The following is a 55,949-nucleotide window of genomic DNA, read 5'->3' on the forward strand; positions in this document are numbered from 1 at the left end:
TCGGTCGGCGAGCTGACCGTCGGGCTGACGGAGTACTTTCCGTTCTACAACGCGGAGCGGCCCCACCAGTCCCTGGGGTACCGGACACCCGACGAGGTCTACCTGAGCGGCTTGGGTGGCGGGGCATCCATACCCGATCATTTCAGTGGCCGAAGGGCGACATCGCAGAACGAAGAAACAGGGCAGCGCTGTGCAGCTGCGAACATGGCCGAGGTATTAGCTTAAACTCAGGCAAATTCTGTCTTGACCGTGGGGTCCACTTTAACCGCGAAGCGGTTTAGTTCAACAGGTATTAGGCGGCACGTTCTATGATTGGATGAACATGCCGGCACGTTTTATTGAAAAATGCTGCTTGCAAAAACGCTTGCAAGCTCTTGATTCTCCACACCTTTAACTAAAATTAGGCTACATATCCAAAATTCGCGCTCCTGCTGCATTTTCCGGAATGGCCGCTTTGGGTCGAAAACGGCCATTCCTTCGCGCTGCAAGCAGCGCTCCCACAAGGGGCCCTTTCCGGTGCGGGGGTGTGTTTCGATGCTTCGGGTCGACATCCGCCGCTGGCACACTCTTCTCTATACACCGTCATACACCGTCACACCCCCATTCACCCTGCTCTTTCGTCCCTGTTTGCCGGCGGCAATCCTCCCCACCCTAGGAGCCTGTCGGACTTAACGCTGATCTACTGCGAGATCCGGTCTTCCGGCCAATTTTATTCGATCTGATTCGTTAAATAGCGAGCTATTCGCCTCATCAGATCGATAAACTTGTCTCGAAATCCAAATCTCTCGTTACGATCGGTCAAATCCGACAGGCTCCTAGCTCAATAGACGTTGGCTCTCCATCGGATGGGGTGTGGATAACGTTGGTGGAAAGCCGGTGTCACCTCAGCGGTAAGACGCAGCCGCGGTTGGCGAGCTGGCAGGCCCGGTCAGGCCCCGTGATAGCCATCCTCTTCGGGGTTCTCGTGGTCCCCCTTGGGTAATTGACTGGCCCAGGCCATGGCCGCGGCGTGATCGCGCTTGGGAAAGGTGCGGATCTCCAGGGCCTTGAACAGCCGCTCTTCCAGGTGGGCGAGATGCTTGACCCACGCCTGGTCGGTGACCACGGCGGCCCGGTGGTAGTGCTCGAGATCGCCGAGCTGGGTCAGACCATAGCCGATATCCTTCAGCAAGGCAGTCAGGGTCAGCCAGCGAAGGGCGTCGATCTCGACCACCAGGCTGACCCTGGGATGGGCTCGCTTGGCGACCTCGATGGCATCGATGGCGTGCTGCAGCTCCTGCGCCGTCACGACACCACCCGCCTTCATCGCCACGACATGCTCCACCGGATGGGAGATGAGGTCCAACATGGGCGTTCTCCTTGGGGTTGAGAGAGAAGCTAAGCGCCTCGGTCGCTTTCAGCATAGCGCGCTGTGCCGGCAGCGCCGGGCCGAGCGGGGTGCCAGGCGACACGGAGGCATGATGCACTACCGCGAGGTGATGGCCCTGACGCCGCAGCTCGGCGCCCTGGTGGCGCCCTTCCGGGACAGGCGCCGAGGATTCAGCCGGTCATGGTCAGGGGGGCGCGCCTGGCTAGTGGACCAGGCCGTTGTCGTCGTCACCGGCGAAGCGCTGCTTGTTGCGATAGGGATAGACGTCGATCACCCGGCCGTCGAGGATCGCCTGCTGCAACCCCTTCCAGTAGTCGGCATCGAACAGCTCCGGGTGGAGTTGATAGAAGAGCTTGCGCAGTCTGACGTTGGCGAACAGGAAGGGGCCGAACTCCTCGGGGAAGATGTCGTTGGGCCCCACCGAGTACCAGGGCTCGTCGGCGAGCTCCTGCTCGGGATAGAGCGGCTCCGGGATATGCCGGAAGTTGCACTCGGTGAGGTAGCACACCTCGTCGTAGTCGTAGAAGACCACCCGGCCGTGGCGGGTCACCCCGAAGTTCTTGAGCAGCATGTCGCCGGGGAAGATGTTGGCGGCGGCCATCTGCTTTATCGCATTGCCGTAGTCCTTGAGCACCGCCCTTGTCTCAACCTCGTCGCACTGCTCCAGGTAGAGGTTGAGCGGGGTCATCATGCGCTCGGTGTAGCAGTGCTTGATGATCACCTTGTCGCCGCGCAGGTAGACGGTGGAGGGGGCCACCTCCAGCAGGTGCGCCAGGCACTCGGGGTCGAAATGGTCCTGACGGGCAATGAAGTTCGAGAACTCCTGGGTATCGGCCATGCGCCCCACGCGGTCATGGCGCTTGACCAGGCGATACTTCTCGCGCACGTTCTCGCGGCTCATCGCCTTGGTGGGATCGAAGCGGTCCTTGATGATCTTGAACACGGTGCGGGATGAGGGCAGCACGAACACCGCCATGACCATCCCGCGCACGCCGGGCGCGATGATGAACGTGTCCTCGCGCCGCGCCACCTGGTAGTTGAGGGCACGGAAGAATTCGGTCTTGCCGTGCTTGAAGAAGCCGATGGCGGCATACAGCTCGCCCTGGGGCTTGTCGGGCATCAGCTCCTGGAGGTAGTGCACGAACTCGCTGGGCACCACCACCTTCACCTGGAAGTAGGCCCGGGTGAAGGAGAAGATGATCGACACCTCATCGGGCTCGATCAGCACGGTGTCCAGGTGCAGCCCCTCGCCCTCCGCATACAGCACCGGCAGCACCAGCGGCACCTGCTGGCCACCGCCCAGCACCCGACCGACCAGGTAGGCGCCCTTGTTGCGATAGAAGACGCTCTTGATCAGTTCGATCTCGGCCTCCGGGTCCTCGCGGATGGCCTCGGGCAGCAGCCGCTGGAGCGCCTCGCCCCCCAGGGCCGCATCCCGCTCCAGGTCGACGAAGGGCGCCTCGAAGCGTGCCTCGCCCAAGGCCCAGCGCAGTCCCGCCACCCAATCGCCTCTCACTCTGTGGCGCCGACACAGCGTCAGGCCGGAGTGGTGTGCCGCCCGCTCCCGGGAGCTGTAGACGAACATCCAATCGTTGTGGATGTGCCGGTGGTGGAAGAGCGAGCAGAACATCGAGTTGAAGAAGGTCTCGGCCAGCTCGTAGTCCAGCCGCTGGTCGATCAACTCGGCGTAGTGCCGCCGGGCCTCCCCCCAGCACTCGCAGTGAGTCAGCAGATCATCGTCGAAGGTGCGCCTCAGCCGAGCCAGCGTCTCCTGGACCTTCTCGTCATAGAGGTCGATGCGCTCCGCCGAGGCCTGCTGGGCCTCGCGCCAGGCGGCATCCCGGAAGCGGCGGCTGGCGTCCGCGGTGATCTGCTTGAAGCGCGAGCGGTACTCGTCGAAGCCATACAGCACGGTGGCGGCGAGGTGATAGGCGGGCGAATGCTTCATGTTCGGGCTCCGGGCAGCGGTCTCTCCCAGCATGACGAATTGTGCACTGCAAGGCGAGCCGGCCATGGTGGCGCCCGCCATTTCGGCCAGCGCCCTCATTTGCCCTCGCCCAGCATCAGCAGGGTCCCCAGACGTAGACGAGTTCTCATGTCGACCAGACTAGCGGCCATGCCGATCTCCCACCGGATTTTCCCGGTCGCGACGGGGCGAGGATAGGATGACAGCACGACGCCGGCCGGCGACAATGGCGCCCCCTTGACCCCGAAGGTGCCCCGATGACGCCAGCGCTGAGCCTTCTCCATCAGGATGACCACCTGGTCGCCGTGCACAAGCCGGCCGGCTTGCTGGTGCATCGCAGCGCGCTGGCCCGCGGCGAGCGCGAGTTCCTGCTGCAACGGCTGCGCGACCAGCTTGGCCGTCGGGTCTACCCGGTCCACCGCCTGGATCGCCCGACGTCCGGGGTGATCGTCTTCGCGCTCGACCCCGAGACTGCGGCGGGCCTCCAGGCGGCCTTCACCGCTCGCCGGGTGGAGAAGCGCTACCTGGCGGTGGTGCGTGGCATCGGCCCGCACCAGGAGCGGCTGGACTACCCGCTGCGCGAGGAGGACGGTCGCCGTCCCAAGGCCGAGATGCCGGCCATGGCGGCGGTGACCGAGGTCCGCCGGCTCGACAGCGTCGAGCTGCCGGTCAGGGTGGATCGCTACCCCCAGAGCCGCTACTCGCTGATCGAGGCGCGGCCGCAGACCGGCCGCCGCCACCAGATCCGCCGCCATCTCTCCCGGCGTGGCTACCCGATCATCGGCGATGCCAAGCACGGCAAGGGCAACCATAACCGCTTCTTCGCCGAGCGCCTGGAATGCCCGCGCCTGCTGCTGGCGGCGGTGGGCCTGGCCTTCGACCACCCGGTGAGCGGCCGGCGCCTCGACCTCTGCTGCCCCCTGGATGCCTGCATGACGACGCTCTTCGAGCGCTTCGGCTGGACGGGCCACCTGCCGGCGCCGCCCCGACACCACGACCGCCCGAGCATGATGCCATGACCGATTCCGCCACCTTCATCGCCCCTGCCGCTGCCCCGGACGACTACGAGGCCCGCTTCGGCGGCATCCGCCGGCTCTACGGCCGACGTGCCGCCGAGCGCTTCCGCCGCGCCCACGTGGTGGTGGTGGGCGTGGGGGGCGTTGGCAGCTGGACGGTGGAGGCCCTGGCGCGCTCCGGCATCGGCAAGCTGACGCTGATCGATCTCGACGACGTCTGCGTCAGCAACGTCAACCGCCAGTTGCACGCCCTGGACGGCACCATCGGCCGCCCCAAGGTGGAGGTGCTGGCCGAACGCTGCCGGGCCATCCAGCCGGGCATCGAGGTGGTGGCCGACACCGCCTTCGTCACTCCCGCCAACCTGGCCAGGCGCATCCCCGCCGATGCCGACCAGCTGGTGGACGCCATCGACAGCGTGGTCGCCAAGGCGGCGTTGATCGCCTGGTGCAATCGTCGCAAGCTGCCGATCGTGGTGACCGGCGCCGCGGGCGGCCAGACCGACCCGACCCGCATCCGGGTGGCCGACCTGACCCGCACCGAGCACGACCCACTGCTCGCCAAGGTGCGCGCCCGGCTGCGGCGCGACTTCGGCTTCTCGCGCAACCCGAAGCGGCGCTTCTCGGTGGAGTGCGTCTACTCCGACGAGCAGCTGGTCTATCCGGGCAGCGACGGCGAGGTATGCTTCCAGAAGCCCGCCGACGGGGAGGCCACCCGGCTCGACTGCGCCTCGGGCTTCGGGGCGGCGACCTTCGTCACCGGCAGCTTCGGCTTCACCGCCGCCGCCCGGGTGCTGGCCAGGCTGGCGAAACAGGCCCGCGCCACGCCCTGACACCGCGCTTGAGGCCATGCCCTTGAGACCATGCCCTTGAAACCAGAGAATCCGCCCATGGAACACAACGTCCCTCGCCCCGGCATCTACCGCCACTACAAGGGCCCGCTCTACGAGGTGCTGGGCGTCGCCCGGCACAGCGAGACCGAGGAGCCGCTGGTGGTCTATCGCGCCCTCTACGGCGACTACGGCCTCTGGACGCGCCCGCTGGACATCTTCCTGGAGAGCGTCGAGGTCCAGGGCGAGCCGGTGCCCCGCTTTGCCCTGGAGAAGGCGTTCCCCTGACGCAGGAGCGCCCCGCGGCCAAGGCCGCGGGGCGCTCTCGTCGAGACCCGGGGTCGGTGGAGGGTCAGGCGTTACTCCTCGCCGGCTTCCTGCATCTGCGTCTGCATGTAGTTCTCGATGCCGACCTTGTCGATCAGGCCGAGTTCGGTCTCGATGTGGTCGATATGGTCTTCCTCGTCGGTGAGGATGCCACGGAAGAGGTCGCGGCTGACGTAGTCCTTGACCTGCTCGCAGTAGGCGATGGCCTCGATGTAGTCGTTGCGGCCCTCGTGCTCGATCTTCAGGTCGCACTCGAGCATCTCGCGCACGTTCTCGCCGATGTTCAGCTTGCCGAGGTCCTGGAGGTTGGGAATGCCCTCGAGGAAGAGGATGCGCTCGATCAGCTTGTCGGCGTGCTGCATCTCCTCGATGGACTCGTCGTACTCCCACTTGGCCAGCGCCTTCAGACCCCAGTCCTTGTACATCTTGGCATGCAGGAAGTACTGGTTGATGGCCACCAGCTCGTTGCCGAGCGCGGTGTTCAGGTGTTCGATGACCTTGCTGTCGCCTTTCATCTCATTACCTCGATCGCGGTTGTCGGGGGGCTGGCTGTCAGCTTGGCACGGCCACCGAAGCCTGGCCAGCCCGCACCTTCCACAGTCTAGGCAATGTCACACATAATTCAATAAAATCATGGACTTGTTAAGACGAAGGAGAATGATAGCGATTGCCATCAGACGGCGTAGGCGAGCCCCTGTGCCGCGGCGCTCAGCTCGGCCTGGATCGCCTCGCGGGTGATGTCCTTGCCGGTGCAGGCACACTTGCCGCACTGGGTCCCGCACCCCGTCACCTGCTGGACCTCGCGCCAGCTACGCGCCCCGTCCTCGACGGCGTCCCGGATCCGGTGGTCGGTCACGTTCTTGCAAATACAGACGTACATCACATCACCTCACGCTGGCCATGAAGTGAATGTAAATGATTCGCATGGGTAATCGCAAGCGGCATCCCGCAAAAACCTGACCGAGGTCAGGACGGGCGCATCGCGCGCGCCTCAAGGGCGCTTGGGAAGGACCACCACCCGGGTGCCGGAGGCGATGTCCGGCCAGCTGCGCTTCTCGCCGTCGACGAGGATCCACAGGTAGCCCAGGCCGAAGGCGGCCAGCGAGATGCCGGCCACCAGGAAGCGCTGCAGCGCCTGGAGAGCGGTGATCGAGCAGCCGTCGAGGGTCTGCACCCGCAGCCGCCAGGCCTGCATGCCCAGCGTCATGCCGCCGCGGGTCCAGAAGAAGGCGAAGAAGGCGAAGGCACTGACCGCCAGCAGCAGGCGCAGCGAGAGCACCAAAGCGGGCCCCGTGCCCACCTGTTCCGCCGGCACCTCCAGCACCAGCCGCACCACGGCCAGGTGCGCCGAGGCCATGACGATCCAGATCGCCAGCACCAGCAGGCCGTCATAGAGCATGGCGCCCAGCCGCCGGCCGAGGCCGGCTGGCCAGACAGCGTCGAGTTGGTCGAAGCGTCGTTGCATGAATCCCTCTCCTCAGCCAGTGCGACGCAAGAGGTACAGCCCCAGCCCGGCACTCAGCAGGGTCGGCGTCAGTACCGCCCAGGCCGGCGAGAAGCCAAATACCATGGAAGCCGGCCCCAGCAGATCCTGCACGTACTTGAAGACCAGGCCGATGATGACGCCGTAGAAGACCCGAGTCCCGGCGGCCACGGTGCGCATGGGACCGAACACGAAGGACGCCGCCACCAATACCAGCGAGGCCATGGTCAAGGGCATCAGCATCTTCTGCCAGAAATACAACAGCGGCTGGGTCGCCTGCTGGCCCTGTTCGCGCAGGAAACGCGCATAGGCCCACAACTCGCTGGGCGCCTGGCTCTCCACGTCACGCAGCAGCCTCTCGAGCTGGGCCGGCGTCATGGCGGTCTCCCAGTCCAGGGTGTCATGGCGCTCGACCTCGGTGCGCGCCTCGCGGAAGCGGGTCACCGCCACGTCCTGCAGCTGCCAATGGTCATCGCGCCACACCGCACGCCGAGCACTCATCGCCTCGCGCAGGGCCTTGTCCTCGAAGCGGTAGCGGGTCAGGTCGAGCACGGTATCATCGGCGCGGATGGCCCCGAAGCGATAGAAGCTGTCACCCTCGCGCTGCCAGCCGCCGCGCCCGGTGAGCACCGCGCCCTCGCCCTGCCGCTGCTCGAGGCGCCAGGCGCTGGCGAACTGCTCGGTGTGCGGGCTGACGAACTCGGCGATGGCGAGCACCACCACGATCACCAGGATGATTGGCTTCATCACGCCCCAGAGGATGCGGACCAGCGAGCGCCCGGCGGCACGCATCACCGTCAGCTCGTTGCTCGAGGCCATGCTGCCCAGGCCGATCAGTGCGCCGATCAGCACCCCCACCGGCGCGTACTGGTAGAAGCGCCAGGGCAGGCGCATCAGCAGGTAGAGCAGTACCTGGAAGGCGCCGTAGTCGCCCTCCACGTCGCCGAGGTCGTTGATGTAGGTGATCACCAGATCAAGACCCAGCAGCACCACCTGTACCACGATGATGGCACCCAGCACGTTGCGGGCGATATAGCGATCGAGCCGGTCGAGAATCATCCGCTCATCCCCTTGTGCTGGGCCCGGGCCATCATCGCCAGGCCGAGGGCCAGGAAGCCGCCGTGGATCGGCCACATCCCCACCGCCACCGGCCAGCTGCCGCGGCCGATGGCGTCCAGCGCCGCCAGCAGCAGGCTGAGGTAGGCCACGTAGAGGAAGATGGCCGGCAGCAGCTTGGCGAAGCGCCCCTGGCGGGGATTGACCCGGGAGAGCGGCATGGCCAGCAGCGTCAGGATGAAGACCATCAATGGCAGGCCCAGCCGCCATTGCAGCTGGGCCCGCGCCGTCAGGGCGTCATCGGCGAATAGCACGGCGGTGGTAGCGTATTCGGGCGCATCGAGCTCGGCCTTCTCGGCGGCTCCCGAGAGGCGCACCGCATAGGTGCCGAATGCCAGCCGCTCGGCCTCGGCTCGCCCGGGGTCGACGCTGTAGCGCTCGCCGTCGGCGAGCACCAGAAAGCGGCTGCCGGTCTCCGGGTCGACGGTCTGGTAGCCGGTCTCGGCCCGGGTCACCACGCTCTCGGGGGTGCCGTCGCTGCGCGACTGTCGCTCGCTGATAAAGACCTCCTGCATCCGGGTGCCGTCGTCACTGAAGCCCTCGGTGTAGGCCGTGCGCCCGCCACCGAAATCCTGGAAGCGACCCGGCGCCAGGGCCGAGAAGTCGAGCTGGCTGCGCTGCTCCTCGAGGAGCACCTCCTTGTCCAGGGCCCCGGCCGGGGTCAGCCAGAGGCTGCACACCCCCACCAGGATCGCCACCAGGGTGGCCGGCACCAGACTGACCTCCAGCAGGCGATTGGGGCTCGTGCCGCAGGCCACCAGCACGGTGATCTCGCTATTGAGATAGAGCTGACCATAGGCCAGCAGGATGCCCAGGAAAAAGGCCAGCGGCAGGATCAGCTCGAGGAACCCCGGCAGGTTCAAGAGCATCAGGGTGCCGAGGATGCTCACCGGGATATCACCCTCGGCGGCATTGGAGAAGTAGCGGATGAAGCGGCTGCCCATGATCACCAGCAACAGCACGCCGGCCACGGCGGCCATGGTCAGCAGGATCTCGCGGGTCAGGTAACGGAATATGATCAACGCTGTCTCCCGGCCCGGCACCCCGTGGGGCCCGGCCATCTTCCATGCAATGACGCCTTGCCTTGGGTACACTGGGATGACTCGGCAACGTGCCGGCATTATCCAGAATCCCCCATCGCTTGTAACCCCAAAGCTTGTCTTGTGGAGACTCCATGGAATTCCCTGTTCAGACGGCCAATCCCGCCAAGGCCGAGACGGCCTGCCTCGTGGTACCGGTGTTCAAGGACGGTGAGCTGCTGCCCGCTGCCGCCAAGCTCGACGATGTCAGCGAGCGGCTGATCGGCCAGCTGATCGAGCGCGGCGATTTCGACGCCAAGCTGGGCAATGTGCTGATGGTCCCCTTCGCCCCGGGGCTCAATGCCGACCGTCTGATGCTGGTGGGCCTCGGCAAGCGCGACAAGTGCCGGGAAGGCGCCTTCCGCAAGGCGCTCGATGCCGCCTTCACCGCCCTGGCGACGCTGCCCATCGAGGACGTCGCCGTGGCCTTCACCGACGTGCCGGTGCCCGAGCGCGCCTGCGACTGGAAGGCCCGCATGGTGGCCGAGGCCGCCCATCGCGCCGTCTACCGCTTCGACGAGTTCAAGTCCGAGAAGGCGCCCGCGCCGCAGCTCGCCCGCGTCACCCTGCTGGTCAGCGAGCACGGCGATGCCGAGGCGGCCCGCCAGGGCGGACGCATCGGGGGCGCCATCGGCCAGGGCGTGGCCACCACCCGCACCCTGGGCAACCTGCCGGGCAACGTCTGCACCCCGAGCTACCTGGCCGAGCAGGCCGAGGCGCTGGGCCATGCCGCCCGCGGGGCGCTGTCCGTGGAGATCCTCGACGAGGAGGCCCTGGAGCGCCTGGGCGCCCACAGCCTGCTCTCCGTGGGCCGCGGCAGCGCGCAGCCCACGCGGCTGATCGTCATGAAATACCAGGGCGCCGAGAGCCCCGACGACGCCCCCCACGTGCTGGTCGGCAAGGGCATCACCTTCGACTCCGGCGGCATCTCGCTCAAGCCCGGCGAGGCCATGGATGAAATGAAGTTCGACATGTGCGGGGCGGCCAGCGTGTTCGGCACCGTCACCTCGGTGCTCGCCATCCAGCCGAAGATCAACCTGGTGGCCATCGTCGCCGCCGCCGAGAACATGCCCGACGGCCGCGCCACCAAGCCCGGCGACATCATCCACACGCTGAAGGGCCTCTCGGTGGAAGTGCTCAATACCGACGCCGAGGGTCGCCTGGTGCTGTGCGACGCCCTGACCTACGCCGAGCGCTTCGAACCGGCCAGCGTGGTCGACATCGCCACCCTGACCGGTGCCGCCATCATCGCCCTGGGCCACCATGCCACCGGTCTGCTTTCCAACGACGACGACCTGGCGCTGGACCTGCTGGATGCCGGCGAGACCGCCTGGGACCGCGCCTGGCACCTGCCGCTGTGGGACGAGTACCAGGAGCAGCTCGACTCCAACTTCGCCGACCTGGCCAACATCGGCGGCAAGCCGGCGGGCACCATCACCGCCGCCTGTTTCCTGTCGCGCTTCGCCGACCAGTTCCCTTGGGCGCACCTGGACATCGCCGGCACGGCCTGGACCTCCGGCAAGGAGAAGGGCGCCAGCGGCCGCCCGGTCGGGCTGCTGACCCAGTACCTGCTGGATCGCGAGGAGGAAACGCGCAGCGTGGAGAACGGCAACGAGCTCTAGATGACCCAGGTCGACTTCTACATCCTCCCGGACACCACCCTGGAGGCGCGTCTCGGCTTTGCCTGCCGGCTGGCCGAGACCATCTATCGCAAGGGCTATCGGCTGCACCTGCATGCCGAGGACGAGGCCATGGCCCGGGAACTGGACGAGCGGCTCTGGACCTTCCGGGCCGACGCCTATGTGCCTCACGCCCTGTCGGGCAGCGAGGGGGCGGAGGGCGTGCCGGTGACCATCGGCTGGCAGGACCTGCCGATGGTCGGCGAGCCGCCCCAGGCGCTGCTCAACCTGCACCCAGGGATCCCCGAGTGGTTCTCGCGCTTCGAGCGGGTCGCCGAGATCATCAACCAGCACCAGGACGTGCTCACCGCCAAGCGCGAGTGCTGGCAGACCTATCGCAAGCGCGGCTACCCGGTCACCCCGCACCAGCTCAAGAGCCAGGCGGGCTGACGCCTCCCCCGGCGTCACGCTATAATCAGCCCCATTTTCAGCATCCCCGGCACCCTGGCAGCGCCCGCGAGGCCCACTGTCATGGGTCGGTGCCACCTCCTCGACCCGGAACGCCCCATGGACAAGACCTACCAACCCGAGCAGATCGAATCCCGCTGGTACGAGCGCTGGGAAGCCGACAACCGCTTCGCCCCGTCCGGTGAGGGCACGCCCTACGCGATCATGATCCCGCCGCCCAACGTCACCGGCAGCCTGCACATGGGCCATGCGTTCCAGGACACCATCATGGATACCCTGATTCGCTGGCGGCGGATGCAGGGGCGCAACACCCTCTGGCAGGTGGGCACCGACCATGCCGGCATCGCGACGCAAATGCTGGTCGAGCGCAAGATCGCCGCCGAGGAGGGCAAGACCCGCTTCGATCTGGGCCGCGAGGCCTTCATCGACCGGGTCTGGGAGTGGAAGCAGGAGTCCGGCGGGCATATTACCCGCCAGCTGCGCCGCATGGGGGCGAGCGTCGATTGGTCGCGCGAGCGCTTCACCATGGATGACGGCTTCTACCGCGCGGTGCAGGAGGTCTTCGTTCGCCTCCATGAGGAGGACCTGGTGTACCGCGGCAAGCGGCTGGTCAACTGGGACCCCACCTTGCACACCGCCATCTCCGACCTCGAGGTCGAGAACCGCGACCAGCAGGGCAGCTTCTGGCACTTCCGATATCCGCTGGCCGACGGCGTGACCACCGATGACGGCAAGCCCTATCTGGTCGTCGCCACCACCCGCCCCGAGACCCTGCTCGGCGACACCGGGGTGGCGGTCAACCCGGAAGATCCTCGCTATGCGTCGCTGGTCGGCAAGTTCGTGGAACTGCCGCTGGTCGGGCGTCGTATCCCGATCGTGGCGGATGAGCATGCCGATATGGACAAGGGCTCGGGCTGCGTGAAGATCACCCCGGCCCACGACTTCAACGACTACGAGGTGGGCCGCCGTCAGGAATTGCCGTTGATCAACGTCCTCACCCAGGATGCCGCCATCCTGGCGCTAGCCGAGGCCTTCGACATCCAGGGCCGGCCGTTGCCCGATGTCGACCCGACCCTGCCCGAGGCCTACGCCGGGCTGGACCGCTTCGACGCGCGGGCGCGCATCGTCGCCGACATGGACGCCGCCGGCCTGCTCGAGCAGGTGGAGACCGTCAGCAACACCCTGCCCTATGGCGACCGCTCCGGCGACGTCATCGAGCCGCTGCTCACCGACCAGTGGTTCGTGGCCGTGGAGAGCCTGGCCGGGCCCGCCATCGAGGCCGTGGAGAAGGGCGACATCCAGTTCGTGCCGAAGAACTACGAGAACATGTACTTCGCCTGGATGCGCGACCTCCAGGACTGGTGCATCTCCCGCCAGCTGTGGTGGGGCCACCGCATCCCCGCCTGGTACGACGCCGAGGGTCACGTCTACGTGGCGAGAAGCGAGCAGGAGGCCCGCGAGAAGCATGGCCTTCCCGCCGAGGTCGAGCTGACCCAGGACGAGGACGTGCTGGACACCTGGTTCAGTTCCGGGCTCTGGACCTTCGGCACCCTGGGCTGGCCGGAAGAGACCCCGGAGCTCGCGACCTTCCACCCCTCCAGCGTGCTGGTCACCGGCTTCGACATCATCTTCTTCTGGGTCGCGCGGATGATCATGCTGACCGGCAAGTTCATGGGCGAGGTGCCCTTCCAGCAGGTCTACGTGCATGGCCTGGTGCGCGACGGCCAGGGCCAGAAGATGTCCAAGTCCAAGGGCAACGTGCTCGACCCCATCGACCTGATCGACGGGATTGACCTGGATAGCCTCGTACAGAAACGAACGGGCAACATGATGCAGCCGCAGAAGGCGCGGGCGATCGAGAAGGCCACCCGCGCCGAGTTCCCCGAGGGCATCGAGCCCCACGGCAGCGACGCCCTGCGCTTCACCTTCCTCTCCCAGGCCACCACCGGTCGCGACATCAAGTTCGACATGGGTCGCCTGGAGGGCTACCGCAACTTCTGCAACAAGCTGTGGAACGCCTCTCGCTACGTGCTGATGAATGCCGAGGGCGAGGATACCGGGCTGTCTCTTGAAGGGCAGTCCAGTGAACCGGTCGAGCTGTCGCTGGCCGACCGCTGGATCGTCTCGCGCCTGCAGCAGACCGAGGCCCAGGTGACCCGGGCCCTGGAGGAGTTCCGCTTCGACCATGCCTCCCAGGCGCTCTACGACTTCGTCTGGAACGAGTACTGCGACTGGTACCTGGAGCTCTCCAAGCCGGTGCTGTGGGATGACAACGCGAGCCCCGAGGCCCTGCGTGGCACGCGCCGGACCCTGGTGCGCGTGCTGGAGGCGATCCTGCGCCTGGCCCACCCGATGATGCCCTTCATCTCCGAGGAGATCTGGCAGCGCGTCGCCCCGCTGGCCGGCACCTGCCAGGGCGAGGGGGACTCCCTGATGGTCCAGCCCTGGCCCCAGGCCGATGACAGCAGGGTCGACGAGTCGGCGACCCGCGATATCGAGTGGCTCAAGGGGGTGATCGTCGCGGTGCGCAACATCCGCGCCGAGATGAACATCGCCCCGGGCAAGCCGCTGGAGGTGCTGCTCACCAAGGGCAGCGCGGAAGATGCCAGGCGCCTGGAAGCCAACCGGCCGTTCCTCGCCAAGCTGGCCAAGCTGGCGAGCGTCGACTGGCTCGACGATCACGAACAGGCGCCCCTCTCGGCCACCCAGCTGGTGGGCGAGATGGAGGTGCTGGTGCCCATGGCCGACCTGATCGACAAGGAGGCCGAGCTCGCGCGCCTGGCCAAGGAGATCGACAAGCAGGATAAGCTGATCGGCGCCGTCGAGAAGAAGCTCGGTAACGAGAGCTTCGTTGCCAAGGCGCCCGAGGCGGTGGTCGAGAAGGAGCGCGGTAAGCTAGCCGACCAGCAGGCCTCTCGCCGCCTGCTGGTCGAGCAGCGCGACAAGATCGCCGCACTGTGATCGTTCCACTCCAGCCACAAGGGCCCGCCACTGGCGGGCCCTTGTCGTTTACGGGTCGGTCGTTGTCAGGTCAGTCGACGCGGCGCCAGCCGCCCAGTACCCGCTGGTCAGGGCCGAAGAACACCAGCCGGTCGTGGTCGATCAGGTAGCGGTAGGCACGCTCCAGCATGCCGGTCACCCGGGCGGCATCCTCGGCCCGGGGGCAGGCGCGGCGGGTGGTGGCCAGCTCCGAGAAGGCGATGCGGTTGTTGTCGCCGAGCACGGCCCGGCCGGTCAGCCGGTTGCAGCCATCGCTGCCGCTGACCCGGCCGTCACGGTCGATCACGAAGTAGGGACGCTCCGGCATCTCGAGGCGCTCATTGGTGCCCACCAACAGCAGGTTCCAGCGCTGGTCGACCACCGGGCCCTCGAACCGGGCCGCGGGCTCGCCGGCGACCTGGGGGGCCGGGCCACCCCCGCAGGCGGCCAGCAGCAGCGCGCCGGCCGCCATCAGCAGAGTGTTGCGTAACGGTTTGATCATCATGGTATCTTCCTTGAGGCGCGAGGCGATTGCCCAGGCGACAAGCTTGCCCCAGCCGGGGCCTCGAGACAATTCCCCCGCACCCCATTCCTTGTTCCCCCATGAGGCCCCGCATGCTTCACGCGCTCCATAACGATGCCCTCGGCAAGCTGATCCTGCGACTCACTGTGGCGGGCCTGCTGCTGCCTCACGGGCTGACCAAGCTGCTCAACCCGGGCAGCCTGACCGGGATCGGCAACACCCTGGCCGGCCAGGGCCTGCCGACCGTGCTCGCCTACGGCGTGCTGATCGGCGAGGTGGTGGCGCCGCTGATGGCGCTGATCGGCTGGCGAAGCCGCGTGGCGGGGCTGCTGATGGCCGCCAACATGGTGGTGGCCATCTTCCTGGTGCACATGGACGAGCTCACGGCCTTCAACGGCAATGGCGGCTGGGCCCTGGAGCTGCAGGGCTTCTTCCTGTTCGGCGCCGTGGCGCTGGTCTTCCTGGGCAGCGGACGGATGGCCTGGCGGCCCGATTGATACAATATCCAGCTTTCACCTGGAGATCACCAGGTTCCGGTGTTCTCCATGGAAGCCCAGGGCTCCTTGGGTTCCTGGGGATCGCCCTTCTGGAGCAACTCGACGGAGATGCCGTCGGGGCTCCTGACGAAGGCCATGTGGCCGTCCCGGGGCGGACGGTTGATGGTCACGCCGTTCGCCTGCAGGTGCTCGCAGAGGGCGTAGATGTCGTCCACCCGATAGGCCAGGTGGCCGAAGTTGCGCCCCCCGGTGTATTCCTCCGGATCCCAGTTCCAGGTCAGCTCCAGCTCCGGCGCCTTGAGCTCGGCGGAGCGGGCCTCGTCTTCCGGAGCGGCCAGGAAGACCAGTGTGAAGCGGCCCTTCTCGCTCTCCTTGCGACGCACCTCGGTCAGGCCGAGCAGGTCGCAGTAGAAGTGCAGCGAGGCGTCGAGGTCGCTGACCCGGACCATGGTGTGAAGGTATTGCATGGACGTTCTCCCGGTTCACAGTTGATAAGGATGGCTTCATCCTGGCAAGTCACGACTCCCCTGCCAATCCCGACCACGAGGCAGCAGCCCCATGAGCCATTACTGCGACCTGGCCCCCGGGCATCCGTTCCACGGTCCCTATCACGACCACGAATACGGCTTCCCGGTGGACGACGACCGCACCCTCTTCGAGCGCCTGGTGCTGGAGATCAACCAGGCGGGACTTTCCTGGCTCACCGTGCTGAAGAAGCGCGAGGCCTTCCGGGCCGCCTTCGAGGGCTTCGACATCGACCGCATCGCCGCCTATGGCGAAGCCGAGCGTGCGAGTCTGCTGGCGGATGCCGGCATCATCCGCAACCGTCTCAAGGTCGATGCCGTGATTCACAATGCCGGAGTGGTGCAGGCGCTGCAGGCCGAACACGGCAGCCTGCGCGCCTGGCTCGACCACCACCATCCACTGGACCACGCCGCCTGGGTGCGCCTCTTCCGGCGCACCTTCCGCTTCACCGGGCCGGAGATCGTCGGCGAGCTGCTGATGAGCACCGGCTACCTGCCCGGCGCCCACCGTGACGACTGCCCGGTGCAGGCACGCATCCTCACCGCCGCGCCGCCCTGGGCACACCCGGACGCCCAATGAGAATCACCAAGAGTGCCCAGGCGTGTCAGGGCGCGATGCCCTGGCCGCAGCCCCGATACTGCTCGCCGTCGATGCTCAGGGTGACCCGCGCCGGGAAGGGCTGGCCGCTCATGCTGTCGAAGCAGGCCCGCGCCTCGAGGCGCAGCTCGAAGGGCGTGTCGGCCCGGCCACTGGCCAGGATCATCCGCCCCTCGCCGTTGTCCAGGGTGGTCACCCGGTAGGGCAGGGTCATCTCGCGCTCCCCGTAGTCCAGCACCAGGGTCGCCTCGGGCCGGTCGCTGGCCAGGTTGACCACCCAGCCCGGCTCGTTGCCGCGGGCATGGAACATGGTGCCCGGCCGCTGGCGACGGGTGAGCACCTCCTGGTTCAGGTCGCGGGTGCAGTCGAGCCGCCCGGTGGCGCTCTCCACCACCGCCTGGTCGCCCTTGTTCCAGAAGCTCAGCTCGCCCTGTTGGTAGCGGGCACCGCTGGCCACCACCGCCGGCGGCAGCCGGTAGGCCCCATGGGCGGACCAGAGTCGCAGCTCCTCCTCGGTCCCCGCGGTGACCAGGTCCTGAGCCGGCGTGCAGCGCCAGGCGGTGAACGCCCCGGCATCGCCGGGGAAGAAGAGCGAGGGCATCAGCGGCGCGGCGGGCGACGCCTCGGGCGCCGCATCCTCGCTGGCGGCCCCGCGATCGCTGACCTCGGGGCGTGTCGCCGCGCCGTCCGGGGTGGCGGCGCAGCCGGCAAGCCACAAGGCTGCCCCCAGCAGGGCGAGGGGGCGGGCGGTGGAAACGGTGTAACGGGACATGGCGGCTCCTTGCGTGTCGGCGATGTTCCCCGGGAGCATACCAGCCACCCTGCCCCGGCACGCCGGCACCCGGCTCAACGCTGGGCGTCAGCCATGGCGGCGCCTCAGCTCCCGCGCCGCCTCGACCATGCTGGCCAGGGCCGGCTCCACCTCGGCCCAGCCGCGGGTCTTGAGGCCGCAGTCCGGGTTCACCCAGAGCCGCTCGACCGGGATGCGCTCGGCGGCCTTCTCCATCAGCGCCACCATCCAGTCCACCTCGGGGATATTGGGCGAGTGGATATCGTAGACCCCCGGCCCGATGGCGTTGGGGTAGGCGAAGTCCTGGAAGGCGTCGAGCAGTTCCATCGCCGAGCGCGAGGTCTCGATGGTGATCACATCGGCGTCCAGGGCGGCAATCGACTCGATGATGTCGTTGAACTCCGCATAGCACATGTGGGTGTGGATCTGGGTCTCGTCGCGCACCCCCGAGGCGGCCAGCCGGAAGCAGGCCACCGCCCAGTCGAGGTAGCCCTGCCACTCGGCGCGGCGTAGCGGCAGCCCCTCGCGCAATGCCGGCTCGTCGATCTGGATGGCGTGGATGCCCACCGCCTCGAGGTCGAGGACCTCGTCGCGCAGCGCCAGGGCGATCTGCCGGCAGGTGGTCTCGCGGGGCTGGTCGTCGCGCACGAAGGACCACTGCAGCAGGGTGACCGGTCCCGTGAGCATCCCCTTCATCGGCCGCTCGGTGAGCGACTGGGCGTATTCGCTCCAGCGCACCGTCATCGCCGCCGGGCGCACCACGTCACCGAAGAGGATCGGCGGCTTGACGCAGCGCGTCCCGTAGCTCTGCACCCAGCCGAAGCGTGTGAAGGCGTAGCCGTCGAGCTGCTCGCCGAAGTATTCCACCATGTCGTTGCGCTCGGGCTCGCCGTGCACCGGCATGTCGAGGCCCAGCGCCTCCTGGCGGGCCACCACCCGGGCAATCTCCTCGCGCATCCGCGCCTCATAGGCCTCGCGCGAGAGCTCGCCGGCCTTGACGGCGCGCCGGTCGGCGCGAATCTCCGCGGTCTGGGGGAAGGAGCCGATCGTCGTGGTGGGGAACAGCGGCAGGGCGAGATGGCGCTGCTGGGCCACGGCACGCTCGGCGAAGGGCGACCGGCGCCGGGTATCGGCCGCCGTGACCCCGGCCAGCCGCTCGGCCACCGCGGGGCGATGCAGGCGAGGCGCCTCGCGACGCGACTGCAGGGCCCGGCTGGCGGCCTCGACGCGATCGCGGTCGGTGGCGCTGGCGCGGCCATCCAGCAGGCGCGCCAGGGTCGCCGTCTCGTCGAGCTTCTGCCGGGCGAAGGCCAGCCAGCGCCTGAGCTCGGCATCCAGCGTGGTCTCCGCGGCCAGGTCCACCGGCACGTGCAGCAACGAACAGCTCGTGGCGATCCACAGCCGCTCGCCCAGGCGCATGCGCGCCGTGGCCAGGCGCTCGCGCCACAGCGCCAGGTCGGCCCGCCAGACGTTGCGCCCGTCGATGGCCCCCACCGAGAGCACCTTGTGGGGCAGCAGGCGATCCAGCACCGCCTCCAGCTGCGCCGGGGCACGTACCAGGTCGATGTGCAGGCCCGCGACCGGCAGGCCCACCGCCAGGGAGAGATTGTCGCCCAGGCCACCGAAGGGGCTTGCCACCAGCAGCTTGACCGGGGCGGCCTGCAGCCGATGGTAGGCGCGCTCGAAGGCCTGCCGCCAGGCCAGGGGCAGGTCCTGCACCAGCGCCGGCTCGTCGAGCTGAACCCACTCGACGCCCTGCCCGGCCAGGCGCTCCAGCACCTCGGCATAGACATCGAGGACGCCGTCGAGCAGCGACAGTCGGTCGAAGCCCTCGCCGGCCTCGCCGCGCCCCTTGCCCAGCCACAGCCAGGTCAGCGGACCGGTCAGGGCCACCTTGACCGGGTGGCCGGCGGTCCGGGCCTCGTCGACCTGGTCGAAGAGGCGGCGGCTGGCCAGGCGAAAGGTCTGGCCGGCGTGCAGTTCCGGGACCAGGTAGTGATAGTTGGTATCGAAGTACTTGGTCATCTCGCAGGCCGCGGACGGCTCGCCGCCGGGGGCCCGGCCCCGGGCCATGCGAAAGGCAGTATCGAGATCCACCTCGCCGCGTGCCACCTCCTCCTCGGCCCCGAAGCGCCCCGGCACCGCCCCCAGCAGCACCGAGACATCGAGCACCTGGTCGTAGAAGGCGAAGTCCCCCACCGTCACCAGGTCGAGTCCGGCCTCGCGCTGGGCCGCCCAGTTCGCCAGGCGCAGGGCACGCCCGGTGGCCTCCAGGGCCTCGCGGTCGATGTCGCCCTGCCAGTAGGCCTCGGTGGCGCGCTTCAGTTCGCGATCCGCGCCGATGCGCGGATAGCCGATGACATGAGCCAGCGTCATGATGACGTCCTTTTTGCATGAATGATGTCGGGAAGGATCGCTGGCCAGCTGATGTGAATCAAACTAAACTTTCTAATCTTCAAGATGAATCAGGCTCACTCGAATGCTCGAACTTCGCCACCTGCGCACCCTGGTCGCCCTGCGCGATGCCGGCTCCCTGGTGGAGGCCGCCGAACGCGTGCACCTGACCCAGTCGGCCCTCTCCCACCAGATCAAGGACCTGGAGGAGCGCCTGGGCAGCCCGCTGTTCCTGCGCAAGACCCGGCCGGTGGAGTTCACCCGGGCCGGCACGCGCCTGCTGACCCTGGCCGAGCAGGTCCTGCCGCTGGTGCGCATGGCCGAGCGCGACCTGGCGCGGCTGGCCGGCAACGAGCAGGGGCGGCTGCACATGGCCATCGAGTGCCACAGCTGCTTCCAGTGGCTGATGCCCACCATCGACCACTTCCGCAACCACTGGCCGGAGGTGGAGATCGACATCCCCGGCGGCCACCACTTCGACCCCCTGCCGGCGCTGGCCCGTGAACAGCTCGACCTGGTGATCACCGCCGACCCCCAGCCACTGCCCGGCATCCACTACGAGCCGCTGTTCCGCTACGAGGGCCTGCTGGCGGTGGCCCGCCAGCATCCACTGGCGGGACGCCCCTTCGTGACCGCCGAAGAACTGGCCGAGGAGACCCTGATCACCTATCCCGTGGAGTATTCCCGGCTGGACGTCTTCACCCAGTTCCTCGACCCCGCCGGGGTGCGGCCGAAGGAAGTGCGCACCGCCGAGCTGACGATCATGATGATGCAGCTGGTGGCCAGCGGACGCGGCGTCTGCGCCCTGCCCAACTGGGCGCTCACCGAGTACCTGGAACGCGACTACGTCAAGGCCGTAGCCCTGGGCGAGAAGGGGGTGTGGAGCACGCTGTTCGCGGCGATCCGCGAGGAAACCCGCGGCGCGCCCTGGATGGAAGACTTCCTGCGTACCGCCCGGGAGACCTCCTTCGCGGTGCTCGAGGGGATCAGGCCGGCGTAGCGTTGCGCCGCGGCAGCAGCAGGGTGAAGCGCGCCCCGCCAAGCGTGGCGCTGGCATCCACCATTACGCTGCCGCCGTGCCAGGCCATGACCTTCTGCACGATGGAGAGCCCCAGCCCGTAGCCGCCGGAGCGGCGGGTGCGGCTGTCGTCCAGGCGCGCGAAGGGCTTGAAGACCTCGCTGCGCGCCGCCGCGGGAATGCCGGGGCCATCGTCCTCCACGTCCAGGCGCACCAGCCGGGGCTCGCTCTGCAGGCGCATCACGACCCGGCTGCGGGCATGGCGGCAGGCATTGGCCACCAGGTTCTGCAGCGCCCGCTGCAGGTAGCGGGGCTCCGCCTGGACCTCCACTTCCGGCCCCTCGTCCAGCTCGATGCGGATGTCACGATGCAGTGGCCGCAGCGCCTCGATGACCCGCTCGGCCATGGCGCGGCAGTCGACCAGCGAGGTCTCGAGCTCGGCGCCATTGGCCGTCTCGCTGCCCAGCCGGGCATAGGTGAGGATCTCGTCGATCAGCTCGTCGAGTTCGGTGATGTCGCCATCGACGCCCTCCAGCTGCCGACGGATCGCCGGATCGTCGGTCATGTCCTCGACCATCTGCACCGCGAAGCGGATGCGCGCCACCGGGGTACGCAGCTCGTGGGAGACGGCGCGGATCATGTCCTGCTGGGCGCGCAACAGCGACTGCACCTGGGCGGCCATGCCGTTGAAGGCCATCCCCAGGCGCCCCAGGAAGTCACCGCTCTCGACCTTGACGCGGGTATCCAGGCGCCCGCCGGCGATGCGGGTCGCCGCCAGCTCCAGCCGCGCCATGCGGGCCTCCACGCCGCGCACGATCAGGTAGATGATCGCCGCCAGCACGCCGAGCAGCAGCACCAGCAACAGCAGCTGCAGCGAGACCGGCAGCGGCTCGAAGGCCTTCACCGGGCCGATGGCCAGCCAGCGGGTCTGGGGGTCGCTGCCGGGCAGCAGGCGGTACATCGCCATGGACCAGCGCCCGGGCAGCAGCCGGATCACCACCTCCCCCTCGGCCAGGCGGGCCAGCTGGCGGGTGTCCAGCCCCTCGGGCGGGGACTCGCTCAGCTGCAGGGGAATGCCGTCACCGGCGACCCGCGCCAGCTGGGCCCGGCGCGCATCGCCCGAGGCCTGGGCGAGCCACTCGGCGAGCAGATCGGTGAGCCCGCGCAGCTGCTGCTCGCTGAGGCTCGCCACGTCGACCTCCAGCAGCTGCTCGCCACCGGGCAGAAGTCGCTGCAGGCGCCAGCCGTGCTCGCCCCGGGGCATGACCAGCACGCGGTCGCGCTCGAGGCGCGAGCGGGAGAAATAATTCAGGGACAAGTCGTCGACCGATACCAGCCGCAGGGTCATGTCGACCTGCTCGGCGCGACTCGCCAGCCAGGCCTGGCGCCCGGCCTCGGGCAAGGCATCAACCCAGGCGGTCAACACCCGCATGGGAGGCTCGACCAGCTGCTCGCGGTAGTGCTCGCGGCGCACCTGGTCGACCATGGCCAGACCCAGCAGGGCCAGACCGAAGGTCAGCAGCAACGCCAGCGCCAGCAGCACATAGACGCGCAGGAAGGTGCTGTCGGCCAGGGTCCGAGGCATGGCTCAGCCATCCCTGACGAAGAGGTAGCCCTTGCTGCGCACCGTCTTGATGCGGTGCGGCTGGTTGGGATCGTCGCCGATCTTGGGGCGAATGCGCGAGACGCGCACGTCGATGGAGCGATCCTGACCGTCGTACTTGATGCCGCGCAGGCGGTCGAAGATCTCCTCGCGGGTCAGCACCCGGCCGGCATTGCTGGCGAGTAGCCAGAGCAGGTCGAACTCGGCACTGGTCAGGTCGATGCGCGCGCCGTCCAGCCAGGCCTCGCGGGTAGCGTTGTCGATGACCAGGTCGTGGAAGGTCAGGCGGCTCTCCTCGCCGACCTCGGCCGGTTCGGAACGCCGCAACAGGGCGCGCATGCGCGCCAGCAGCACCCGCGGCTGCACCGGCTTGGGCACGTAGTCGTCGGCGCCCATCTCCAGGCCCAGCACCTGGTCCATGTCGTCGGTGCGGGCAGTGAGCATCATGATCGGGCCAAGGTACTCGCTGCGCACCCGGCGGCAGATCGACAGGCCATCCTCGCCCGGCAGCATCAGGTCGAGGATCACCAGGTCCGGCTGCAGGGAGAGGATCCGCTCCACCCCACGGGCGCCGTCGGCCTCGACCGTGACCCGGAACCCGTTCGCCTCCAGGTAGTCGCGGGTCAGGCCGGCCAGCCGCTCGTCATCCTCGATGATCAACACGTGATCCTGTTCCTGGGCTTGCAAGCTGTCGTCCATCCTCTGTTCCATCCTGGCGGGCAGGTGAGCGGTCGCGGGGCTCCCGCGGTCGGGAGCCAACGCCAATGGCTAAAGGATACCCGAAATCCGGCATTGCGCCTTCCCGTCGCCATTTGGCGACAGGGAGTGTCTCCGTGGCCCAACGACGGGGCCTGGCGACGGGGTCCATTCTGCCCCCCGGATGGCCACAGCCAATCCACAGGTTATCCACTTGATGGGGCCCGAAAAGCACACTATCTTGTGTTTCTAATCGGCACGGATACTACATCATGTGCCTCAACGATCGACACCATGCCTGTCAACCGTCGCCCGAGAGGCGGCCATCGACCATTCGACTCACCCGTCAGGGACCCCGGCGCCATGGATACCATTGTCACACCGGACGAGCCGTCCGTTTCCGTCACCGCACCCAAGGCCCTGCGCATCATCAAGCGCAACGGCGACGTCGTGCCCTTCGATGCCGACAAGATCGCCGTCGCCATGAGCAAGGCCTTCATCGCCGTGGAGGGCGACAACGCCGCCACCTCCTCACGAGTACGCGACTTCGTCCGCCAGTCCACCGATAGCATCGAGCAGGCCTTCCAGCGCCGCATGCCCGACGGCGGCACCCTGCACATCGAGGACATCCAGGACCAGGTCGAGCTGGCGCTGATGCGCGCTGGCGAGCAGCGGGTCGCCCGTGCCTATGTGCTCTATCGGGAAGAGCACGCCCAGGCGCGCGCCGCGGCCGGCGGTGACATCGTCAAACCGCATCCCAGCCTCAACGTGACCCTCACCGATGGCACCACCCGCCCGCTGGACCTGGGCCGCATCGAGACCCTGGTGTCGGATGCCTGCGAGGAGCTGGCCAACGTCGAGGCCGGCAAGATCGTCGAGGATTCGCTGAAGAACCTCTACGACGGCGTCACCGTGGACGGCGTTTCCCAGGCGCTGATGATGACCGCCCGCACCCTGGTGGAAAAGGATCCCGACTACACCTACGTCACCGCCCGGCTGCTGCAGGACAACCTGCGCCGCGAGGCGCTCTCCTTCCTGGGCATCGCCGACGAGGCCACCTACGGGGAGATGGCCGAGCTCTACGTGCCGGCCTTCAAAGCCTATATCGCCAAGGGCATCGCCTTCGAGCAGCTCGACCCCCGGCTTGCCGAGTTCGACCTCGACCGCCTGGGCGAGGCGCTGGACCACCATCGCGACAACGCCTTCACCTACCTGGGCCTGCAGACCCTCTATGACCGCTACTTCATCCACCGCGACGAGGTACGCTACGAACTGCCTCAGGTGATGTTCATGCGGGTCGCCATGGGCCTGGCGCTGAACGAGGACGACCGCGAGGCGCGGGCCATCGAGTTCTACGAACTGCTCTCGAGCTTCGACTACATGGCCTCCACGCCGACCCTGTTCAACGCCGGCACCGTGCGAAGCCAGCTCTCCAGCTGCTACCTGACCACCGTGCCCGACGAGCTGGACGGCATCTACAGCGCCATCCGCGACAACGCCCTGCTCTCCAAGTGGGCCGGCGGCCTGGGCAACGACTGGACCCCCGTCCGCGCGCTCGGTTCCTGGATCAAGGGCACCAACGGCAAGTCCCAAGGCGTCGTCCCCTTCCTCAAGGTGGTCAACGATACCGCCGTGGCGGTCAACCAATGCTTTGCGCCCGACACCTTGGTCCATACCGCTGAAGGCCCTCGCCCCATCGAGCGGATCGAGTCCGGCGACCTGGTCCTGGGCATTTCCGGCACCTACCGCCAGGTCAAACAGCGGCATCTCTACAACCAGATGGAGTCGATGGTAGCGCTCGACATCAAGCATGCCATCGAGTCAGTGCGCGTCACCGCCGGTCATCCCTTCTATGCACTGCGCGGCGTGCCCTTGGAGCAATCCGCAGAGCGCACGCTTGACTGGCTGCAGAAAGGCAAGGTATCCCCCGACTGGGTGGACGCGGGTCGCCTCCAGAAAGGGGACTATGTCGCGCAGGTCATTCCCACCGAAGTCGTCCCTGTCGACGGCTTAACGGGGGAAGATGCGCGCCTTTACGGTATCCTGCTGGGCGATGGTCATCTCTCGAAAGACGCCATGCAGTGGGGCGTGTCCGGCCACCCTGGTCGCGATTCTCATCTCGACTTCGTGCGTCACTACCTTGAAGCCCGCGGCATTCACTTCTGGGAAACCTCGCGCAACGATCACTATGCCCAGATTCATTGGGCATCGGGTCATGGCGTTCGGCGAGATGCCACCACGGGAAGAATTGCCGGGGCCGGTGCTCCGACACTTCCGTTCCGCCAGGACGATATCTACGACGCCCAGCATGACAAGCACATCAGTCGTCGCTTTGCTCATTTGCCGAAAGCCCAGACACTGGCCCTGATTCAGGGCCTGCTGGAAACCGACGGTGGCGTCTCGCGGGGCACGGAAATCTATTTTACCAGCACATCGCGTGCCCTGGCCGAAAGCCTGCGTTATCAACTCCTGCGCCTCGGCATTCCCACGGCCGGACAGTACCGTGAGCGCGAACAGGCACATACGGGGCGTCGCGTCGATGGCAGCGAGATCCGCTTCGACGGCGTCTGCAAGGCCTATGACATTCGCGTACCCGCCGTTGCCGAGATTGCCGAATGGGTCGGCTGTCGACCCCTTGTCAAGCGCAACTGGCTCACCTACAACGGCCATCTTTTCTCTCGCGTGCGCAGCGTGGACACCATCACGACGCTTCCGTTTGTTTATGATCTGGAAGTCGAAGGTGACGAGTCCTACATGACCACGGCAGGACTGGCGCACAACGGCGGCAAGCGCAAGGGCGCGGTGTGCGCCTATCTCGAGACCTGGCACCTCGATATCGAGGAGTTCCTGGAGCTGCGCAAGAACACCGGCGACGACCGCCGCCGCACCCACGACATGAACACCGCCAACTGGGTGCCCGACCTGTTCATGAAGCGGGTCTTCGATGACGGCGAGTGGACGCTCTTCTCTCCTTCCACCTGCCCTGACCTCCACGACCTCTACGGCGCGGCCTTCGAACAGCGCTACGCGGAGTACGAGGCGATGACACGCACGGGGGAGCTCAAGCTCTACAAGCGCGTCCGCGCCAAGGACATGTGGCGCAGAATGCTCTCGATGCTGTTCGAGACCGGCCACCCCTGGATCACCTTCAAGGACCCGTGCAACCTGCGCAGCCCGCAGCAGCACGCCGGCGTGGTGCACAGCTCCAACCTGTGCACCGAGATCACCCTCAACACCTCGGCCGACGAGATCGCGGTGTGCAACCTGGGCTCCGTCAACCTGGCCCAGCACGTGGTGGACGGAAAACTCGACGGCGAGAAGCTGAGGAAGACCGTGCGCACCGCCGTGCGCATGCTCGACAACGTCATCGACATCAACTACTACGCGGTGCCCCAGGCGAGTCACTCGAACGCCAAGCACCGCCCGGTGGGGCTCGGCATCATGGGCTTCCAGGACGCCCTCTACGCCCAGGACATCGCCTACGCCTCCGAGGACGCCGTCGAGTTCGCCGACCGCTCCATGGAGCTGGTCAGCTACCACGCCATCGAGGCCTCTTCTGATCTGGCCGCCGAGCGAAGCCAGTACCAGAGCTTCGAGGGCTCGCTGTGGAGCCAGGGCATCCTGCCCATCGACTCCATCCAGAAGCTCAAGACCGAGCGCGGCGAGAAGTACATCGAGCTCGACGAGAGCGTCACTCAGGACTGGGACCGCCTGCGCGACAAGATCGCCGGCCAGGGCATGCGCAACTCCAACGTGATGGCCATCGCCCCGACCGCCACCATCTCCAACATCTGTGGCGTGACCCAGTCCATCGAGCCGACCTACCAGAACCTCTACGTGAAATCGAACCTCTCCGGCGAGTTCACGGTGGTCAACGCGCCCATGGTCAATGACCTCAAGGCGCGCGGGCTGTGGGACGAGGTGATGATCAACGACCTCAAGTACTACGACGGCTCGGCCCAGCCCATCGACCGCATTCCGGACGACCTCAAAGCCAAGTACGCCACCGCCTTCGAGGTGGAGCCCAAGTGGCTGGTGGAGGCCGCCGCGCGGCGCCAGAAGTGGATCGACCAGGCCCAGTCGCTGAACCTCTACATCAAGGGGGTCTCCGGCAAGAAGCTCGACGTGACCTACCGCATGGCCTGGTTCCGCGGCCTCAAGACCACCTACTACCTGCGCGCTCTGGGTGCCACCTCGGTGGAGAAGTCCACCGTCGACCGCGGCACCCTCAATGCCGTGAGCAATGGCGCTCCTGCGCCCTCGGCCAGCCCTGAACCGGCCGCCGAGCCCCCCCGCCGGGAGCCACGCGGCGTGGAGGACTTCCTGCAGGGCAAGGGCGGCCAGCGCGCACCGAGTGCCGGCGAGATCGACGAGCTGGGCTGCGAGGCCTGCCAGTAAGCCCAACCAGACACGCATTGCCGCCGGTGAAGCGAGAGGCGCCGGGGACAAGCCGAAGAGGAGGTCCTACGCCAGGGATGGCGTCGGTAGCGCCCAGGGATGGGTTCACAGCGCCTCCTCGCAGGCTTGCCGCCGGATGAGCCTCGAGCGATGAATCCATCTACGGCCCCCAATTAACTCGAGGTAAGTGACATGCTGAACTGGGACGAGTTCCACGAGGACGAGACAACCGTCGCCGAGCAACCCAAGCCGGCTCCCGCTCCGCAGCCCGCTGCCGAGCCCCAGGCCGACAACGCGGCCGTTGCCGAGAGCCGCGGCAGCTACCAGGCCGCCGAGGGCGACCGCCTGGCCCGTGCCCGCCGGTCGCTGGAGGAGCTCGACGTGGCCGCCGGCCTCGAGGAGCTGGAGATGGGCGCGGCACGCATCGAGGTCGACGACAAGCAGATGATCAATGCCCGCGCCGACCTCAACCAGCTGGTGCCCTTCAAGTACGAGTGGGCCTGGCAGAAGTACCTGGACGGCAGCGCCAACCACTGGATGCCCCAGGAAGTGAACATGAACGCCGACATCGCGCTGTGGAAGAGCGCCGAGGGCCTCACCGCCGACGAGCGGCGCATCGTCGAGCGCAGCCTGGGCTACTTCTCCACCGCGGACTCGCTGGTGGCCAACAACCTGGTGCTGGCGCTCTACCGCCTGATCACCAACCCCGAGTGCCGCCAGTACCTGCTGCGCCAGGCCTTCGAGGAGGCGATCCACACCCACGCCTACCAGTACTGCGTGGAGTCGCTGGGCATGGACGAGGGCGAGGTCTTCAACATGTACCGCGAGGTGCCCTCGGTGGCCGCCAAGTCCGCCTGGAGCCTCAAGCACACCCAGTCGCTGGCACGCCCGGACTTCAACACCGGCACCACCAAGACCGACCAGGAGCTCTTGCGCAACCTGATCGCCTTCTACTGCGTCACCGAGGGCATCTTCTTCTACTGCGGCTTCAGCCAGATCCTCTCCATGGGCCGGCGCAACAAGATGACCGGGGTGGCCGAGCAGTTCCAGTACATCCTGCGCGACGAGTCGATGCACCTGAACTTCGGCGTGGACATGATCAACCAGATCAAGATCGAGAACCCGCGCCTCTGGACGCCCGAGTTCCAGGACGAGGTCACCCAGATGCTCCTCGAGGGCACCGAGCTCGAGATCGCCTATGCGCGTGACACCATGCCCCGCGGCGTGCTGGGCATGAACGCGGCGATCATGGAGGAGTACCTGCACTTCATCTGCAATCGCCGCCTGGCGCAGATCGGCTTGAAGGAGCAGTTCCCGGGCGCCCAGAATCCCTTCCCGTGGATGAGCGAGATCATCGACCTGCGCAAGGAGAAGAACTTCTTCGAGACTCGCGTCACCGAATACCAGGTGGGCGGCGCACTGAGCTGGGATTGAACACGTATCCTGACGCCCTGTCCGGCCACACCGGGCGGTGCGTCTTTCATGGCCCGTCAACAGGCACAACAACCGAGGGCAATCCGATGCATGCAACCCAAGCCGTAGCACGTCGCGACTCCCGGGCGTGGCAGTCTGCCCTGGACCAGGCGCTCAGCGCCCATGACAGTGAAGACGCCCTGGCCCGCTATCCCCATGTGGCCTTCGCCTTCCCCTCGGTCTCCCCCAACCCCTACTCGCGGGATTACCCGCTGCTCGATTACCGGGAACTCAAGGAGTGGGCGACCTCACGGGGCTGGCGGGTCCGGCCCGCCCCCGAGCGCGCCCCCGACGGCGAGAAGTACAGCCCGCCGGTCCGCTTCACCCGGCTGAATCAGGGGGCGAGCCGGCATTGATTCACGATGGCCGCGAGCGCTAACGTGGGGTAGGACGTCCAGGGATGACACGGAGGGCTCACCCATGACCGAGCGCAAAGCCAGAAGCGTGATCACGCGGGTCTTCGTGCCCGCCCATGTCCGCGACCTGCCCAACGGCGAGCGGGTGACGGTACCCGGCCATTACAAGGCCCCGCCGCCCCGGCGGTAGCCTGCCTCCCGCCATGCAGCAGCCCATCATCGGCTATCACCTCGACGAGGAAGGCCACTGGGTCGCGGAACTCGCCTGCGGCCACAACCAGCACGTGCGTCATCAGCCGCCCTGGACCGAGCGCCCCTGGGTGACCACCGAGGCCGGGCGGCGCTCGCGACTCGGCCTCGCGCTGGAATGCGTCAAGTGTGATCGTGGCGAGCCTCGGGACAACCCGCGCAGCGACTAGACTGGGGATAGCCACCGGCCGGAGGGGACCCATGGCCGCATCCCGCGACACCCCGACACGCTACCGCGAAAAGCGCGATCCGCGCCGTACCCCCGAGCCCATGGAGGACGGCCGGAAGGGCGACCGGCCACGCTTCGTGATCCAGCAGCACGCCGCCTCCACCCTGCACTACGATGTCCGCCTCGAGGTCGATGGCGTGCTGAAGTCCTGGGCCGTGCCCAAGGGCCCCTCCACCGATCCGCGGGTCAAGCGCCTGGCGATCCCTACCGAGGATCATCCCCTGGCCTATGCCGACTTCGAGGGTGTGATCCCCGAGGGCGAATATGGCGCCAGCACCGTACTGATCTGGGATTGCGGCTACTACCGCAACCTCAAGGAGGGCGACGACCGGTCCTCGGTCGCCGAACAGCTCAAAGAGGGCCATGCCACCGTCTGGCTGGAGGGCGAAAAGCTGCACGGAGGCTATGCGCTGATCCGCACGCACCTGGCCCAGGAAGAGGGTTGGCTGCTGGTGAAGATGGACGACGAGGCCGCCGATGCGCGACGCAACCCCACGTCCACGGAGCCCGAGTCCGTGGTGTCGGGGCGCACCCTGGAGGAGATCCCCGACGGACAGCGCTGAGGCGCCATCACTCCACCGCCCACCACCCCGGCAACCGGGCCCGCACCTCGCGCCGCGCGAAGCGGTCGTCCATCAGCACCAGCGTGCCTTCGTCGTCGGGGCCGCGGATCACCCGGCCCGCCGCCTGCACCACCTTGATCAGCCCGGGGATACGGTAGGCGTAGTCGTCGCCACGACCAAAGCGCGCCGCCAGCCGCGCCTTGAGAGCCTCGTTGAAGGGGTCGAAGGGCGGCAGGCCCAGGGTGGCGATGAAGGCCCCGATCAGCCGCTCGCCGGGCAGGTCGATGCCCTCGGCGAAGGCCCCGCCGAGTACCGCAAAGCCGATTCCCTGCCCGCCCGGCGTGAAACCGGCCAGGAAGGCGTCGCGTGCGGCCTCGCGCATGCCGCGGGTCTGGGCGCGCACGGGAATCTCCGGATGGGCCTCCTGCAACCGTGCCAGGGCCGCCTCCAGGTAGACGAAGCTGCTGAAGAAGGCCAGGTAGTGGCCCGGCCGGCGGCGGTACTGCTCGGCCAATTCGGCGACGATGGGCGAAAGCGATGCCTCACGGTCGCGCAGCCGGGTGGAGATATCGGCGCGGATGCGCACCTCGAGCTGCTCGGCGGCGAACGGCGAGGCGACCTCCCACCACACCGTGGCGACCGGCAGGCCCAGCAGGTCCCGATGGTAGTGGGCGGGACTCAGGGTCGCCGAGAAGAGCACGGCAGACTGCGCCGCCGCGAAGCGCGGCGCCAGGAAGTCCGCCGGCACCAGGTTGCGCAGCCCCAGCACGGCCCGACCGCGGCCATGACGGGCCAGGTCGCACAGCGAGTGGTCGCCGAAGGAGGCCGCCAGGCGGGTGAAGGCCAGCGCCTCGAAGAGCAGCTCCTGAAGCGCGAGGGAGGCCTGGTCGGGGTGCTCGCCCAGGTGCTCGGTGATGGCGCTGGCGACCCCCTGCAGGGCCGCGACCATCCCGTCGGACAGGCCGTCGAGCACCCGGTAGCCAGGTCTGCCCGGCGCGCCGGCCTCACTCATCCCCGCCTCCCGGACCAGCGCCTGCCACTGCCGGGCCAGGCGCCCCAGGGGACGCGCCAGGGCCCCGGGGGCCTCACGGCGCAGCCGGGCGAGGCGGCGCTGGTCCAGCTCGGCGCTGTACATGCCCCGGGCCCGCTCCACCAGGTTGTGGGCCTCGTCCACCAGCAGGCCCAGGCGCCAGTCGTTGGCCCGGGCGAGGCCATGCAGCAGGGCATTGGCATCGAACCAGTGGGTGACGTCGCCGACGACCACGTCGCACCAGCGGGCCAGCTCCTGCCCCAGGTAGTAGGGGCAGACGCCATGGTCGAGGGCCACCGCGCGCAGCGCCTCGCGGTCCAGCCAGCCACCCGCCACGGCGGCCTGGCGCGCCGCCGGCAACCGGTCGTAGAAGCCCGCCGCCAGCGGGCAGGCCTCGCCGTGGCAGGCCCGGTCGGGATACTCGCAGGCCTTGTCCCGCGCGGTGAGCTCCAGCACCCGCAGCGGCTGGGGCGTGGCGTCCGGGCTTCCGGCGTCCGGGCTTCCGGCGTCCGGGCTTCCGGCAGCCCCCTCCCCGCCACCGAGGGCGGCCAGGGCATCCAGCGCCAGCCGGCGTCCCGGCGTCTTCATGGTCAGGAAGGCGACGCGGTCGAGCCCCTGGCGGGGCATGGCCTTGAGCAGCGGAAAGAGGGTGCCGAGGGTCTTGCCGATGCCGGTGGGGGCCTGGACCAGCAGGCAGCGGCCGGTGCTGGCGGCCTTGTAGACGCTCTCCGCCAGGTCGCGCTGGCCGGGACGGAAACGGTCGTGGGGAAAGGCGAGCTCGCCGAGCGCGGCATCACGCCGCTCGCGATGCCGGGCCTCCTGGGCCGCCCAGGCCAGGAAGCGCCGGCACTGGGTCGCGAAGAAGGCCGAGAGCTCGCTGGCGCTCGCCTCGCGGGTCAGCACGGTCTCGCGACCGGTGGTGATGTCCAGGTAGACCAGCGCCAGGGTCAACGAGGTCAGGCCACGCTCGGCACACAGCAGCGCGCCGTAGACGCTGACCTGCGCCCAGTGCAGGGCCCGCTGGTTGTCGGCCATACGCTCCAGGCGCCCGCGGTGGGTCTTGACCTCCTCCAGGCGGTTGGCCGCCGGGTCGAAGCCGTCGGCGCGGCCGCCCACCTTGAGCCCCTCGAAGGCGCCGGAGAGCGGCAGCTCGGCCTCGTATCCTTCGCCCCTCCGCCTTGATACCAGGGCATGGCCCGCGATGCCCTCCCGGGCGCTGGGGGCCGGGGTGAAGCGGTAGTCCAGGTCCCCCTCCCGGGCGGTGAAATCGCACAGCGTGCGCACCGCCACGCGATAGCCCGTCTCCCCGCTCATTCGCCGTCCATCCCCCAACGCACATGGCAGACCGCGGCGGGGATCGCCCGGGCATGGAAGAAGGCCAGCCAGCGCCGCTGGTTGTCCTGCAGCCGGTCGCCGGGGCCCTTCACCTCGATCAACCGGTAGCGTGGCTCGCCCTGCGGGGTTTCGGGAAGGAACTGGATCAGGTCCGGCAGGCCGGCCCGGTTGGCCTTGAGGTCATCGAGCAGGCGCTCGAAGCAGGCACGCAGGTGGGCGGCCGGCAGGCAGGCCAGCGCCCGCTCGAGCAGTGCCTCATCGAGCGCCCCCCAGTGCACGAAGGGCGAGGCCAGCCCCTGCTTCGCCCGCCAGGTGGCGCGGATCGCCTGGCGATAGCTGCCAACGTCGAGCCGGGCCAGGCAGGCATCGAAGCGCTCGCGGCGGCGGGCCACGAAGTCCTCGCGGTACAGATCCGCCGGGCCGTGGTGAAAGGGGTGGAAGAAGGCACCGGGCAGCGGCGCGAAGAGCGCCTCCCAGCAGAGCAGGCCGAAGAGCCCGGTGAGCAGGCTGTTCTCCACGTAATACACCGGTGCCGCATCGCGGTGCAGGTAGTCGCGCACCGCGGCCTCCACCGGGCCGGGCGGCAGGGTCAGGGTCCACTGTCGAGGGGCCGGCTCGCGGCGTGACGCCGGCAGGGAAAGCCCCAGCCGGCGACGCAGCCGCAGCACCAGCCGTCCCAGCGCCTGGGCCTCCTCCTCGCTGGCCGGAGCCTCGGCCAGGGGCTCGGCCAGGGCCAGGGCCGCGGCGTGCTCCCCGCGGCGCTCCTGCAGGCGCAGGTGGCGGATGCGCGCCTCGACGATGCCGGTATGGCCCGCGTCCGGCCAGCCGGCCTGGGCATAGAGGGCGAGGGCCGGCTCGCCCTGCCCCTCCCGCTCCGCCTGGCGCCCCAGCGCCACGCAGAGCCGCCGATGCCGCGTCGCCAGCCAGGCGTTGTCGGCCAGCGGCGCAGGCAGCTCGGCCTGTAATACCGATACCGCCTCCCCGGCCTCGAGCCGCTCGCGAAGACGGTGCAGGGCCAGGTAGACATCCACCTCCGTACGAGAGCTGAAGGCCCGAGAGTCGGCGGTGATCGCCACCCGCTCGAAGCGCTGCAGGCCGAGTTCGGTCAGCACGAACTCGGCCCAGTCCTGGTGCAGGTTGCCGAAGAACATCAGCCGCAGCCGGTCGCAGCTCGCCATCACGGCGAGTCGCACGACGCGGTCCGGCGCCGCGGGCCACCAGCCGGAGAGCGGGCGAGCCTCGGTGAGCCGCGGCGCCAGCGCCTCGAACAGCGCGGCCTTGCCGGTGGCGGCGGGCAGCCCCGCGGCGGCGATCTCGCCGGCCAGGGCACGACGCAGCTCGGGTAGGCGCAGTTGGCGGAAGAGCTCCGCCAGGCCGAGCGCGGGAGCGGCCTCGACCAGGCCCTCCTCGACCAGGGGCGCGAGCGCCGCCGCGGTGTCGCCGATCTCGGGATAGCCCAGGCGCGAGGTGCGAAAGTGCTCGCCCTTGCGCATCACCATGCGCACCAGCAGCGCCTGCGAAGCCTCGGGCAGGGCGGCAAAGTCCGCCAGGAAGCCGTGCTCGGCCGCGTCCAGCAGGTCACCGTGGCGCTCGGCCACCCACGCCAGCACGAAGCGGAAGTTCGCCAGGTAGTAGCGCGGGTCGTCCAGGGGGGCGGTGGCCGACGCGGAGGCAGGCATACTGTTCATGCATCCATGGTATCAGCCCTTACCAGCCAACTCACTGTTCCACGGGGCTGACCCGGGGACAGGCCCCGGAGCGCCGGACCGTCGAGGAGGCGCTGTGAACCCGTCCCTGGGCGCTACCGACGCCATCCCTGGCGTAGGACCTCCTCTATGGCCTGTCCCCGGAGCCCCGAATCATGTTCAGCAAATTACGCCTCGACTGAGATCGGCGATCACCTCGGCGGCGGGAACCTCGCGGCAGCGGCTGGCGTTCTGCCCGGCCCACAGCGGCGAGAAGTCGCCACTCCCTTGCGCCTCGGCGGCGGCCCGCAGCGGGGCGATGGCGGCGGTGGCCAGCGGGAAGGCCGGCGCCACCTCGCTGATCGGCCCGAGCTCGCGCATCAGCCGGGTGACGATGCCCCGGGCCGGGCGGCCGCTGTAGAGGTTGGTCAGGGCCGTATGGCGAGCCGCCTCGCTCATCAGCGCCCGGCGATGGATGGCCGAGGCGCGGGATTCCGGACAGCAGAGGAAGGCGGTGCCCACCTGGACGGCCTCGGCGCCCAGCGCCAGTGCCGCCGCCACGCCCCGGGCATCGGCGATGCCGCCGGCGGCGATCACCGGCAGGTCCACCGCCTGGCGGACCTGGGGCAGCAGCGCCAGGGTCCCCATCTGGGTGGTCAGGTCCTCGGTCAGGAAGAGCCCGCGATGGCCGCCGGCCTCGAGCCCCTGGGCGATCACCGCATCGGCGCCGCGGGCCTCGAGCCAGCGCGCCTCCTCGACCGTGGTGGCCGTGGAGAGCACCGTCGCGCCCCAGGCCTTGACCCGCGCCAGCAGCTCAGGCGCCGGCAGGCCGAAGTGGAAGCTCACCACCTCCGGACGGAAGGGCTCGAGGGCGTCGCAGGCCGCATGGTCGAAGGGACGCCGCCCGGCCCCGGCCGGCACCGCCTCGATGTCGAGGCCGAACTCGGCATACCAGGGTGCCAGGGCCGCATGCCAGCGCCCCAGCCGCTCGGGGTCGGGTGCGGGCGGCGTGTGGCAGAAGAAGTTGACGTTGACCGGCCCCGAGGTCGCGGCGCGCAGGGTCTCGAGTTCCTCCGCCATGGCCTCGGGCGAGAGCATCGCGCAGGGCAGGGCCCCGAGCCCGCCGGCACGGGCAACGGCAATGGCCAGCTCACTGCCCTGGGCGCCCGCCATGGGGGCCTGGAGGATGGGAAGGTCGATCTGAAGGCGTTGCCGCAATGTCATCATGGGGTCTGGGCCTCGGGGTCGGCGGAGGGGGATCGCCCCATTTGCACATTGATCAGGGCGCCGAGCAAGACGACGAAGGCCGACAGCCAGAACCACAGCATCAACACCACCACCGCGCCAAGGGAGCCGTAGAGCTGGCCGAGGCCGCGCTGCCAGAGGGCGCGACGCTGGGTCTCGCCGTGACCACCTCAGGGCCGCTCCGCCGGGCGCAGCACCATGCGCGCATCACGGATCTCGATGTCGAAGCGGTCGAGGAAGCTCATGCCCAGCAGGGCCGCCTCGCCGGTGAGGCCTGGGCTGATCGAGCCGCGCACGTCGCGGGCCTGGTAGCCGCCCAGGCTCACCGTCTCGAGGGTAGCCAGCTCGCCGCGCACGCGACCGTTGGCAGTGTTGAACCAGGCGCTGCCGGTACTCTCGAGCCCCAGCCGCTCGGCCATCTCGGCCGGGACCGCGACATAGGTGGCGCCGGTATCGAGCAGGAACTCCACCGGCTGCCCGTTGATGCGCCCGGTGGCCACGAAGTGGCCGGCGCGGTTGCGCTCCAGCACCACCGGCTCACCCTCCCCCACCGCGACATTGGCGAGGTGGGCATTGGGGTTGCGCTGCGCCTCCAGGTAGCCGTGGAACCACCAGGCCCCGCCCCCCAGGAAGAGCACCCAGAACAGCAGCATCATGCCCAGCCCCGCACGACGTGTGGCACGCTCCTCGCTCATGACCTTCCCTCCCGGCGTCTGCCCTTTGCGAGCATCATGCCACAGGGGGATTCCGCCTCGGAGCCAGGGCGTCCTGGCGAGGGTTGCGGATATCCCAGTCACGGGCCGCCTGCTGGCCCCGGGCCTGGTCGACGAAGAGACAGACCAGGATGGCGATGGCGAAGAGCACCGCGCAGAGCAGGATCGACGCCTTGAGCCCCACCAGCGACTGCAGCAGTCCCAGGCCAATGATGCCGATCACCCCGGCGAGCTTGTTGGCCAGGCCCCAGAAGCCGAAGAACTCGGCGGCCTTGCGGCTCGGCGAGAAGAGCCCCACCAGGGCGCGGCTGGCGGACTGGCTGGAGCCCAGCGAGAGCCCCGCGAGGCAGCCCACCACCAGGAAGAGGTGCTGGGCCTCCCAGTCGAGCCCGGCACGGGCATGCAGGAAGGCGGTGACCTCCGGCGTGGCCCAGATGGCCAGTATCGCCGCCACCCAGAGCCCCAGGGTAAAGAGGTAGGTGACCCGGGTGCCGATGCGATCCTGGATGAACCCGAAGCCCAGCGCCCCGAGCGCCGCGGTGACCTGCACGATGATGAACATGATGTTGCGCACCGACGTGTCCCAGCCGATCACCTGGGCGCCGTAGATGAAGGCGAAGGCGATGATGATGTAGACGCCGGCCATGGAGAAGATCAGCGAGACCAGGAAAATGCCCAGGTCGCGGAAGCGTCGCAGCTCGTGCAGGGTCGTCGAGACCCGCGCCAGGGCGATTTCGCGGTAGGGCTTGCCGGGCGGCTGGGGCGTGCCGCGCTCCTTCACCCACAGGAAGGTGGGGATGGCGGTGACCAGGAAAAAGCCCGCCGCGAAGGGCCCCACCCAGCGGATGCGCTCGAAGTTCTCGGCCGTGGCCTCGCCCAGCGCCACCAGCGTGAAGCCCGCCGCGAAGAGCCCGCCCACGTAGCCCAGCGCCCAGCCGAAGCCGGAGATCTTGCCCAGGTCTTCGGGCGGGCCGAGGTCCGGCAGGAAGGCGGCGATGAAGGACTCGCCCATGGAGTAGGCGTAGTTGGAGACCACGATCAGCGTCAGGCCCAGCACCACGTAGCCCGGCGCCACGAAGTAGAGCATGGCGGTGGTGGCCACGGTGGCCAGGTAGCTGACGAACAGGAAGCCCTTCTTGGCGGCCTGGTAGTCCATCACCGCCCCGCACAGCGGGCCGGTCACCACCACCAGCAGGTAGCTGACCGCCAGCGCCAGGCTCCACAGGAAGTTGGCCAAGCGGTAGCCGTCGCCGCGGTCGCCGACGATCACCGTGGTGAACAGCTCGCCGAACACCACGGTGATGATCAGCAGGGTATAGGCCTGGTTGGCGAAGTCGAACATCGCCCAGCCGAGGATCTCCTTGCGCGAGGCGCGCGGTGTCATCGGCACGGCGGCGGGGATCGGGCTCATACGGGACCTTAGACGAGATCGCGGGGGATCGTCTCGTCCCAGGTGCGCGCAAAGATCCGGGTATCCCCCTCCCAGGCGTCCAGGGTGGCCCGGATGCGGAAGTTATCGGCGTCGCTGGTCAGCAGGGTGCGGGTCAGGGTGCTGACCTCCCAGTCGCCGCGCTTGAAGCTGCGCTGCCACTCCGTCCAGCCGCTGACGCTGTCGTAGCTGCCGTAGGCGTAGGCATAACGCTCGGTGACCCGAGCGGCGATCTCCAGGTCGATATCGTCGATCCGGTAGCGCCCCTCGTCGTTGATCACCTCCAGGGTGGTGCGATCCTGGGCCAGGTCGCGGATCACCTGCCAGGTCTCCTGGGTCGGCTGCAGCAGCGTCTTGGCCAGCGCCGGTGCGCCCTCGGGCTCGGCGAAGGCGGGCAGTAGGGCCTCCTCGGCGGGGCGTGGCTCGCGCCGCGGCAGCACCAGCCGGCTGGCGCCGGGCCAGAGGGTGATCCGAGCCGGCTGCGGCGCCGGCCAGGCCAGCGGCCAGTAGCTGGTGGAGAGGGCCAGGCGGATGGCGTGTCCTGCGGCGAACTGCTGGGCGATGTGCTTGAGCGGGATCCTGACCCGATAGCGTCGCCCCGGCTCCAGCGGCTCGGGATGCTCGTCGCTGTCGCGGTGGGTCAGGTTGAGCAGCCCGTAGGAGACCCGGGTGGCCTTGTCGTCCTCGGCGATATCGGAGAGGCGCAGGGCCACCATGGCCACCGGCTGGTCGGCGGAGAGCTCGAGCTCCACCAGCGGCGACCCGCAGATCTCCAGCGGCGCCTCGAGGCGTGCCGTCTGGAAGATCAGCGAGCCACCATCCTCGTCGCGCTGGTCGTGGGGGAGGTCCGGCGGCGCATTGTAGGAGCACCACTTGCCGGCATAGAGCCCCACCGAGAGGGGCGAGCGGATATCCAGAACCGCCTCGTCGTCCTCGCCCCCCTCGCCTTCCGGCACCAGGTCGTGCCCCTCGGTGAGCCGGAAGGCGTCGGCCAGGATGTTCGGTGATGGCCAGTCGGGCTCGGCGACCCAGCGCCCGGGACGCTCCTCGTAGCGCGCCGAGGGCGGCACCGACTCCTGCATCCAGACGCGCAGCATGGGCTCGTCCATGATCCCGGTATCGATGCCCTTGAGCCACTGGTCCCACCAGCGCAGCGACTCCTGCAGGAAGCCGATGGCCGGCCCCGGCACGCCCAGGTGCGGATACTTGTGGGCCCAGGGGCCGACCAGCCCCTTGCGCGGCACCGAAAGCCCCTCCAGCACCCGGAAGACGGCGTTGCAGTAGCCGTCGGCCCAGCCGCTGACGGCATAGACCGGGCACTGGATCCGCGAGTAGTCCTCGCATACCGAGCCGTGCTTCCAGTAGTCATCGCGGCGCTGGTGCTCGAGCCACTGGGCGAGCCACAGGCCGCTGCCGTCCAGGCGCTCGAGCCACATCTCGCGCCAGCGCTCGCCCACCAGGTCCGGGTCGGGCGGGCAGGCATTGCCGTCGAACATGGTCGAGGCCCAGGAGAGGTTGTCGCCCAGCAGGCAGCCGCCCATGTGGTGGATGTCGTCGGCGTAGCGGTCGTCGGTGAAGCAGATCGTGATCACGGCCTTGAGCTGGGGGGGACGCAGGGCCGCGATCTGCAGGCCGTTGAAGCCGCCCCAGGAGATGCCGATCATGCCGACGTCACCGGTGCACCAGGGCTGGGCCTCGAGCCATTCGAGGATCACCAGGCCGTCCTCGAGCTCGCTGGGCAGGTACTCGTCGGTGAGCACGCCGTCGGACTCGCCGGTGCCGCGGATGTCGACCCGCACCCCGGCATAGCCGTGCCCCGCCCAGTAGGGATGGCTCTGCATGTCGCGCTCGGCGGTGAGGTCGCGCTTGCGGTAGGGCAGGTACTCCAGTATCGCCGGCACGGGATGGATCTCGGCGTCCACCGGCCGCCAGATCCTCGCCGCCAGGCGGCTGCCATCGGGCAACGGGATCCAGGTCTCCTCCTCCATGATCCGGCGGGGAAAGTCGTTGACGATACGCATGGTCCTGCTCTCCTTGTCTCTTCAAAGTCCCTTGAAGCCTGCTCCAGGCCGGCCGTGCTCAGCCCTGGATGTCGTCGAACTCGAAGGCCAGTCGCGCCACCAGACGGTCGAAATCCGCGAGCAACTGCTCGGCCGATGCCGCACCAAGATAGACATGCGCCAGCGCAAAACTGTAGGCGTCCTGCTCGGGCAAGGAGGAGAGCCGCTGCCCTTCCTCCACCTGTACGGCAATCTGGCAACCGGGGAAGTCGACCTCGAGTGTGGCGACCTCCTCCGGCGTGGGGACTCGTGTCACCACCGCATCGGTAAAGAATACCCTGTGGAAGAACTTGGCCGCCATGGGGAAGGCCCCTTCGCGATGGGGCATGTCGGGGCGTTGGCCCAGCCCAAGGTCGATGGTCACCTGCTGGTTGCTGACCCCATCGACCTTCTCGAAGAGGTCACAATGCGACTGGGAGATGCGGGTGTTGATCTCCAGCAACCAGATGCGCCCCTGCACCTCATCCCAAAAGTACTCGATGTTGAAGGCGGCATTGTCATAGCCGATATGGGTCATGATTCTGTCAGTGAGCTCGACCATGGAGCTCTGGATATCCTCGGGCAGCCCCGACGGGTAACGGTAATGGAAGAAACTCAGCACCTGGGGATAGCGCAGCGAATCGACGATACCGTAGCTGACCACTTCGCCGTTGTAGACGTAGCCTTCCACGGTGCACTGCCAGCCGCCGATGATCTCCTCGGCCATGCAGAAGTGGCCGTCCACGGCGGCGATTTCCGGCGGCAGCTGCGCCTGCTCTAGCACCATATTGAAGGGATCGGCAATGGTGCCGATCGACTCGCGTAACTCCGTGATAGCTTGATAGAAGTCCTCTGGGGTGTCGATGCGAAAGCCCAACCGTGAGCCGGAGGACTTGATCGGCTTGACGAAGAAGGGGAAGTAGAGCCCTGCCTCGCCGATGTGCGTCATCGCCTCGTCATCGAAAGGGTCGAAAGCGGTAAAGCCCGGAATGTGGTCGGGAATCACCTCGCGCTGAACGCGACGACTCCAGTACTTGTGCTCGCACTTGAGCAGGCTCGTCAGCGACGTGCTACGAGTGCCAAAGCGTTCACAGAGCAGCGGCAACATGGTCGAGACGGGGAAATCCATGTAGCCGACGATGGCGTCGACCGAGCCCTCGAAGGCCTCGAGCTGCGCCGTGGCCTCTGCCAGCATGGCGTCGATGTCGAATTCCTCGGTATCATAGACCGCTTCCGGGGCGATCACCCCGTGGAATCGCCACTGTCCGGCACCGTGCAGCGTCTCGAGCCGCTGGCGGTTGAAGTCGTTGAGCCCCACCACGAAGATATTCTTGACCTCGGTCATCGTTCTACCCCTTATATCGCGCACCGGACCCGGCACCTTCGAGCAGCATAGTCCAGTGCGCGCGTTGAGTGCGCGCGTTGGTTGAAGGGTCAGCCGTGTCGGTCGCGCCCGATGGCGTCTTCTCCCTCGCGGCCGCGGAGCTGGTGATCGATGGCCTCGCCGCCCCGGCCGGCCAGGGCCGCCAACCGCTCGATCTGGTCGTCCAGCCGCGGCAGGGCCTCGCGGCGATAGCGGGACAGGTCGTCAATGGCCCCCATCACCTCGCCGAAGGCCTGCTCCAGGGCCTGCATGTCGAGCATCGCCGACGAGGCCCGCTGCTGGATGTCCACGCCCTGCTGGCGCAGCGCCCGCGCGGTCCCCCCGATCATCTCCGAGGTCGTGGCATTGAGCGCCTCGACGCGATCCAGCACCAGCCGCTGGTTGGCGATGGCCAAGGCGACTGTGACCGCCACGGTCAGCGCCGAGGCGGTAACATTGATGGCGCGGTCGACGCCACGCATCAGCTCGCGGTTGTTGCGGATGACCACCTCCAGCGCCAGCACGCCCTGCTGGCTCACCGCCAGCTGCTGCTGCAGGTCGACGATGCGCTGGCGCAGCGGGAACAGCAGCTCCTCCTCGAGGAAGCGCCGCTGGGGGTCGTTTTCGTCGCGGCGGACGATGGCGGCCTGCAACCGCTCGTCGATCCGCCGCCCCAGGGCGACCTGGCGCTCCAGCTGGACGAGGCTCTCGCGCAGGGACTGCTGGTCATCGCCTAGGGTGAGGTTGTCGCGATGCAGCATGTCGCGCCCCCCTTCCAGGTCGGCGATGATCGCATCCAGCGCCTGCTGAGCGGTCTCGAACTTGCGGAAGTAGCGCTGCAGGCGGCTGCCGGCCCCCGGGAGCCGGGCCAGCAGGCGATCCAGCGGGCCCGGTGACAGGCGGTGTCGGGCGGGGTCCAGCTCCTGCATCCGGCCGCGCAGGTCGCCCAGCGCCCTGGCCACCGGACCGCCCTCATCCCCGTGGTGGGCCAGCTGGCGCAGCGGGGTCTGCAGCATGGCGCTCTGGTGGGCGGCCTGCTGCTGCAGCTCCAGCCCCAGCTCATCGATGGCGCGTCGCTGGCGCGCCAGGGCCTCGGCATCGCCGCCGGCGACCAGCTCGTCGACGAAGGCATCGGCCTGGGCCGCCAACGACGGGTCGTCATCGCCACCGTCCGACGCGCTGCCGTCCAGCTGGCGGGCGATCTCCTCCACCGGTGGCAGCGACAGGCGGGAGTCGCGTTCGGGTTGCTGGGTCATGGATACCTCTCGAAGGATCGGGTCTGGGCGTGTAGAAGGGCCGACCTCAGGGCTTGCCACGCCCGTAGCGGTCGGCACGGGAGACAAAGCGGCGCAGCTCCTCCAGCGCCTGCTCGGTAGTGACCGAGGCCTGCGGGCGCCCGGTCTCGATGCGCGCCATGGACACGGCCGTGTCGTCGAGGACGGTCAGCGCCGACTCGTTGCGCGCGGCCAGCTCGCGCAGCCCCCGTTCGGTCTCCTCGAGCAGCTCCAGCCGCCGCACCAGGGCGGCACGCTCCTGCGCCCCCAGCTGCCGGCCCTCGCGACTCAGGCGGCGCCGCACGAAGTCACCGTCCACGTTCGCCACCCCGCGAGCCTGGGAGGCCATGGCGTCGAGGGTATCCACCACGGTGCGGCAGACCTCGACCACCAGCCCCCGGGCGCGGGCGAAGGCCAGCTCGCCGCTGTCGAAACGGCTCCCCAGCACGCCCAGCACATGGCGGTAACGACTGTAGACGCGGTCGGCCTGGACCGCCAGGTCGGGGCGGCGGGCGTCGACCAGCCCCTGCTTGACCCGGCACAGGGCCAGCACCAGATCGTCGGCATCCGCCGGCGGCCGTGCCGGGTCGAGCACCGCCAGGTCGGCCTCGTGGGCGTCACGCTGCTGCTGTGCTCGGCGCCGCGCGGCCTCGGCCGCCAGCGCCGCCTGCCGGCGCTTCTCACGCCGCCGCGCGAGCCAGCCGCGCAGCCGACGCTCCAGCGGCAGCGCCACCGGCACCGCCACCAGCCCCGCCAGCCAGCCCGTCAGGGTCGGCCCGAAGCCGCCCCACAGCGAGGTCAGCCACAGCAGCATGCTGATGAAGGGCACCACCAGGGCGTAGCGCAGGATGACCTGCAGGCGGCCGGGCGGCTCGACCGGCACGGCCAGGCGCGGATTGGCCAGACCCACCAGCAGCCACGGCAGGCAGGTCAGGAAGAGGCCATAGGAAAATCCCTGGAGGAATCCCAGCATGGGGCTGACCATCCTTTATCCGTCAGAGGAGAAACACGGCACTAGAGGCACAGCAAGTGACTAGAGCAGCAGGGTGAGGAGCAGGGCCACGACGCCCACCAGCAGGGCGATGCTCACCGCCACGACCACCACCCGGTCGAGCCAGCTATCGAAGCCGGCCCAGTCGAGCCGGCGCCGCTGGCGCCGACGGGTGGCACCGCGACGGGGAGCGCCGCGGCCGGTGCGGATGAGGGTCATGGTCGAAGTCCGATTTCACCATTGTTCCCTGAGCTTACGGCCTGCCGCGGCGGCTGGCCACTGCCACGGCCTCGATAGCCGCCGATGGCCCGCTTCAGCGCTTGATGCGCCGCTTGACCACGCCGGGCGGCGCCCGGCGCAGGCGCTCCTCCTCGCCCAGGGACTCGGCCTCGAAGGCATCCGCCCCCACCGGCGTCTCGCCATGGCGGCGATAGAGCTGGGTGAGCAGGGAGCGATGATCGCGCTGAAGCGTTCGGATCAGCGCGGCCGCCATCCCGTAAAGCACCAGGGAGAAGGGCAGCGCCGAGAGGACCGAGGCCGACTGCAGCCCGGTCAGGCCACCGGCAACGATCAGCGTCAGACAGATGGCGGCGATCAGCACGCCCCATATCACACGCTTGAAGAGCGGGGGATTGATGGAGCCGGCGTCGGTCATCTGCGCCACGATATAGGAAGCGGAGTCCGCGGAGGTGACCAGGAAGATGAAGATCAGCAGCATCGCCACCACCGACAGCGCCCCGGAAAAGGGCATCAGCTCGAACATCTCGAACAGCGCCACGGTGATGTTGTCCTGGGTGGCCGCGGCCAGGCCCACGTCGGCGCCAAGCTCCATGTTGATGGCGGCACCGCCGAACACGCCGATCCACAGGCAGGCCAGCAGCGGCGGCACCAGCAGTACGCCCACCACGTACTCCTTGATGGTGCGCCCGCGCGAGACCCGTGCCACGAAGGTGCCGACGAAGGGCGACCAGGCAATGGCCCAGGCCCAGTAGAACAGGGTCCACTCCTGGGCCCAGGCGTCGTTGCTGTAGGGGGTGGTGCGCAGGCTCATGCCGATGAAGTTCTGCAGGTAGTCGCCAAACCCGAGAAGAATGGTTTCCAGGATCGCCACCGTGGGGCCGGTGACCAGCACGTAGAGCATCAGGCCGATGCACAGGATCATGTTGAGATTGGAGAGACGCCGAATCCCCCGGTCCAGACCGGCCCAGGTCGAGGCCATGTAGGCCAGGAACATCACGAACAGGATGATGAACTGCCACAGGGTGTTCTCGGGCAGGCCGAAGACGGCGTTGAGCCCGCCGTTCATCTGCAGCACGCCCAGCCCCAGGGAGGTGGCCACGCCCATCACCGTGGCCACCACCGCGAAGACGTCCAGCCAGCCGATAAAGGGGCGAAACCGGGAGTCCTGTGGGGTAACCGAGGAGAGCACCGAGGAGACCAGGCCGGCCTGCCCCTTGCGGAACTGGAAGTAGGCGATGATCAGCCCCACCACCGAGAAGGCCGCCCACTGGTGGACTCCCCAGTTGAAGTAGCTGAACTGGATCGCATGGCGCGCCGACGCGATGCTCTCGGCGGGCACGTCGCCGTAGGGCGGATCGATGTAGTGGGTCATGGGCTCGGCCATGCCGTAGAACACCAGCCCCACGCCGAAGCCCGCGGCCAGCAGCATGCTGATCCAGGAAAAGAAGCCATAATCCGGCCGGCTGTCCTGAGGGCCCAGGCGAATCTTGCCGTAGCGCCCCAGGGCCAGCCATCCCAGCAGGACCACACCGCTGAACAGCGTGAACAGGTAGAACCAGCCAAAGAGGCGCGTCGTGCCATCAAGGGCGAACGCCGCGAACCCCCCAACCGCCTCCGGGAAAGCCGCCGCCGCGATAACAATGGCAAGGGTGATCCCCAGCGAGGCGATAAAGACGCGCTGTCCGCCATGACTGGCCATCGATGACTCCTTGTTCCGTGTTCTCGATCGGGCACCATGCTGTCAGAGCCTGCTTTCAGAGCCGGGAAAGCGGCCGCGAAGCCAGGACATTGACGGCCCCACCCAGCAGGCGTAGAAACTCAGCAGGCTAATTGTTTCCGGAGTGACTCACAACATGTCCCGACTCGCCGACACGCCCCTTTCCGTGCTCGACCTGGCCCCGATCCGCGAGGACGGCAGCATCGCCGACACCTTTCGCGAGAGCGTGGCGCTGGCCCGGCTCACCGAGCGGCTCGGCTTCACGCGCTACTGGCTGGCCGAGCACCACAGTATCGAGGGCATCGCCAGTGCCGCCACCGCGGTGCTGATCGGGCATATCGCCGGCGCCACCGAGCGGATCCGCGTGGGCAGCGGCGGCATCATGCTGCCCAACCACCCACCGCTGGTGGTGGCCGAGCAGTTCGGCACCCTGGAGACCCTCTATCCCGGACGCATCGACCTGGGCCTGGGCCGCGCGCCGGGCTCCGACGGCCCCACCATGGCCGCCATGCGCCGCGACCCCTATGCCGGCGTCGATGACTTCCCCCAGCGACTGGCCGAGCTCCAGGGCTATCTCGACGACGAGCGGCCGGGCCAGCGGGTGCGGGCGGTGCCCGGCCAGGGCACCCGGGTGCCGCTGTGGCTGCTCGGCTCCAGCGACTTCAGCGCCCGCCTGGCGGCTCGGGAGGGGCTGCCCTTCGCCTTCGCGGCCCAGTTCGCCCCGGCCCAGCTGTTCGAGGCGCTCAAGCTCTATCGCGACAACTTCCGGCCCTCGGCGGTGCTGGACCGGCCCCACGCCATGGTCGGCCTGCCGGTGATTGCCGCCGAGAACGACCTCCAGGCGGACTACCTGGCCTCCACGGCCCGCCGCAAGTTCCTGGGCATGATCCGCGGCCAGCGCACCAAGGCCCTGCCGCCGGTGGCAGCGCTGGACTGGTCGCCCCGGGAGCAGGCCCAGGTGGAGCAGTTCCTGGGCGCCGCGGTGATCGGCGGCCCCGAGACCGTGCGCGAGGGCCTGGAGCGCTTCCTGGAGCTGACCGGCGCCGACGAGCTGATGCTCAATACCGATGTCTACGCCGCAGAGGACCGGCTGCGAAGCTACGAGATCGTCGCCGAGATGTGGCGCTCATGACCACCGACCACGACGCGCGACCCACCCTTGGCCATCTCGTCGAGGGCTTTCGGCGCATGGCGCCGTTGTCGCTGTTCGTGATCGTCTTCGGGCTGGCCTTTGGGGTGGCGGCCCTGCAGCAGGGACTCTCCGCCGTCGAGACCCTGCTGATGAGCGGCCTGGTGTTCGCGGGGGCGGCCCAGTTCGCGACCCTGGAACTGTGGGGCGATACCATCCCGCTGCTGCCGCTGGTGGCCATCACCCTGGCGATCAATGCCCGCCACCTGCTGATGGGCGCCGCCTTCTACCCGCACCTGCGCGACCTGTCCAGCGGGCGTCGCTACGCCAGCTTGCTGCTGCTCAGCGACGCCAACTGGGCCATGGCCATGACCGCGGGGTCCACGCCGGCCCGGCTGGGCATCCTGGTCGGCGGGGGCCTGGCCCTGTGGTCCACCTGGATGATCGGTACCGGCCTCGGCGTGGCCTTCGGCAGCGGCATCAGCGAGCCCGACCGCTTCGGGCTGGATGCCATCATGGGCTGCTTCCTGCTGGCCATGCTGGTGGGCGACAAGCGCGACCTCGGCGTGCTGCTGCCCTGGGGCGCCGCGGCCCTGGCGGCCCTGGCCGCGATGGCCTGGCTGCCACCCCACGCCCACGTGATCGTGGGGGCGCTGGCGGGCGGCGTGGTGGGCCTGCTGCTGCCACCGGCAGGCAAGGAGACGGCGCCATGACCCTGACGGCCGCCAACGGCGGCGTGCTGCTGGCCATCGTGATCATGGCGCTGGTCACCTACCTGACCCGCGCCGGCGGGGTCTTCGTGATGGCCCGGGTGCCCATCGGCCCAAGAGTCGAGCGCTTCATCAACGCCATGGCCGGCTCGGTGCTGGTGGCGGTGATCACCCCCATGGCGGTGAACGGCGACGGCGGGGCCCGGATGGCCCTGGTCGCCACGGCGGCGGTGATGCTGGTGCTGCGCAAGCCGCTGCCGGCGATCGCCGCCGGGATCCTGACCGCCGCGCTGTGGCGTCTGGTCGCATCCTGAACCCGCCTGGGAACGAAGCGACTCGCGCGCTTTCCAACGGGCAGTCATTCACGGGGCGCCGGCCGGGCCGGCGCCCCCTTCAGAGACACCGGAGTCCCGCATGCCTGATCCCCATGACCCGCGCCGCGGCTCACAGCAGAATGCCGCCTGGCGCGCCGCCCAGCAGTGGCAGGCGCGCGCCCGCCAGACCCGCGCCAGCGGCCCCCTGAGCGGTATAAAGCTGCTGCTCACCTGGTTGTTGTTCGGCGCCATGATGATCGTCGCCATGGTGCTGGGGCTGTTCTTCCTGCTCATCGGCTGGGCGATGATGCCCTTCCTGCGCCATCGCATGAAGAAACAGATGGAGAAGATGCGCGCCGACCAGGCCGAGGACGTGGACGGCAGCGTCCACTATCGCGAGACCCGCTATCGCGAGGGACGCGACGCCGGCGGCCGCTACCGCGAGCAACAGGTGCTGGAAGGCGACTATGAAGTCAAGGAGGGAGAGGCCCGCAACGAGGCGCGCCACGACCCCGATCGTCGCTGACGGCTGAGCCCACGGACCGGGCCCGCCGGGAGGGCCCGCCCGGTGGGTTGCTGGTCGGACCGGATGCTTACCGGGTCAGGCGGACGCTCAATGGCGTGCCAGCGCCTCCAGGGTGGCGGCATTGGGACAGAAGCCGCACGCCTCCGGCACCGGTGCCTCGCCGAGCACCCGGGCACAGCGTGCCTTGAAGGGGCATCCGGTACAGACACGCTCGAGGTCGCGCTTCACCCCGTTGCCGACCACCAGGGGCGTCATCGCGTCGACGCCGAAGACCGCCATCATGCGGGGCAGCTGGGTACGCGTCGAGCCGCCGTCATCGCTGAACAGCGAGAGGTCGAGACGCGCCAGCCCCAGGTCGCGCAGGCGGGCTTCCCGTTCGTCCGGGTCGAGGTGCCTCCAGTCCTGCTGCTCGCGCAGGTGCCGCCAGGCGGCGGCCATGGAGTGGGCCAGGCGCCCGGCCGTGGCATGGATACCGTCGCGTAGTGTCGTCATGGGCAGGCCTCCTTCAGGGCAGTTCCCTAGACTCAGCCTAGGCCAGCCCGCCGCGTCCCACCTTGACCTGCATCAGCCAATGGAGCTGCCAGCGCCTCAGCGGACGTCGGCCGGGCGCAGCACCGCCACCGGGCAGCGCGCCTCGTGAAGCACCTCGTGGCTGACGCTGCCAGCCACCACCTGGGAAAGCCCGCTGCGCCCATGGGTGGTCATGGCCAGCATGGTGTCCTGGCAGTCTGCCAGGTAGCTGACAATGGAATCGGCCGGATCACCATGCAGCACCTCCCAGTCCAGGTCCATGGCATGCTCGGTGCGCAGGCGCCGCGCCAGGCCATGCACATAGCCGGACTCCATCACGTCGGCATGGCCGCCATCGAGGGGCACCGCCGCGGCGGCACTGGTGTCGATCACCTGCAGCAGCTGCAGGCGGGCATCCAGCCGCTTGGAGAGTGCCACCGCATGGGGCAGGATCGCCTCGGAGAGCTTCGAGCCATCCACGCAGACCATCAGCACCTCCACCCGGCGATGGGCCCCGGCATCGAAGCCGGGGCCGCACAGGAAGACCGGGCGGTGGGCACGCCGCACGACGCCGGCGGTGACGCTGCCGATCAGCATCTCCGGCACCGGGCGGCGGCCATGGGCCATCATGCACAGCCCCACCCCCTCCCGGCCGGCCAGCTGGCCCAGGTAGTCCTTGGCGCTATCGTGAACCGCCACCTCGACGGGGACATCCCCCGCCTGCTGGTCGGCCAGGCGCGACTGCAGGGCCGCGCGCCGGGCCTCGACCTGCGCCTCGCTGGCCACCACGGAGGTCACGCTCAATGGCACCGCCAGCTGCCCGGCCAGGTGCTGGCCGAGCGCCAGGGCGCGCAGCGAGGCGTCGCTCTCGTCCATCGCCACATGTATCTTGTCCATCGTCAGGCTCCTCTGGAAAGTGTTGTTCTTGAAATGTCGGTAGTGGAGGTCAGGATGACTGGCGGGCCTGCGCCCGCTCGGCCCGGCGCCCTGAGCCGGGCAGTGGTCGATGCAGCAGGACGTAGGCCAGCGCCCCGACCACCACTCCCCAGAAGGCTGAGCCCAGCCCCAGGAAACTCATGCCTGATGCCGTGGCGATGAATGTGATCACAGAGGCCTCCAGGTGGTCCTTGTGGGCGGCGAAGGCGCTAAGGTTGCTGGTGATGGCGCCGATCAGCGCCAGGCCCGCCAGCACCGCCACGAACTCGCCGGGCAGCGAGGTGAAGAGCAGCACGATGGTGCCGGCGAAGGTGCCACCGATCAGGTAGAAGACCCCGTTGGCGACCCCGGCCACATAGCGCTTGTCGGGATCCTCGTGGGCCTCCTTGCTGGTGCAGATGGCCGCCGTGATCGCCGCGATCACCGTGGTGATCCCGCCGAAGAAGGCGGTGACCAAGGAGGTCAGGCTGGTCACGGTGACGATCGGCCTGGCCGGGGTGTTGTAGCCGGCGCTGCGCATGATCGCCATGCCGGGCAGAAACTGCCCGGTCAGGCTGACCAGCACCAGCGGGATGGCCAGGCTGAGGGTGGCGTTCCAGGTCCACTCGGGACGGATGAAGGTCGGTTGGGCCAGTTGCACCGTCACCCCCTTCAAGCTGGCGCCCTCGAGGACCACGGCCAGGCCCACGCCGACCACCAGCAGCGCCACCAGGCTGTAGCGGGGCGTCAGCCGCTTGAAGACCAGGTAGGCCAGGATCATGCCCAGGGTCAGCGCCGGCACCGACTCCAGGGAGATGAAGACCCCGACCCCGAACTGGAAGAGGATGCCCGCCATCATGGCGCTGGCGATGCCCGGCGGGATCAGCTGAATGATGCGGTCGAAGGAGCCGGTGATGCCGATCACGAAGATCACCGCCGCGGCCGTGAGGTAGGCCCCCACCGCCTCGGCAAGCGACAGGCCCGGGAAGAGCGTGACCAGCAGCGCCGTCCCCGGGGCCGACCAGGCGGTGACCACGGGCACCTTCAGCCAGAGGCTGAGCGCGATCCCCGAGACGGCGGCGCCGATGGAGATCGCCCAGACCCAGGAGGTCATCATGGCGGTCGAGATCTCGGCGCTCTGGGCCGCCTGGAAGAAGATCGCCAGGGGCCCGGAGTAGGAGACCAGCACCGCCACGAAGCCGGCGGTGACTGCGGGTATTGACCAGTCCTTGTGCAGTCGCATGCTACGTCTCTCCGTCACACCTCAGGCGACGCCGAGGTGGGTGTCGAGGATGGTGGGATCCGCCTTCAGGCTCCGGGAGTCGCCGCTGTAGACCACCGCTCCCTTGACCAGCAGGAGGTGCTTCTCGGCCACCTCCAGCAGGTTGTCGATGTTCTTGTCGACGATGATGGTGGCGATGCCTGAAGCCTTGATCTCGTGGATGATCTTCCAGATCTCGTCGCGGATCAGCGGCGCCAGCCCTTCGGTGGCCTCGTCGAGGATCATCAGGTCCGGGTTGAGGGTCAGGGCCCGCCCGATGGAGAGCATCTGCTGCTCGCCCCCGGAGAGGAAGGAGCCGTCGTGGTTGATGCGCTGGCCGAGCCTCGGGAAGGTGTCCAGCACGCGCTCCAGCGTCCAGGGCGACTCGCCCCGGTCGTTGGGCCGGGCGGCCATGATCAGATGCTCGCGCACGCTGATGCCAGGGAAGATGCCGCGCCCCTCCGGCACGTAGCCGATGCCCTGGCGAATCAGCTGCCAGGGGCGTCGCTTCGCCGCCGGGATGCCCTTGATGCGCACCTCACCGCGGCGCGGTGGCACGAAGCCCAGGATCGACTTCAGCGTGGTGGTCTTGCCCATGCCGTTGCGGCCCAGCAGGCTGAGGGTCTCGCCGGGCATCAGGGTGAGGTCGACGCCGTGCAGGATATGGCTCTCGCCATAGTAGGTATGCAGCCCGCGGGCATCGACCAGCGGGGTGATCTGTTGCTGTGCCGTCATGCCGAAGCCTCCTCGTGGTGGCGCCCGAGATAGACGTCACGCACCTTCTCGCTGGCGCGGATCTGCTCGGTGGGTCCGCTCTCCAGCACGCAGCCGTCCACCATCACGGTGATGCGGTCGGCCAGCCGGAAGACGCTGTCCATGTCGTGCTCGATCAGCACCAGGGTGTAGCGGTCGGTGAGGCTCTCGAGCAGTTCCGTGACCTGCACGGTCTCATCGCGGCCCATGCCGGCCATGGGTTCGTCGAGCAGCATCAGGCTGGGCGCCGTGGCCAGCACCATGGCGATCTGCAGCTGACGCTGCTCGCCGTAGCTCATGTCGGCGGCCGGGGTATAGGCGCGGTGGACCAGATGGCAGGTCTCGAGTACCTCGAGGGCGCGCTCACTGACCGCCCTGGCCCGCTGGCGGGAACGCCAGCTGCCGAACACGCCGCCCATGTGGATGCGGGCGGCCAGCTCGCAGTTCTGCAGGCAGTTAAGGCGCGGGAAGATATTGGTCTTCTGGTGGCTGCGGCCGATGCCCATGCGAGCGATCTGGCGCACGCTCTTGCCCTGGATGGGCTTGCCGTGAAAGAGCACCTGGCCCTCCGAGGGCGGGATCTCCCCCGACAGCAGGTTGATCAGGGTGCTCTTGCCGGCGCCGTTGGGCCCGAGGATGGCGTGGATCTCGCCCGGCCTGACGTCGAAGTCGACGCCGTTGACCGCCACCAGGCCGCCGAAGCGACGGGTCAGCCCGTGGGTGGCCAGAATCGGTTCATCACTCATGGCTTATCCCTCCTCGTGCCGCTTCCTCGACGACCGGGGGCTTCTTGCGGGCCCAGGGTGGCGCGATGATCAGCCCGGCGATGCCCCGCGGCAGCACCAGCACGGCGGCGATGATGGTCAGGCCCATCAGGATCGGCCAGTGCATGGTCAGGTGCTCGTAGACGTAGAGCAGAATCTCGTAGGCGAAGGCGCCGAGGATCGGGCCGAAGATGGTACCCATGCCGCCGAGGATCAACATCATCAGCACCTCGCCGGAGGTGTGCCAGCCGAGCTGGGCCGGGTTGGCGAAGCCATACTGCATGGCGGCCAGCATGCCGGCGATGGCGGCCAGCACCCCACTGATGACGAAGGCGACCAGCTTGTAGCCGCCGGTGGCATAGCCGAGCGCCTGCATGCGGTGCTCGTTGTCATGGATGCCGTCGAGCACCTGGCCGAAGTAGGAGCGGGTCAGCCAGCGCAGGAACAGGAAGCCCACGACCAGCATCCCCAGGCAAAAGTAGAAGAAGGTGTGGGGATCGCTCATGTCCAGCAGGGCCGTCCCCCCGACCGTGACGTCGGGACGGAACATGATGAAGACCCCGTCCGTGCCGCCGGCGAACGGCGCGGTACTAATCAGGTAGAAGAGCATCTGACCGAAGGCCAGGGTGGTCATGATAAAGAAGATGCCCTTGGTGCGGATCACCAGGAGGCCCACAACCAGGGCGGCGACAGCCGACACCAGCATCACCAGCGGCAGCATCCACCACAGCGAGGCGGCATCGAAGTCGGGGCTCGCGAGTGCCAGGGTATAGGCGCCGAGGCCGAAGAACAGCGCGTGGCCCAGGCTGGCCAGGCCGACGATGCCCACCAGCAGATCCAGGCTCATGGCGAAGAGCGCCAGGATCACCATCAGGGTCAGCTTCTCGAGGATGAAGTCGGACTGACTGCCGAACAGCGCCGGCCCCCAGAGCGGGTAGATCGCGACGATGGCCAGCAGGACCAGCATGATGACGGCGACGCGCTTGGGATATCTATGCAACATGTCTCGTCCTTCTCAAGCGAACAGGCCGCGGGGCTTGACCAGCAGCACGGCGGCCATGATCAGGTAGATCACCATGCTGGCGATGCTCGGGATCAGCACCGAGCCGAAGGTCTCGGCCATGCCGATCAGGATGGCGCCCCAGAAGGCGCCCTTGATCGAGCCGATCCCGCCGATGACCACGACGACGAAACAGGTGATCAGGATGCTGTCGCCCATGCCCGGGGTGATGGAGGTCAGCGGGGCGGCGATCATGCCTGCGAAGGCGGTCAGCGCCACGCCGACGCTGAAGATCAGGGTGAAAAGGGTGCGCACGTTGATGCCCAGGCCCTCCACCATGTCACGGTTCACGGCCCCCGCGCGGATGATGATGCCGAGGCGAGTATGGCGGATCACCCAGTAGATGACGCCGGCCAGCGCCAGGCAGACGCCCATCACGAACAGCCGGTAGACCGAGTACTGCAGGTTGTCGGTGAGCTGAAGGCTGGCGTCGAAGGGCGCCGGGATGGCCACGCTGTGGACGTCGCCACCCCAGATGATGCGTTGCGCCTCGTTGATCACCAGGATCAGGCCGAAAGTCAGCAGCACCTGGTAGAGGTGGTCGCGCTTGTAGAGCGTATCCAGGAACAGCCGCTCGATGATCAGCCCCAGGGCGACGGCGATGGGAATGGCGATGACGATCGCCAGCCAGAAATTGCCCAGCCGCATAGTCAGGTCCCAGACCAGGTAGGCCCCAATCATGTACATGGCCCCGTGGGCCAGGTTGATGATGCCCATGATCCCGAAGATCAGAGTCAGGCCGCTGGCGATCAGGAACAGCAACAGCCCGTACTGCAGCCCGTTGAGGAGCTGCACACCAAAGAATGCGAGATCCATGACGATCTCCTCCGAGATGGAAGGGGCGAGCCAGGCTCGCCCCGGGAAGTCAGACGTTCACCGGTTCACATCTGGCAGGCGTCGTCCGGCACCTCGAGCTGCTCGGCGGCGACGCCGATGACTTCATGCTTGCCATCGCGGATCTCGCGCAGGTAGACGTTCTGGATCGGGTGGTGGGAGTCGGAGAAGCTCATCAGGCCGCGCGGGCTCTCGAGCTCCACACTGGCCAGGGCCTCGATCAGCGCGTCCCGGTCCTCGGTATTGCCACCGACCTCGGCGAGCGCCTGAACCAGCATGGCGCCGGTGTCGTAGCCCTGCACCGAGTAAGTGTCCGGGGCCACACCGTAGGCATCCTCGTAGGCCGACACGAAGGCGCGGTTCGCCTCGCTGTCCAGGGTCTCGGCATAGTGCATGGTGGTCAGCACGCCCTCGCCGGCACCGTCCATGGCCGCGATGTTGCCCTCGGTGAGGAAGCCCGAGCCCATCAGCGGGATGCTCTCCTTGAGGCCGGCGGCGGCATAATCGCGCACGAAGCTGACCCCGCCGCCGCCGGCGAAGAAGGTGTAGACGGAGTCCGGGGCGATGCTGGCGATCTGGGTGAGGTAGCTCTGGAACTCGGTGCTCGGGAAGGGCACCAGGATCTCCTCGACGATCTCGCCGCCCTCCGCCTCGAAGGCCTCCTTGAAGCCGGCCACGTCTTCCTTGCCCCCGGCGTAATCCCAGGTGATGGTCACGACCTCACGGTGCCCACGGTCATAGGCGACTTTGCCCATCGGGTAGCTGTTCTGCCACATGCTGAACGAGGTCCGGAAGACGTTGGGCATGCAAAGCTGGTTAGTGGCAGCTTCCAGGCCGGCATTGGGGATGATGGTGATAGCACCGGACTGCTTGGCCACCCGCAGCATGCCCATGGCCACGCCGGAGTGGACAGGGCCGATGACGAAGTCGACGCCATCGCCCTTGACCAGGCGGCTCATGTTCTGTGGCGCCTTGGAGGGGTTGGCCTCGGAATCGAGTTGCACGTACTCGACGTCGCGGCCGCCGAGCTGGCCGCCATTCTGCTTGATAGCGAGCTTGAGGCCATTGGTAATGGCCTCGCCCAGGGCCGTGTAGGTGCCGGAGTAGGGCAGCATCAGGCCGACCTTGACCGGGTCCGCCGCGACGGCGAAGCCGGAGGTCACGAGGGTGGCACCGGCCAGTGAGGCCAGGAGAGTGTTCTTGAAGGTCGTCTTCATCATGTTCACCAGGGAGCTTGTATTATGGTTATGGAACGGCGTTGACGCCTGGGTTGCCATAAAGCGGTGTCAGGCTTCGCTGTCTTGAGCCGTTGTCATGCACCGCGGCATCGCTGCCGCGGGGTCTGTCGGCACCAGGTGGGTCAGCGTGACCCGGATCAGACGTAGTAGACGTCGATGACCTGGTGGATGTAGTCGTTGTTGAGTTGCACGACTTTTCTGGTGATCAGCGGTGCCTCCCCCGACACGTCCAATGTGTAGAAGGCAGTGCCGAAATAGCTCTCGGTCTTCTTATAGCGATGGCTCAGGGTGTGCCAGTTGAAGCGCAGCTCCACCGTGTCACCCGTCTCCTTCAGCACCTCGAGGTTGGTGACCTGGTGGGTGGTGCGCGGCTCCGGCGTGCTCGCCCCGCTACGCTCGGTCTTGATCCGGTAGACCCGGTCTTCGAGCCCCTCGCGATTGGGGTAGTAGATCAGCGAGATCTCGCTGTGTGGGTCACGGGTCAACTGGTCGTCATCGTCCCAGGCCGGCATCCAGAACTCGGCGTCCTGGCGGTAGCACTGCAACCACTCGTCCCACTGGCGGTCGTCGAGCAGGCGCGCCTCGCGGTACAGGAAGGCCTGGATATCGTGGTAGCTGATGCTCATGGTCTCTCTCCTCAGGCAGACGCGGTGGCGATAAACTGGCTGCGTTCCTTGTCGATGGCACGCAGCATCTCCTCGACCCAGTGCTTGT

Annotated in this window: 54 protein-coding genes and 1 pseudogene (1 of these 55 running past the window's edge); 20 read left to right on the forward strand and 35 right to left on the reverse strand. The window is 68.1% G+C overall.

The features are described from left to right. A partial coding sequence (locus OP497_RS11970) for an integrase core domain-containing protein (RefSeq protein WP_280548669.1) occupies nt 1-225 on the forward strand: 225 nt, incomplete at its 5' end. 703 nt (nt 226-928) lie between these two features. Here OP497_RS11970 and OP497_RS11975 read toward each other — a convergent pair. Both OP497_RS11975 and aceK read right to left on the reverse strand, forming a co-directional pair. Next, complete coding sequence (locus OP497_RS11975) at nt 929-1,348, reverse strand: STAS/SEC14 domain-containing protein (protein WP_280548671.1); 420 nt, start codon at nt 1,346-1,348, stop codon at nt 929-931. 223 nt (nt 1,349-1,571) lie between these two features. Continuing rightward, a complete protein-coding gene (aceK, locus tag OP497_RS11980) occupies nt 1,572-3,317 on the reverse strand; it encodes a bifunctional isocitrate dehydrogenase kinase/phosphatase (protein ID WP_280548673.1) in 1,746 nt (581 codons plus the stop codon). A gap of 275 nt (nt 3,318-3,592) precedes the next feature. Between aceK and OP497_RS11985 the strand changes: the two genes are divergently transcribed. From OP497_RS11985 to OP497_RS11995, 3 genes are read left to right on the forward strand one after another with little or no spacing between them, the layout of a single operon-like run. Beyond that, nucleotides 3,593-4,354 (forward strand): pseudouridine synthase, encoded by a 762-nt coding sequence (locus OP497_RS11985; protein WP_280548675.1) that lies wholly within the window; start codon nt 3,593-3,595, stop codon nt 4,352-4,354. Next, complete coding sequence (tcdA, locus tag OP497_RS11990) at nt 4,351-5,181, forward strand: tRNA cyclic N6-threonylcarbamoyladenosine(37) synthase TcdA (protein WP_280548678.1); 831 nt, start codon at nt 4,351-4,353, stop codon at nt 5,179-5,181. Before OP497_RS11985 ends, tcdA begins: the two co-directional genes overlap by 4 nt. A gap of 57 nt (nt 5,182-5,238) precedes the next feature. Continuing rightward, the gene (locus OP497_RS11995; RefSeq protein WP_280548680.1) at nt 5,239-5,466 is read left to right on the forward strand and encodes a DUF1653 domain-containing protein; all 228 of its coding nucleotides are present in this window, start codon (nt 5,239-5,241) and stop codon (nt 5,464-5,466) included. Between the two features lie 71 nt (nt 5,467-5,537). Here the strand turns inward: OP497_RS11995 and bfr are convergent, their stop codons facing one another. The 5 genes from bfr to lptF form a co-directional block, all read right to left on the reverse strand. After that, the gene (bfr, locus tag OP497_RS12000) at nt 5,538-6,020 is read right to left on the reverse strand and encodes a bacterioferritin (protein ID WP_280548682.1); all 483 of its coding nucleotides are present in this window, start codon (nt 6,018-6,020) and stop codon (nt 5,538-5,540) included. A 158-nt stretch (nt 6,021-6,178) separates the two neighbouring features. Further along, the gene (locus OP497_RS12005) at nt 6,179-6,385 is read right to left on the reverse strand and encodes a (2Fe-2S)-binding protein (protein ID WP_280548684.1); all 207 of its coding nucleotides are present in this window, start codon (nt 6,383-6,385) and stop codon (nt 6,179-6,181) included. Between the two features lie 111 nt (nt 6,386-6,496). Next, entirely contained in the window at nt 6,497-6,970 is a 474-nt protein-coding gene (locus OP497_RS12010) for an RDD family protein (protein ID WP_280548687.1), read from the reverse strand. A 12-nt stretch (nt 6,971-6,982) separates the two neighbouring features. Further along, nucleotides 6,983-8,047, reverse strand: a complete 1,065-nt coding sequence (gene lptG, locus OP497_RS12015) for an LPS export ABC transporter permease LptG (RefSeq protein ID WP_280548689.1) — start codon at nt 8,045-8,047, stop codon at nt 6,983-6,985. After that, entirely contained in the window at nt 8,044-9,126 is a 1,083-nt protein-coding gene (gene lptF / locus OP497_RS12020; protein WP_280548691.1) for an LPS export ABC transporter permease LptF, read from the reverse strand. The genes lptG and lptF overlap by 4 nt, the downstream gene beginning before the upstream one ends. Nucleotides 9,127-9,278: 152 nt before the next feature. On the opposite strand from lptF, the gene OP497_RS12025 reads away from it, so the two are divergent. From OP497_RS12025 to OP497_RS12035, 3 genes are all read left to right on the forward strand, one after another. Next, the gene (locus OP497_RS12025) at nt 9,279-10,805 is read left to right on the forward strand and encodes a leucyl aminopeptidase (protein ID WP_280548693.1); all 1,527 of its coding nucleotides are present in this window, start codon (nt 9,279-9,281) and stop codon (nt 10,803-10,805) included. Continuing rightward, on the forward strand, nt 10,806-11,252 hold the full coding sequence (locus OP497_RS12030) for a DNA polymerase III subunit chi (protein ID WP_280548695.1): 447 nt from the start codon (nt 10,806-10,808) through the stop codon (nt 11,250-11,252). It begins immediately after the preceding gene. A 117-nt stretch (nt 11,253-11,369) separates the two neighbouring features. Then, complete coding sequence (locus OP497_RS12035) at nt 11,370-14,231, forward strand: valine--tRNA ligase (protein WP_280548697.1); 2,862 nt, start codon at nt 11,370-11,372, stop codon at nt 14,229-14,231. 70 nt (nt 14,232-14,301) lie between these two features. On the opposite strand, the gene OP497_RS12040 is transcribed toward OP497_RS12035, so the two are convergent. Then, on the reverse strand, nt 14,302-14,754 hold the full coding sequence (locus OP497_RS12040; RefSeq protein ID WP_280548699.1) for an META domain-containing protein: 453 nt from the start codon (nt 14,752-14,754) through the stop codon (nt 14,302-14,304). A gap of 110 nt (nt 14,755-14,864) precedes the next feature. Here OP497_RS12040 and OP497_RS12045 point away from each other — a divergent pair, with 110 nt between their 5' ends. Then, nucleotides 14,865-15,269 (forward strand): DoxX family protein, encoded by a 405-nt coding sequence (locus OP497_RS12045; protein WP_280548701.1) that lies wholly within the window; start codon nt 14,865-14,867, stop codon nt 15,267-15,269. Nucleotides 15,270-15,295: 26 nt separating this feature from the next. Here the strand turns inward: OP497_RS12045 and OP497_RS12050 are convergent, their stop codons facing one another. Continuing rightward, nucleotides 15,296-15,736: a VOC family protein gene (locus OP497_RS12050; protein ID WP_280548703.1), complete on the reverse strand. Its 441-nt coding sequence runs from the start codon at nt 15,734-15,736 to the stop codon at nt 15,296-15,298. A 91-nt stretch (nt 15,737-15,827) separates the two neighbouring features. Here OP497_RS12050 and OP497_RS12055 point away from each other — a divergent pair, with 91 nt between their 5' ends. After that, the gene (locus OP497_RS12055) at nt 15,828-16,373 is read left to right on the forward strand and encodes a DNA-3-methyladenine glycosylase I (RefSeq protein WP_280548705.1); all 546 of its coding nucleotides are present in this window, start codon (nt 15,828-15,830) and stop codon (nt 16,371-16,373) included. 25 nt (nt 16,374-16,398) lie between these two features. On the opposite strand, the gene OP497_RS12060 is transcribed toward OP497_RS12055, so the two are convergent. Both OP497_RS12060 and metE read right to left on the reverse strand, forming a co-directional pair. Next, the gene (locus OP497_RS12060; protein ID WP_280548707.1) at nt 16,399-17,163 is read right to left on the reverse strand and encodes an MliC family protein; all 765 of its coding nucleotides are present in this window, start codon (nt 17,161-17,163) and stop codon (nt 16,399-16,401) included. An 87-nt stretch (nt 17,164-17,250) separates the two neighbouring features. Further along, nucleotides 17,251-19,557, reverse strand: a complete 2,307-nt coding sequence (gene metE / locus OP497_RS12065; RefSeq protein WP_280548709.1) for a 5-methyltetrahydropteroyltriglutamate--homocysteine S-methyltransferase — start codon at nt 19,555-19,557, stop codon at nt 17,251-17,253. A gap of 103 nt (nt 19,558-19,660) precedes the next feature. Between metE and OP497_RS12070 the strand changes: the two genes are divergently transcribed. Beyond that, nucleotides 19,661-20,575, forward strand: coding sequence for a LysR family transcriptional regulator (locus OP497_RS12070; RefSeq protein WP_280548711.1), 915 nt, complete (start codon nt 19,661-19,663; stop codon nt 20,573-20,575). Here OP497_RS12070 and OP497_RS12075 read toward each other — a convergent pair. Both OP497_RS12075 and OP497_RS12080 read right to left on the reverse strand, forming a co-directional pair. After that, nucleotides 20,562-22,178, reverse strand: a complete 1,617-nt coding sequence (locus OP497_RS12075) for an ATP-binding protein (protein ID WP_280548713.1) — start codon at nt 22,176-22,178, stop codon at nt 20,562-20,564. The genes OP497_RS12070 and OP497_RS12075 overlap by 14 nt on opposite strands. Nucleotides 22,179-22,181: 3 nt before the next feature. Continuing rightward, complete coding sequence (locus OP497_RS12080; protein WP_280548715.1) at nt 22,182-22,895, reverse strand: winged helix-turn-helix domain-containing protein; 714 nt, start codon at nt 22,893-22,895, stop codon at nt 22,182-22,184. A gap of 360 nt (nt 22,896-23,255) precedes the next feature. Here OP497_RS12080 and OP497_RS12085 point away from each other — a divergent pair, with 360 nt between their 5' ends. The 6 genes from OP497_RS12085 to OP497_RS12110 all read left to right on the forward strand — a co-directional run bounded on the left by OP497_RS12085 (nt 23,256) and on the right by OP497_RS12110 (nt 30,160). Continuing rightward, entirely contained in the window at nt 23,256-27,290 is a 4,035-nt protein-coding gene (locus tag OP497_RS12085; protein WP_280548717.1) for a ribonucleoside-diphosphate reductase subunit alpha, read from the forward strand. 192 nt (nt 27,291-27,482) lie between these two features. Then, a complete protein-coding gene (locus OP497_RS12090) occupies nt 27,483-28,724 on the forward strand; it encodes a ribonucleotide-diphosphate reductase subunit beta (protein ID WP_280548718.1) in 1,242 nt (413 codons plus the stop codon). Between the two features lie 86 nt (nt 28,725-28,810). After that, nucleotides 28,811-29,119 (forward strand): hypothetical protein, encoded by a 309-nt coding sequence (locus tag OP497_RS12095; protein WP_280548720.1) that lies wholly within the window; start codon nt 28,811-28,813, stop codon nt 29,117-29,119. A 64-nt stretch (nt 29,120-29,183) separates the two neighbouring features. Then, complete coding sequence (locus OP497_RS12100; protein ID WP_280548722.1) at nt 29,184-29,309, forward strand: hypothetical protein; 126 nt, start codon at nt 29,184-29,186, stop codon at nt 29,307-29,309. Between the two features lie 13 nt (nt 29,310-29,322). After that, entirely contained in the window at nt 29,323-29,538 is a 216-nt protein-coding gene (locus OP497_RS12105; RefSeq protein ID WP_280548724.1) for a DUF3565 domain-containing protein, read from the forward strand. A gap of 31 nt (nt 29,539-29,569) precedes the next feature. Next, on the forward strand, nt 29,570-30,160 hold the full coding sequence (locus OP497_RS12110; RefSeq protein ID WP_280548726.1) for a DNA polymerase ligase N-terminal domain-containing protein: 591 nt from the start codon (nt 29,570-29,572) through the stop codon (nt 30,158-30,160). A 7-nt stretch (nt 30,161-30,167) separates the two neighbouring features. Here OP497_RS12110 and OP497_RS12115 read toward each other — a convergent pair whose 3' ends face one another. From OP497_RS12115 to OP497_RS12170, 12 genes and pseudogenes are all read right to left on the reverse strand, one after another. Next, entirely contained in the window at nt 30,168-32,504 is a 2,337-nt protein-coding gene (locus tag OP497_RS12115; RefSeq protein WP_280548728.1) for an ATP-dependent DNA helicase, read from the reverse strand. Further along, the gene (locus tag OP497_RS12120; protein WP_280548730.1) at nt 32,501-34,213 is read right to left on the reverse strand and encodes a VRR-NUC domain-containing protein; all 1,713 of its coding nucleotides are present in this window, start codon (nt 34,211-34,213) and stop codon (nt 32,501-32,503) included. Before OP497_RS12120 ends, OP497_RS12115 begins: the two co-directional genes overlap by 4 nt. Nucleotides 34,214-34,390: 177 nt before the next feature. After that, nucleotides 34,391-35,437, reverse strand: a complete 1,047-nt coding sequence (locus OP497_RS12125) for a nitronate monooxygenase (protein WP_280548732.1) — start codon at nt 35,435-35,437, stop codon at nt 34,391-34,393. Nucleotides 35,438-35,469: 32 nt separating this feature from the next. Next, nucleotides 35,470-35,574 (reverse strand): annotated as a pseudogene (locus OP497_RS12130) (YhjD/YihY/BrkB family envelope integrity protein); the annotation flags it as partial. Between the two features lie 51 nt (nt 35,575-35,625). Beyond that, complete coding sequence (locus tag OP497_RS12135) at nt 35,626-36,150, reverse strand: TIGR02281 family clan AA aspartic protease (protein ID WP_280548734.1); 525 nt, start codon at nt 36,148-36,150, stop codon at nt 35,626-35,628. Between the two features lie 34 nt (nt 36,151-36,184). Further along, complete coding sequence (locus OP497_RS12140) at nt 36,185-37,579, reverse strand: MFS transporter (RefSeq protein WP_280548736.1); 1,395 nt, start codon at nt 37,577-37,579, stop codon at nt 36,185-36,187. An 8-nt stretch (nt 37,580-37,587) separates the two neighbouring features. Beyond that, nucleotides 37,588-39,618: a CocE/NonD family hydrolase gene (locus OP497_RS12145; RefSeq protein ID WP_280548738.1), complete on the reverse strand. Its 2,031-nt coding sequence runs from the start codon at nt 39,616-39,618 to the stop codon at nt 37,588-37,590. Between the two features lie 58 nt (nt 39,619-39,676). Further along, nucleotides 39,677-40,981 (reverse strand): ATP-grasp domain-containing protein, encoded by a 1,305-nt coding sequence (locus OP497_RS12150; protein WP_280548740.1) that lies wholly within the window; start codon nt 40,979-40,981, stop codon nt 39,677-39,679. 89 nt (nt 40,982-41,070) lie between these two features. Further along, nucleotides 41,071-42,255 (reverse strand): toxic anion resistance protein, encoded by a 1,185-nt coding sequence (locus tag OP497_RS12155; RefSeq protein WP_280548742.1) that lies wholly within the window; start codon nt 42,253-42,255, stop codon nt 41,071-41,073. Between the two features lie 46 nt (nt 42,256-42,301). Next, a complete protein-coding gene (locus OP497_RS12160; protein WP_280548744.1) occupies nt 42,302-43,246 on the reverse strand; it encodes a cobyrinic acid a,c-diamide synthase in 945 nt (314 codons plus the stop codon). 60 nt (nt 43,247-43,306) lie between these two features. Then, on the reverse strand, nt 43,307-43,483 hold the full coding sequence (locus tag OP497_RS12165; protein ID WP_280548746.1) for a hypothetical protein: 177 nt from the start codon (nt 43,481-43,483) through the stop codon (nt 43,307-43,309). A 94-nt stretch (nt 43,484-43,577) separates the two neighbouring features. Further along, nucleotides 43,578-45,203: a BCCT family transporter gene (locus OP497_RS12170; protein ID WP_280548748.1), complete on the reverse strand. Its 1,626-nt coding sequence runs from the start codon at nt 45,201-45,203 to the stop codon at nt 43,578-43,580. Between the two features lie 154 nt (nt 45,204-45,357). Here OP497_RS12170 and OP497_RS12175 point away from each other — a divergent pair, with 154 nt between their 5' ends. From OP497_RS12175 to OP497_RS12190, 4 genes are all read left to right on the forward strand, one after another. Continuing rightward, nucleotides 45,358-46,353, forward strand: a complete 996-nt coding sequence (locus OP497_RS12175) for an LLM class flavin-dependent oxidoreductase (protein WP_280548750.1) — start codon at nt 45,358-45,360, stop codon at nt 46,351-46,353. After that, nucleotides 46,350-47,063: an AzlC family ABC transporter permease gene (locus OP497_RS12180; protein ID WP_280548752.1), complete on the forward strand. Its 714-nt coding sequence runs from the start codon at nt 46,350-46,352 to the stop codon at nt 47,061-47,063. The genes OP497_RS12175 and OP497_RS12180 overlap by 4 nt, the downstream gene beginning before the upstream one ends. After that, complete coding sequence (locus OP497_RS12185; RefSeq protein ID WP_280548754.1) at nt 47,060-47,374, forward strand: AzlD domain-containing protein; 315 nt, start codon at nt 47,060-47,062, stop codon at nt 47,372-47,374. The genes OP497_RS12180 and OP497_RS12185 overlap by 4 nt, the downstream gene beginning before the upstream one ends. A gap of 100 nt (nt 47,375-47,474) precedes the next feature. After that, nucleotides 47,475-47,900, forward strand: coding sequence for a hypothetical protein (locus OP497_RS12190; RefSeq protein ID WP_280548756.1), 426 nt, complete (start codon nt 47,475-47,477; stop codon nt 47,898-47,900). A gap of 87 nt (nt 47,901-47,987) precedes the next feature. Here OP497_RS12190 and OP497_RS12195 read toward each other — a convergent pair whose 3' ends face one another. From OP497_RS12195 to OP497_RS12240, 10 genes are all read right to left on the reverse strand, one after another. Beyond that, entirely contained in the window at nt 47,988-48,392 is a 405-nt protein-coding gene (locus OP497_RS12195) for a DUF6455 family protein (protein WP_280548758.1), read from the reverse strand. 96 nt (nt 48,393-48,488) lie between these two features. Beyond that, nucleotides 48,489-49,307 (reverse strand): universal stress protein, encoded by an 819-nt coding sequence (locus tag OP497_RS12200; protein WP_280548760.1) that lies wholly within the window; start codon nt 49,305-49,307, stop codon nt 48,489-48,491. A 49-nt stretch (nt 49,308-49,356) separates the two neighbouring features. Further along, entirely contained in the window at nt 49,357-50,568 is a 1,212-nt protein-coding gene (locus OP497_RS12205; protein WP_280548762.1) for a benzoate/H(+) symporter BenE family transporter, read from the reverse strand. Nucleotides 50,569-50,589: 21 nt separating this feature from the next. Then, nucleotides 50,590-51,321 carry an ABC transporter ATP-binding protein gene (locus OP497_RS12210; RefSeq protein ID WP_280548764.1) on the reverse strand — a complete coding sequence of 244 codons (732 nt, stop codon included), beginning with the start codon at nt 51,319-51,321 and terminating at the stop codon, nt 50,590-50,592. After that, entirely contained in the window at nt 51,318-52,085 is a 768-nt protein-coding gene (locus OP497_RS12215; RefSeq protein ID WP_280548766.1) for an ABC transporter ATP-binding protein, read from the reverse strand. Before OP497_RS12215 ends, OP497_RS12210 begins: the two co-directional genes overlap by 4 nt. After that, on the reverse strand, nt 52,078-53,106 hold the full coding sequence (locus tag OP497_RS12220) for a branched-chain amino acid ABC transporter permease (protein WP_280548768.1): 1,029 nt from the start codon (nt 53,104-53,106) through the stop codon (nt 52,078-52,080). Before OP497_RS12220 ends, OP497_RS12215 begins: the two co-directional genes overlap by 8 nt. A gap of 12 nt (nt 53,107-53,118) precedes the next feature. Next, nucleotides 53,119-53,979, reverse strand: coding sequence for a branched-chain amino acid ABC transporter permease (locus OP497_RS12225; protein WP_280548770.1), 861 nt, complete (start codon nt 53,977-53,979; stop codon nt 53,119-53,121). Nucleotides 53,980-54,044: 65 nt separating this feature from the next. Continuing rightward, nucleotides 54,045-55,214 carry an ABC transporter substrate-binding protein gene (locus OP497_RS12230; RefSeq protein ID WP_280548772.1) on the reverse strand — a complete coding sequence of 390 codons (1,170 nt, stop codon included), beginning with the start codon at nt 55,212-55,214 and terminating at the stop codon, nt 54,045-54,047. Nucleotides 55,215-55,372: 158 nt separating this feature from the next. Then, the gene (gene benB, locus OP497_RS12235) at nt 55,373-55,861 is read right to left on the reverse strand and encodes a benzoate 1,2-dioxygenase small subunit (protein ID WP_280548774.1); all 489 of its coding nucleotides are present in this window, start codon (nt 55,859-55,861) and stop codon (nt 55,373-55,375) included. Nucleotides 55,862-55,872: 11 nt separating this feature from the next. Then, nucleotides 55,873-55,949 carry the end of a Rieske 2Fe-2S domain-containing protein gene (locus OP497_RS12240; protein ID WP_280548776.1) on the reverse strand. Its footprint extends 1,291 nt past the window's final position, so the window shows 77 of its 1,368 coding nt (coding positions 1,292-1,368); its start codon lies off the right edge, out of view; its stop codon occupies nt 55,873-55,875.

It is taken from the genome of Halomonas sp. 11-S5 (assembly GCF_029889825.1).
In the GTDB taxonomy this organism is placed as follows: domain Bacteria; phylum Pseudomonadota; class Gammaproteobacteria; order Pseudomonadales; family Halomonadaceae; genus Halomonas.

Coding starts and splice junctions, on each gene's coding strand:
- OP497_RS11975 (WP_280548671.1), bottom strand. CDS start 1,348: ATGTTGGACCTCATCTCCCATCCGGTGGAGCATGTCGTGGCGATGAAG.
- aceK (WP_280548673.1), bottom strand. CDS start 3,317: ATGAAGCATTCGCCCGCCTATCACCTCGCCGCCACCGTGCTGTATGGC.
- OP497_RS11985 (WP_280548675.1), top strand. CDS start 3,593: ATGACGCCAGCGCTGAGCCTTCTCCATCAGGATGACCACCTGGTCGCC.
- tcdA (WP_280548678.1), top strand. CDS start 4,351: ATGACCGATTCCGCCACCTTCATCGCCCCTGCCGCTGCCCCGGACGAC.
- OP497_RS11995 (WP_280548680.1), top strand. CDS start 5,239: ATGGAACACAACGTCCCTCGCCCCGGCATCTACCGCCACTACAAGGGC.
- bfr (WP_280548682.1), bottom strand. CDS start 6,020: ATGAAAGGCGACAGCAAGGTCATCGAACACCTGAACACCGCGCTCGGC.
- OP497_RS12005 (WP_280548684.1), bottom strand. CDS start 6,385: ATGTACGTCTGTATTTGCAAGAACGTGACCGACCACCGGATCCGGGAC.
- OP497_RS12010 (WP_280548687.1), bottom strand. CDS start 6,970: ATGCAACGACGCTTCGACCAACTCGACGCTGTCTGGCCAGCCGGCCTC.
- lptG (WP_280548689.1), bottom strand. CDS start 8,047: ATGATTCTCGACCGGCTCGATCGCTATATCGCCCGCAACGTGCTGGGT.
- OP497_RS12025 (WP_280548693.1), top strand. CDS start 9,279: ATGGAATTCCCTGTTCAGACGGCCAATCCCGCCAAGGCCGAGACGGCC.
- OP497_RS12030 (WP_280548695.1), top strand. CDS start 10,806: ATGACCCAGGTCGACTTCTACATCCTCCCGGACACCACCCTGGAGGCG.
- OP497_RS12035 (WP_280548697.1), top strand. CDS start 11,370: ATGGACAAGACCTACCAACCCGAGCAGATCGAATCCCGCTGGTACGAG.
- OP497_RS12040 (WP_280548699.1), bottom strand. CDS start 14,754: ATGATGATCAAACCGTTACGCAACACTCTGCTGATGGCGGCCGGCGCG.
- OP497_RS12045 (WP_280548701.1), top strand. CDS start 14,865: ATGCTTCACGCGCTCCATAACGATGCCCTCGGCAAGCTGATCCTGCGA.
- OP497_RS12050 (WP_280548703.1), bottom strand. CDS start 15,736: ATGCAATACCTTCACACCATGGTCCGGGTCAGCGACCTCGACGCCTCG.
- OP497_RS12055 (WP_280548705.1), top strand. CDS start 15,828: ATGAGCCATTACTGCGACCTGGCCCCCGGGCATCCGTTCCACGGTCCC.
- OP497_RS12060 (WP_280548707.1), bottom strand. CDS start 17,163: ATGTCCCGTTACACCGTTTCCACCGCCCGCCCCCTCGCCCTGCTGGGG.
- metE (WP_280548709.1), bottom strand. CDS start 19,557: ATGACGCTGGCTCATGTCATCGGCTATCCGCGCATCGGCGCGGATCGC.
- OP497_RS12070 (WP_280548711.1), top strand. CDS start 19,661: ATGCTCGAACTTCGCCACCTGCGCACCCTGGTCGCCCTGCGCGATGCC.
- OP497_RS12075 (WP_280548713.1), bottom strand. CDS start 22,178: ATGCCTCGGACCCTGGCCGACAGCACCTTCCTGCGCGTCTATGTGCTG.
- OP497_RS12080 (WP_280548715.1), bottom strand. CDS start 22,895: ATGGACGACAGCTTGCAAGCCCAGGAACAGGATCACGTGTTGATCATC.
- OP497_RS12085 (WP_280548717.1), top strand. CDS start 23,256: ATGGATACCATTGTCACACCGGACGAGCCGTCCGTTTCCGTCACCGCA.
- OP497_RS12090 (WP_280548718.1), top strand. CDS start 27,483: ATGCTGAACTGGGACGAGTTCCACGAGGACGAGACAACCGTCGCCGAG.
- OP497_RS12095 (WP_280548720.1), top strand. CDS start 28,811: ATGCATGCAACCCAAGCCGTAGCACGTCGCGACTCCCGGGCGTGGCAG.
- OP497_RS12100 (WP_280548722.1), top strand. CDS start 29,184: ATGACCGAGCGCAAAGCCAGAAGCGTGATCACGCGGGTCTTCGTGCCC.
- OP497_RS12105 (WP_280548724.1), top strand. CDS start 29,323: ATGCAGCAGCCCATCATCGGCTATCACCTCGACGAGGAAGGCCACTGG.
- OP497_RS12110 (WP_280548726.1), top strand. CDS start 29,570: ATGGCCGCATCCCGCGACACCCCGACACGCTACCGCGAAAAGCGCGAT.
- OP497_RS12115 (WP_280548728.1), bottom strand. CDS start 32,504: ATGAGCGGGGAGACGGGCTATCGCGTGGCGGTGCGCACGCTGTGCGAT.
- OP497_RS12120 (WP_280548730.1), bottom strand. CDS start 34,213: ATGAACAGTATGCCTGCCTCCGCGTCGGCCACCGCCCCCCTGGACGAC.
- OP497_RS12125 (WP_280548732.1), bottom strand. CDS start 35,437: ATGATGACATTGCGGCAACGCCTTCAGATCGACCTTCCCATCCTCCAG.
- OP497_RS12135 (WP_280548734.1), bottom strand. CDS start 36,150: ATGAGCGAGGAGCGTGCCACACGTCGTGCGGGGCTGGGCATGATGCTG.
- OP497_RS12140 (WP_280548736.1), bottom strand. CDS start 37,579: ATGAGCCCGATCCCCGCCGCCGTGCCGATGACACCGCGCGCCTCGCGC.
- OP497_RS12145 (WP_280548738.1), bottom strand. CDS start 39,618: ATGCGTATCGTCAACGACTTTCCCCGCCGGATCATGGAGGAGGAGACC.
- OP497_RS12150 (WP_280548740.1), bottom strand. CDS start 40,981: ATGACCGAGGTCAAGAATATCTTCGTGGTGGGGCTCAACGACTTCAAC.
- OP497_RS12155 (WP_280548742.1), bottom strand. CDS start 42,255: ATGACCCAGCAACCCGAACGCGACTCCCGCCTGTCGCTGCCACCGGTG.
- OP497_RS12160 (WP_280548744.1), bottom strand. CDS start 43,246: ATGCTGGGATTCCTCCAGGGATTTTCCTATGGCCTCTTCCTGACCTGC.
- OP497_RS12165 (WP_280548746.1), bottom strand. CDS start 43,483: ATGACCCTCATCCGCACCGGCCGCGGCGCTCCCCGTCGCGGTGCCACC.
- OP497_RS12170 (WP_280548748.1), bottom strand. CDS start 45,203: ATGGCCAGTCATGGCGGACAGCGCGTCTTTATCGCCTCGCTGGGGATC.
- OP497_RS12175 (WP_280548750.1), top strand. CDS start 45,358: ATGTCCCGACTCGCCGACACGCCCCTTTCCGTGCTCGACCTGGCCCCG.
- OP497_RS12180 (WP_280548752.1), top strand. CDS start 46,350: ATGACCACCGACCACGACGCGCGACCCACCCTTGGCCATCTCGTCGAG.
- OP497_RS12185 (WP_280548754.1), top strand. CDS start 47,060: ATGACCCTGACGGCCGCCAACGGCGGCGTGCTGCTGGCCATCGTGATC.
- OP497_RS12190 (WP_280548756.1), top strand. CDS start 47,475: ATGCCTGATCCCCATGACCCGCGCCGCGGCTCACAGCAGAATGCCGCC.
- OP497_RS12195 (WP_280548758.1), bottom strand. CDS start 48,392: ATGACGACACTACGCGACGGTATCCATGCCACGGCCGGGCGCCTGGCC.
- OP497_RS12200 (WP_280548760.1), bottom strand. CDS start 49,307: ATGGACAAGATACATGTGGCGATGGACGAGAGCGACGCCTCGCTGCGC.
- OP497_RS12205 (WP_280548762.1), bottom strand. CDS start 50,568: ATGCGACTGCACAAGGACTGGTCAATACCCGCAGTCACCGCCGGCTTC.
- OP497_RS12210 (WP_280548764.1), bottom strand. CDS start 51,321: ATGACGGCACAGCAACAGATCACCCCGCTGGTCGATGCCCGCGGGCTG.
- OP497_RS12215 (WP_280548766.1), bottom strand. CDS start 52,085: ATGAGTGATGAACCGATTCTGGCCACCCACGGGCTGACCCGTCGCTTC.
- OP497_RS12220 (WP_280548768.1), bottom strand. CDS start 53,106: ATGTTGCATAGATATCCCAAGCGCGTCGCCGTCATCATGCTGGTCCTG.
- OP497_RS12225 (WP_280548770.1), bottom strand. CDS start 53,979: ATGGATCTCGCATTCTTTGGTGTGCAGCTCCTCAACGGGCTGCAGTAC.
- OP497_RS12230 (WP_280548772.1), bottom strand. CDS start 55,214: ATGAAGACGACCTTCAAGAACACTCTCCTGGCCTCACTGGCCGGTGCC.
- benB (WP_280548774.1), bottom strand. CDS start 55,861: ATGAGCATCAGCTACCACGATATCCAGGCCTTCCTGTACCGCGAGGCG.